This is a genomic window from Salegentibacter sp. BDJ18 (assembly GCF_017579965.1).
Classification (GTDB): Bacteria; Bacteroidota; Bacteroidia; order Flavobacteriales; family Flavobacteriaceae; genus Salegentibacter.
The window spans coordinates 115344-170630 of record NZ_JAFLQX010000028.1; the positions used below are offsets into that span (position 1 = coordinate 115344).

73 protein-coding genes and 1 tRNA gene (1 of these 74 cut by a window edge) are annotated in these 55287 nt (G+C 36.9%); 52 read left to right on the top strand and 22 right to left on the bottom strand.

Features of this window, described 5'->3' with window-relative positions; genetic code table 11:
* Positions 1–71: 71 nt before the first annotated feature.
* The 12 genes from J0871_RS16575 to J0871_RS16630 all read right to left on the bottom strand — a co-directional run bounded on the left by J0871_RS16575 (position 72) and on the right by J0871_RS16630 (position 10667).
* Entirely contained in the window at positions 72–503 is a 432-nt protein-coding gene (locus J0871_RS16575; protein ID WP_208226311.1) for a hypothetical protein, read from the bottom strand.
* 90 nt (positions 504–593) lie between these two features.
* Positions 594–1769 carry a zinc-dependent alcohol dehydrogenase gene (locus tag J0871_RS16580; RefSeq protein WP_208226312.1) on the bottom strand — a complete coding sequence of 392 codons (1176 nt, stop codon included), beginning with the start codon at positions 1767–1769 and terminating at the stop codon, positions 594–596.
* Positions 1770–1800: 31 nt separating this feature from the next.
* Positions 1801–3309 (bottom strand): FAD-dependent oxidoreductase, encoded by a 1509-nt coding sequence (locus J0871_RS16585; RefSeq protein WP_208226313.1) that lies wholly within the window; start codon positions 3307–3309, stop codon positions 1801–1803.
* 538 nt (positions 3310–3847) lie between these two features.
* Positions 3848–4033, bottom strand: coding sequence for a hypothetical protein (locus J0871_RS16590; protein WP_208226314.1), 186 nt, complete (start codon positions 4031–4033; stop codon positions 3848–3850).
* A gap of 194 nt (positions 4034–4227) precedes the next feature.
* Positions 4228–4605, bottom strand: a complete 378-nt coding sequence (locus tag J0871_RS16595) for a PH domain-containing protein (protein ID WP_208226315.1) — start codon at positions 4603–4605, stop codon at positions 4228–4230.
* A 45-nt stretch (positions 4606–4650) separates the two neighbouring features.
* Positions 4651–5217 (bottom strand): pentapeptide repeat-containing protein, encoded by a 567-nt coding sequence (locus J0871_RS16600; protein ID WP_208226316.1) that lies wholly within the window; start codon positions 5215–5217, stop codon positions 4651–4653.
* A 137-nt stretch (positions 5218–5354) separates the two neighbouring features.
* A complete protein-coding gene (locus J0871_RS16605; RefSeq protein WP_208226317.1) occupies positions 5355–6053 on the bottom strand; it encodes a TVP38/TMEM64 family protein in 699 nt (232 codons plus the stop codon).
* A 5-nt stretch (positions 6054–6058) separates the two neighbouring features.
* A complete protein-coding gene (locus J0871_RS16610) occupies positions 6059–6916 on the bottom strand; it encodes an SdiA-regulated domain-containing protein (protein WP_208226318.1) in 858 nt (285 codons plus the stop codon).
* Between the two features lie 17 nt (positions 6917–6933).
* Positions 6934–7377 carry a PepSY-like domain-containing protein gene (locus tag J0871_RS16615; RefSeq protein ID WP_208226319.1) on the bottom strand — a complete coding sequence of 148 codons (444 nt, stop codon included), beginning with the start codon at positions 7375–7377 and terminating at the stop codon, positions 6934–6936.
* Positions 7378–7475: 98 nt separating this feature from the next.
* Positions 7476–8744, bottom strand: coding sequence for a HAMP domain-containing sensor histidine kinase (locus J0871_RS16620; RefSeq protein ID WP_208226320.1), 1269 nt, complete (start codon positions 8742–8744; stop codon positions 7476–7478).
* Positions 8741–9418 (bottom strand): response regulator transcription factor, encoded by a 678-nt coding sequence (locus tag J0871_RS16625; RefSeq protein ID WP_208226321.1) that lies wholly within the window; start codon positions 9416–9418, stop codon positions 8741–8743. The genes J0871_RS16620 and J0871_RS16625 overlap by 4 nt, the downstream gene beginning before the upstream one ends.
* 49 nt (positions 9419–9467) lie before the next feature.
* Complete coding sequence (locus J0871_RS16630; protein ID WP_208226322.1) at positions 9468–10667, bottom strand: porin; 1200 nt, start codon at positions 10665–10667, stop codon at positions 9468–9470.
* Positions 10668–10912: 245 nt separating this feature from the next.
* On the opposite strand from J0871_RS16630, the gene J0871_RS16635 reads away from it, so the two are divergent.
* Positions 10913–11344 carry a PepSY-like domain-containing protein gene (locus tag J0871_RS16635; protein ID WP_208226323.1) on the top strand — a complete coding sequence of 144 codons (432 nt, stop codon included), beginning with the start codon at positions 10913–10915 and terminating at the stop codon, positions 11342–11344.
* Between the two features lie 280 nt (positions 11345–11624).
* Positions 11625–13454, top strand: a complete 1830-nt coding sequence (locus J0871_RS16640; RefSeq protein ID WP_208226324.1) for a hypothetical protein — start codon at positions 11625–11627, stop codon at positions 13452–13454.
* An 85-nt stretch (positions 13455–13539) separates the two neighbouring features.
* On the opposite strand, the gene J0871_RS17410 is transcribed toward J0871_RS16640, so the two are convergent.
* The 3 genes from J0871_RS17410 to J0871_RS16650 are packed head-to-tail and all read right to left on the bottom strand — an operon-like array spanning position 13540 to position 16122.
* The gene (locus J0871_RS17410) at positions 13540–14931 is read right to left on the bottom strand and encodes a TonB-dependent receptor (RefSeq protein WP_346014354.1); all 1392 of its coding nucleotides are present in this window, start codon (positions 14929–14931) and stop codon (positions 13540–13542) included.
* Positions 14825–15709: a TonB-dependent receptor gene (locus J0871_RS17415; RefSeq protein ID WP_346014355.1), complete on the bottom strand. Its 885-nt coding sequence runs from the start codon at positions 15707–15709 to the stop codon at positions 14825–14827. Before J0871_RS17415 ends, J0871_RS17410 begins: the two co-directional genes overlap by 107 nt.
* Positions 15710–15741: 32 nt before the next feature.
* Positions 15742–16122: a DUF6660 family protein gene (locus tag J0871_RS16650; RefSeq protein ID WP_075327695.1), complete on the bottom strand. Its 381-nt coding sequence runs from the start codon at positions 16120–16122 to the stop codon at positions 15742–15744.
* 90 nt (positions 16123–16212) lie between these two features.
* Between J0871_RS16650 and J0871_RS16655 the strand changes: the two genes are divergently transcribed.
* The 3 genes from J0871_RS16655 (at position 16213) to J0871_RS16665 (ending at position 19034) form a co-directional block, all read left to right on the top strand.
* The gene (locus J0871_RS16655; protein ID WP_208226325.1) at positions 16213–16659 is read left to right on the top strand and encodes a pyridoxamine 5'-phosphate oxidase family protein; all 447 of its coding nucleotides are present in this window, start codon (positions 16213–16215) and stop codon (positions 16657–16659) included.
* Between the two features lie 330 nt (positions 16660–16989).
* Positions 16990–18300: an alginate export family protein gene (locus J0871_RS16660; RefSeq protein ID WP_208226326.1), complete on the top strand. Its 1311-nt coding sequence runs from the start codon at positions 16990–16992 to the stop codon at positions 18298–18300.
* A gap of 212 nt (positions 18301–18512) precedes the next feature.
* Positions 18513–19034 (top strand): DUF4494 domain-containing protein, encoded by a 522-nt coding sequence (locus J0871_RS16665; protein ID WP_208226327.1) that lies wholly within the window; start codon positions 18513–18515, stop codon positions 19032–19034.
* Positions 19035–19222: 188 nt separating this feature from the next.
* Here J0871_RS16665 and J0871_RS16670 read toward each other — a convergent pair whose 3' ends face one another.
* Positions 19223–20098, bottom strand: a complete 876-nt coding sequence (locus tag J0871_RS16670; protein WP_093305788.1) for a DUF808 domain-containing protein — start codon at positions 20096–20098, stop codon at positions 19223–19225.
* A 255-nt stretch (positions 20099–20353) separates the two neighbouring features.
* Here J0871_RS16670 and J0871_RS16675 point away from each other — a divergent pair, with 255 nt between their 5' ends.
* On the top strand, positions 20354–21538 hold the full coding sequence (locus J0871_RS16675) for a PepSY-associated TM helix domain-containing protein (RefSeq protein ID WP_208226328.1): 1185 nt from the start codon (positions 20354–20356) through the stop codon (positions 21536–21538).
* Positions 21539–21581: 43 nt separating this feature from the next.
* Here J0871_RS16675 and J0871_RS16680 read toward each other — a convergent pair whose 3' ends face one another.
* Positions 21582–22550: a two pore domain potassium channel family protein gene (locus tag J0871_RS16680; RefSeq protein WP_208226329.1), complete on the bottom strand. Its 969-nt coding sequence runs from the start codon at positions 22548–22550 to the stop codon at positions 21582–21584.
* Between the two features lie 305 nt (positions 22551–22855).
* On the opposite strand from J0871_RS16680, the gene J0871_RS16685 reads away from it, so the two are divergent.
* Positions 22856–23317, top strand: coding sequence for a DUF305 domain-containing protein (locus tag J0871_RS16685; protein WP_208226330.1), 462 nt, complete (start codon positions 22856–22858; stop codon positions 23315–23317).
* Between the two features lie 237 nt (positions 23318–23554).
* On the opposite strand, the gene J0871_RS16690 is transcribed toward J0871_RS16685, so the two are convergent.
* The 4 genes from J0871_RS16690 to J0871_RS16705 form a co-directional block, all read right to left on the bottom strand.
* Positions 23555–24397 carry a hypothetical protein gene (locus J0871_RS16690; RefSeq protein WP_208226331.1) on the bottom strand — a complete coding sequence of 281 codons (843 nt, stop codon included), beginning with the start codon at positions 24395–24397 and terminating at the stop codon, positions 23555–23557.
* Entirely contained in the window at positions 24397–24915 is a 519-nt protein-coding gene (locus J0871_RS16695; protein WP_208226332.1) for a hypothetical protein, read from the bottom strand. Before J0871_RS16695 ends, J0871_RS16690 begins: the two co-directional genes overlap by 1 nt.
* A 392-nt stretch (positions 24916–25307) precedes the next feature.
* Positions 25308–26440 (bottom strand): IS3 family transposase gene (locus tag J0871_RS16700; protein WP_133548194.1). Its coding sequence is split into 2 segments (ribosomal slippage): positions 25308–26179 and positions 26179–26440, totalling 1134 coding nucleotides; the frame shifts between segments, so codons are not numbered across the junction.
* A gap of 262 nt (positions 26441–26702) precedes the next feature.
* Complete coding sequence (locus J0871_RS16705; RefSeq protein ID WP_208226333.1) at positions 26703–27020, bottom strand: helix-turn-helix transcriptional regulator; 318 nt, start codon at positions 27018–27020, stop codon at positions 26703–26705.
* 91 nt (positions 27021–27111) lie between these two features.
* On the opposite strand from J0871_RS16705, the gene J0871_RS16710 reads away from it, so the two are divergent.
* The 22 genes from J0871_RS16710 to J0871_RS16810 all read left to right on the top strand — a co-directional run bounded on the left by J0871_RS16710 (position 27112) and on the right by J0871_RS16810 (position 38229).
* Positions 27112–27396: a hypothetical protein gene (locus tag J0871_RS16710; protein ID WP_208226334.1), complete on the top strand. Its 285-nt coding sequence runs from the start codon at positions 27112–27114 to the stop codon at positions 27394–27396.
* 21 nt (positions 27397–27417) lie between these two features.
* Positions 27418–27993 carry a response regulator transcription factor gene (locus tag J0871_RS16715; protein ID WP_208226335.1) on the top strand — a complete coding sequence of 192 codons (576 nt, stop codon included), beginning with the start codon at positions 27418–27420 and terminating at the stop codon, positions 27991–27993.
* Positions 27994–28111: 118 nt separating this feature from the next.
* Entirely contained in the window at positions 28112–28483 is a 372-nt protein-coding gene (locus J0871_RS16720) for a hypothetical protein (RefSeq protein WP_208226336.1), read from the top strand.
* A 32-nt stretch (positions 28484–28515) separates the two neighbouring features.
* Positions 28516–28758 (top strand): hypothetical protein, encoded by a 243-nt coding sequence (locus tag J0871_RS16725; protein WP_208226337.1) that lies wholly within the window; start codon positions 28516–28518, stop codon positions 28756–28758.
* A gap of 33 nt (positions 28759–28791) precedes the next feature.
* Positions 28792–29046, top strand: coding sequence for a hypothetical protein (locus tag J0871_RS16730; protein WP_208226338.1), 255 nt, complete (start codon positions 28792–28794; stop codon positions 29044–29046).
* A 41-nt stretch (positions 29047–29087) separates the two neighbouring features.
* The gene (locus J0871_RS16735; RefSeq protein WP_208226339.1) at positions 29088–29297 is read left to right on the top strand and encodes a hypothetical protein; all 210 of its coding nucleotides are present in this window, start codon (positions 29088–29090) and stop codon (positions 29295–29297) included.
* Positions 29297–32170 (top strand): primase-helicase family protein, encoded by a 2874-nt coding sequence (locus J0871_RS16740; protein ID WP_208226340.1) that lies wholly within the window; start codon positions 29297–29299, stop codon positions 32168–32170. Before J0871_RS16735 ends, J0871_RS16740 begins: the two co-directional genes overlap by 1 nt.
* 12 nt (positions 32171–32182) lie before the next feature.
* Positions 32183–32593 carry a hypothetical protein gene (locus tag J0871_RS16745; protein ID WP_208226341.1) on the top strand — a complete coding sequence of 137 codons (411 nt, stop codon included), beginning with the start codon at positions 32183–32185 and terminating at the stop codon, positions 32591–32593.
* Positions 32594–32739: 146 nt separating this feature from the next.
* Positions 32740–33024, top strand: a complete 285-nt coding sequence (locus J0871_RS16750) for a hypothetical protein (RefSeq protein WP_208226342.1) — start codon at positions 32740–32742, stop codon at positions 33022–33024.
* On the top strand, positions 33002–33130 hold the full coding sequence (locus J0871_RS17390) for a hypothetical protein (RefSeq protein ID WP_262897405.1): 129 nt from the start codon (positions 33002–33004) through the stop codon (positions 33128–33130). The genes J0871_RS16750 and J0871_RS17390 overlap by 23 nt, the downstream gene beginning before the upstream one ends.
* Before the next feature lie 247 nt (positions 33131–33377).
* Positions 33378–33872, top strand: coding sequence for a hypothetical protein (locus J0871_RS16755; RefSeq protein ID WP_208226343.1), 495 nt, complete (start codon positions 33378–33380; stop codon positions 33870–33872).
* A 2-nt stretch (positions 33873–33874) separates the two neighbouring features.
* Positions 33875–34162 (top strand): hypothetical protein, encoded by a 288-nt coding sequence (locus J0871_RS16760; protein ID WP_208226344.1) that lies wholly within the window; start codon positions 33875–33877, stop codon positions 34160–34162.
* Between the two features lie 23 nt (positions 34163–34185).
* Complete coding sequence (locus J0871_RS16765) at positions 34186–34782, top strand: hypothetical protein (protein ID WP_208226345.1); 597 nt, start codon at positions 34186–34188, stop codon at positions 34780–34782.
* A gap of 1 nt (position 34783) precedes the next feature.
* Positions 34784–36184 (top strand): DNA cytosine methyltransferase, encoded by a 1401-nt coding sequence (locus tag J0871_RS16770; RefSeq protein WP_208226346.1) that lies wholly within the window; start codon positions 34784–34786, stop codon positions 36182–36184.
* Entirely contained in the window at positions 36184–36672 is a 489-nt protein-coding gene (locus tag J0871_RS16775) for a hypothetical protein (RefSeq protein ID WP_208226347.1), read from the top strand. Before J0871_RS16770 ends, J0871_RS16775 begins: the two co-directional genes overlap by 1 nt.
* Positions 36673–36674: 2 nt before the next feature.
* Entirely contained in the window at positions 36675–36917 is a 243-nt protein-coding gene (locus J0871_RS16780) for a hypothetical protein (RefSeq protein ID WP_208226348.1), read from the top strand.
* On the top strand, positions 36910–37110 hold the full coding sequence (locus J0871_RS16785) for a hypothetical protein (RefSeq protein WP_208226349.1): 201 nt from the start codon (positions 36910–36912) through the stop codon (positions 37108–37110). The genes J0871_RS16780 and J0871_RS16785 overlap by 8 nt, the downstream gene beginning before the upstream one ends.
* 49 nt (positions 37111–37159) lie before the next feature.
* On the top strand, positions 37160–37447 hold the full coding sequence (locus J0871_RS16790) for a hypothetical protein (RefSeq protein WP_208226350.1): 288 nt from the start codon (positions 37160–37162) through the stop codon (positions 37445–37447).
* A complete protein-coding gene (locus J0871_RS16795) occupies positions 37444–37602 on the top strand; it encodes a hypothetical protein (protein WP_208226351.1) in 159 nt (52 codons plus the stop codon). Before J0871_RS16790 ends, J0871_RS16795 begins: the two co-directional genes overlap by 4 nt.
* An 11-nt stretch (positions 37603–37613) precedes the next feature.
* The gene (locus J0871_RS16800; RefSeq protein ID WP_208226352.1) at positions 37614–37805 is read left to right on the top strand and encodes a hypothetical protein; all 192 of its coding nucleotides are present in this window, start codon (positions 37614–37616) and stop codon (positions 37803–37805) included.
* 20 nt (positions 37806–37825) lie between these two features.
* A tRNA-Leu gene (locus J0871_RS16805) sits at positions 37826–37909 on the top strand.
* Positions 37910–37965: 56 nt separating this feature from the next.
* A complete protein-coding gene (locus J0871_RS16810) occupies positions 37966–38229 on the top strand; it encodes a hypothetical protein (RefSeq protein ID WP_208226353.1) in 264 nt (87 codons plus the stop codon).
* Positions 38230–38260: 31 nt separating this feature from the next.
* Here J0871_RS16810 and J0871_RS16815 read toward each other — a convergent pair whose 3' ends face one another.
* The gene (locus J0871_RS16815) at positions 38261–38470 is read right to left on the bottom strand and encodes a hypothetical protein (protein ID WP_208226354.1); all 210 of its coding nucleotides are present in this window, start codon (positions 38468–38470) and stop codon (positions 38261–38263) included.
* Positions 38471–39039: 569 nt separating this feature from the next.
* On the opposite strand from J0871_RS16815, the gene J0871_RS16820 reads away from it, so the two are divergent.
* The 23 genes from J0871_RS16820 to J0871_RS16930 form a co-directional block, all read left to right on the top strand.
* Positions 39040–39540, top strand: a complete 501-nt coding sequence (locus J0871_RS16820) for a hypothetical protein (protein WP_208226355.1) — start codon at positions 39040–39042, stop codon at positions 39538–39540.
* Entirely contained in the window at positions 39540–41273 is a 1734-nt protein-coding gene (locus tag J0871_RS16825; RefSeq protein ID WP_208226356.1) for a hypothetical protein, read from the top strand. Before J0871_RS16820 ends, J0871_RS16825 begins: the two co-directional genes overlap by 1 nt.
* Positions 41270–42823, top strand: coding sequence for a fibronectin type III domain-containing protein (locus J0871_RS16830; RefSeq protein ID WP_208226357.1), 1554 nt, complete (start codon positions 41270–41272; stop codon positions 42821–42823). The genes J0871_RS16825 and J0871_RS16830 overlap by 4 nt, the downstream gene beginning before the upstream one ends.
* Positions 42824–42826: 3 nt before the next feature.
* Positions 42827–43195 carry a hypothetical protein gene (locus J0871_RS16835; protein ID WP_208226358.1) on the top strand — a complete coding sequence of 123 codons (369 nt, stop codon included), beginning with the start codon at positions 42827–42829 and terminating at the stop codon, positions 43193–43195.
* Positions 43192–43764, top strand: a complete 573-nt coding sequence (locus J0871_RS16840; RefSeq protein WP_208226359.1) for a hypothetical protein — start codon at positions 43192–43194, stop codon at positions 43762–43764. Before J0871_RS16835 ends, J0871_RS16840 begins: the two co-directional genes overlap by 4 nt.
* Before the next feature lies 1 nt (position 43765).
* On the top strand, positions 43766–43966 hold the full coding sequence (locus tag J0871_RS16845; protein WP_208226360.1) for a DUF1508 domain-containing protein: 201 nt from the start codon (positions 43766–43768) through the stop codon (positions 43964–43966).
* 2 nt (positions 43967–43968) lie between these two features.
* Entirely contained in the window at positions 43969–44457 is a 489-nt protein-coding gene (locus J0871_RS16850) for a hypothetical protein (RefSeq protein ID WP_208226361.1), read from the top strand.
* Positions 44454–45005 (top strand): hypothetical protein, encoded by a 552-nt coding sequence (locus tag J0871_RS16855; RefSeq protein WP_208226362.1) that lies wholly within the window; start codon positions 44454–44456, stop codon positions 45003–45005. Before J0871_RS16850 ends, J0871_RS16855 begins: the two co-directional genes overlap by 4 nt.
* Positions 45006–45029: 24 nt before the next feature.
* Complete coding sequence (locus J0871_RS16860; RefSeq protein ID WP_208226363.1) at positions 45030–45575, top strand: hypothetical protein; 546 nt, start codon at positions 45030–45032, stop codon at positions 45573–45575.
* Positions 45576–45636: 61 nt separating this feature from the next.
* The gene (locus J0871_RS16865; protein WP_208226364.1) at positions 45637–46002 is read left to right on the top strand and encodes a hypothetical protein; all 366 of its coding nucleotides are present in this window, start codon (positions 45637–45639) and stop codon (positions 46000–46002) included.
* Position 46003: 1 nt separating this feature from the next.
* Entirely contained in the window at positions 46004–46390 is a 387-nt protein-coding gene (locus J0871_RS16870; RefSeq protein ID WP_208226365.1) for a hypothetical protein, read from the top strand.
* Between the two features lies 1 nt (position 46391).
* Entirely contained in the window at positions 46392–46931 is a 540-nt protein-coding gene (locus J0871_RS16875; RefSeq protein WP_208226366.1) for a peptidoglycan recognition family protein, read from the top strand.
* A gap of 2 nt (positions 46932–46933) precedes the next feature.
* Positions 46934–47443 (top strand): hypothetical protein, encoded by a 510-nt coding sequence (locus tag J0871_RS16880; protein WP_208226367.1) that lies wholly within the window; start codon positions 46934–46936, stop codon positions 47441–47443.
* A gap of 69 nt (positions 47444–47512) precedes the next feature.
* Positions 47513–48385, top strand: coding sequence for a S49 family peptidase (locus J0871_RS16885; RefSeq protein WP_208226368.1), 873 nt, complete (start codon positions 47513–47515; stop codon positions 48383–48385).
* Positions 48386–48409: 24 nt separating this feature from the next.
* Positions 48410–50629, top strand: coding sequence for a hypothetical protein (locus J0871_RS16890; RefSeq protein WP_208226369.1), 2220 nt, complete (start codon positions 48410–48412; stop codon positions 50627–50629).
* Positions 50630–50680: 51 nt separating this feature from the next.
* A complete protein-coding gene (locus J0871_RS16895; protein ID WP_208226370.1) occupies positions 50681–51514 on the top strand; it encodes a hypothetical protein in 834 nt (277 codons plus the stop codon).
* 152 nt (positions 51515–51666) lie between these two features.
* Entirely contained in the window at positions 51667–52308 is a 642-nt protein-coding gene (locus J0871_RS16900) for a hypothetical protein (RefSeq protein WP_208226371.1), read from the top strand.
* Between the two features lie 65 nt (positions 52309–52373).
* Entirely contained in the window at positions 52374–52799 is a 426-nt protein-coding gene (locus J0871_RS16905; RefSeq protein ID WP_208226372.1) for a hypothetical protein, read from the top strand.
* Positions 52792–53451 (top strand): hypothetical protein, encoded by a 660-nt coding sequence (locus tag J0871_RS16910; RefSeq protein ID WP_208226373.1) that lies wholly within the window; start codon positions 52792–52794, stop codon positions 53449–53451. Before J0871_RS16905 ends, J0871_RS16910 begins: the two co-directional genes overlap by 8 nt.
* 17 nt (positions 53452–53468) lie before the next feature.
* Positions 53469–53816 (top strand): DUF2829 domain-containing protein, encoded by a 348-nt coding sequence (locus J0871_RS16915; protein ID WP_208226374.1) that lies wholly within the window; start codon positions 53469–53471, stop codon positions 53814–53816.
* Positions 53813–54229 (top strand): hypothetical protein, encoded by a 417-nt coding sequence (locus J0871_RS16920; RefSeq protein ID WP_208226375.1) that lies wholly within the window; start codon positions 53813–53815, stop codon positions 54227–54229. Before J0871_RS16915 ends, J0871_RS16920 begins: the two co-directional genes overlap by 4 nt.
* A complete protein-coding gene (locus J0871_RS16925) occupies positions 54226–54552 on the top strand; it encodes a hypothetical protein (protein WP_208226376.1) in 327 nt (108 codons plus the stop codon). The genes J0871_RS16920 and J0871_RS16925 overlap by 4 nt, the downstream gene beginning before the upstream one ends.
* A gap of 154 nt (positions 54553–54706) precedes the next feature.
* Positions 54707–55287 carry the 5' portion of a hypothetical protein gene (locus tag J0871_RS16930; RefSeq protein ID WP_208226377.1) on the top strand. The gene runs 64 nt beyond the window's last position, so the window shows 581 of its 645 coding nt (coding positions 1–581); its start codon is at positions 54707–54709; its stop codon lies beyond the right edge, outside the window.

The following is a 55287-nucleotide window of genomic DNA, read 5'->3' on the forward strand; positions in this document are numbered from 1 at the left end:
TAGATTATAGAGTAAAACAATTAATACAGGTATTTCATTAAAATTCTTTGTATTAATTGTTTCATTTTAAATTACCTGCGATGCCATCTTTTAGAAAACCACCAGATTGCAGCGTGAATAAAGGCCGTCATTCCGCAAATAAGCAGAATATTCCTCATTGCCATAAAGCTTATATTTCCTCTAAAAGATTCTCCCAGAGACCATAATTCAAGTTCTGCCCCCTTATTTACATAAACGCCTAAAATGATAAAAGCGCTAATAGCAATAAGATAATCTATTATAAAAAGTATATGATTAGCATATTTCCACCTAAAATAAATAGCAGGGCCGGTGATTAAAAGCCATCCACACCATATACTAATTTGAAAATTCTGAATCGCTTGTTTTGAAGTTTCCGCAGTAGGACTTGCTGAGAACACCTCTTCCAGTTTGAATAAGAAAAAAGCCATTATACAAAATCCAAAAAAGGCAAACCCCCAGTTAATTACTTTATCAAAAGCCATAAAAGTCAATTCTCAAAAAAATTAAAGAAAAAAAACAGGCCTTCTGCAAGTAAAAACCACGAAAAAGGCCTGATAGAAAAATATGAATAATTAGGGTGTAAGTACAACCTTTACACATTTATCTTCTTTCTTCTTAAATAGATCGTAGGCTTTTGGGGCCTCGTCCAACTTCATTCTATGGGTAATTATAAAACTTGGGTCAATAAGTCCTTCATCTACTTTATCTAATAGCGGTTTTAAATAACGCTGTACATGAGTTTGTCCCATTTTAAAAGTCAGCGCTTTATTCATCGCAGCGCCAAACGGAATCTCGTTAACCATACCAATATAAACCCCCGGAATAGATACTGTACCGGCTTTCTTACAACTCATCATAATTTGTTGTAGCACATAAGGTCTTGACATTGGCAACTGAAGAACTTCCTTGGTTTTATCTACCGCCTTTCCAATAAGCGTGTCTCCGTGAGCCTCTGCTCCTACTGCATCAATACAGGAATCAGGGCCTTTTCCGTTGGTTATTTCCATAAGTTTTTCATAAACATCATCCCTATCGGTTGTTCTAATAAGTTCAACCCTGGAATGTTTTTTCGCCATATCTAACCTTTCTGCAACTGAATCTATGGCGATTACCCTTTCGGCGCCCAGCATAAACGCACTTTGAATAGCAAATTGTCCAACGGGACCACAACCCCAAATAGCCACGGTATCTCCTCTTTTAATATCGGCATTTTCTGCTGCCATATAGCCAGTGGGAAAGATATCAGATAAAAAAAGTGATTGGTCATCACTTAAGGTGGAAGGTACTTTTATAGGGCCAACATCAGCATAAGGAACTCTTACATATTCTGCCTGGCCACCATCAAAGCCACCAAGCATATGGGAATATCCAAAAATTCCTGAAATAGAATGTCCCAAATTCGCTTTAGCTTTTTCCGGATTCGGATTAGAATTGTCACATAAACTGTAAAGGGTATCATCACAATACTCACAATTTCCACAGGCAATGGTAAAAGGTACCACTACCCTGTCTCCAACTTTAAACTTTTTTACTTCCCGGCCGGCTTCCACTACTTCGCCCATAAATTCGTGACCTAAAATATCACCTTTTTCCATAGTAGGAACCATTCCATCTACAATGTGAAGGTCTGACCCGCAAATTGCAGTAGAAGTTATTTTAAGAATAACATCTGTAGGTTCTTTGATTTTAGGATCGGGGACAGTGTCTATTCTAACGTCGTTTCTTCCGTGCCAAACTAATGCTTTCATAATTTTTCAATGTTTGTTGGTTATTATTTATTTAATTTTTGTCATTTATTCTCGGGAGAGCATCCATAGCGGGGCCTTCAATAACTTCTCCAGATGGAGTAAACCTGCTCCCGTGGCAGGGACAATCCCAGGATTTTTCCAAATCGTTCCAATGAATTACGCAGCCTAAATGGGTACAACTGGCCGATACTATCTCATATTGGTTATTTGCGTCCCGGGAAACTCCAAACTTCTTACCTTCAATCTCCACTATTCTACCTTCTCCAACATTTAGCTGCTCAATTTCTTCAGTAGAACTTCCCAGGATATGATCTTTGAAAAATTCTTTCGCAACATTCAGGTTTTCCCTGATAAAAGATTTTGAAGATTTTACAGGATTAACCCTTAATGGATCAAAGACGTCTTCATATTCATTTTTCTTATTGGTAATTAAATCGGTAATAATTTTTCCGGCAAGGCTTCCATAGATCAATCCGTCTGTAGAAAAACCGGTAGCTATAAATTCATCTTTATGGATACTTTTTCTTCCTATTGAAGGTAGAAGATCTGCGGGTTTGTAATTTTGTCCGCCCCAGAAATGAGTAAGTTTCTCTACCGGAAATTTTTCCTCTAAATACTTTACCAGGGAATCCATTAATGCGGAATTATTCTCAGACTGGCCAACTTTATAAGATTTACCCACCGCCATCACGTAAGATTTTCCATTCCGATTATAAGAGCGGAAAGAGTATTTTTCTTTGCCTTTGTATTCCCAGAAAATCCCCTGCAGATAATCATCAGTTTTCAAGCTTGCGGCTACCGCATATTCGCGGTAAGGGCCCAAAGTAGTATCAAACTTTATATCCACGCCCTTAGAACTGTGCGCGGCGTGTACCAAATATTTACTGGAAACATTGCCATTAGTGATTTTTAAATTGTAATCTCCATGTTCCAGTTTTTCAATTTCTTCAACTTTTGAATCCTGAAAAATCTGGCACTCTTTTGAGTTGATCTTATAGGCCAATTGATTCACATATAAAAAAGGATTAAACTGTGCCTGATCGGGATATTTTAGGATTTTAGTGGCTTCAAAAGAAAACTTCTCAGGAGAAACGTCTTCAAGAGAAACTCCCAGTTTGGACGAAACCGAAATTTCTTTCTCAATTTTATCGGCATTATCCGTAGAGAAAAGATATATGGGTTGCCTTTTGAAATCACAGTCCAGCGCTTCCTCGTGAATAATTTTTTCTATAATTCCTATAGCTGAAGTTCGCGCTTTTAGTACTTTTTTAATAGTCGTTTCATCATATTTAGAATCTAGCGAAGAAAGTAATTCGGCTACTGTATGATAAAGGTTTCCCGTGCTATGCCCGGTAGTGCCCATTCCAATCTTTCCGGCATCGAGAACCGCAACTTTTAAACCAGCTTTTTTAAGAAAATAAGCGGTAGAAATCCCGGTAATTCCCCCTCCAATTATACTTACATCTACTTGAAGATTATCTTTTAGAACCGGAAATTCATGCACTGTTTCAAAAGAATTCCAGATGGTATTTGAAATCATATTTTTTAGGTTTTAAAATTAAATTCCAGGCAGGTAATCAGTTTTCAGAAATTGAATTACCACACTGTAAACACCTTGTAAATAGGGATTAAGAAAGGCTACATTATAAAATTAGAAAGGAGAAGGAATAATTTATACTAATTTCTGGCAAAACCTTTGTTAATAATCCACGGGAAAGAAATAGGTCTTAAAACAAGCTTAAGAACCAGTAATATCTACGCTGAAGTAATTTTTTCCTTCCGAATAAATGTTAAACGAAAACCAGATTTCTAAATTTTCTTATTAATTTTTTCCTATCGAAGAAAATGCTGGAAGGATGATTATTTCTGAAGATTACGTTCTTCATCGAAAATTTCCAGACAAAAAGACTTTAGTATTTATCTAATATAAGCAACAGACTTACTATTTGAAACTATAGGGAAATTACGAACTGGGGATGGTTAAATTTTCGGACGGAAAACGAATCTACAATAAAGAAGAAGGGCTAATTGAATTTTAATTTTTTAATCCAAACTTTAGTAAAGAAATAAGTAGAAATTTATTTAGTATTACTGTTTTTCTCCTCTTCATCAGTTTCAGGTTTTGATGAAAATTCCGGATTAAATTTGTCTTTTTTGGCTTTTATATTATCAGTCTTAGAATCACGATTAGCGTGTCTTTTTCTCCAAAAAAATATAAGAAAAAAGAGTACAATAAAAAACAGAATATACCAGATAGAAATCATAATCTCTTGTGTTTGATTACTATAAAAGTATCAATAGAAATATGCATTGCGATGAAATCTCTAATAAACTTTAGTTAATCTTTCTAAAGAAATATTAAAATACTCCGCGCTATTGTGGGTGAAAATTTAGTGATTATGAGTCTTAAACACGGGTCTTAAAGTTTGTATTATTTGTTTCTTACTTCCGCTTACTTCTAAATTACTTTCCCGGCAAGATATCTTTGTACGGCATAAATATCTATGCTTTTATTAAAGCGTTTACTTACACTTGGGACATTTTCACTTGAAATCCAGATTTTTAATTCGGCGTCTAAATCAAAGGTGCCTGCAGTTTCAAGAGAAAACCTAGAAATGTGCCTGTATGGTAGCGATAAATATTCTTGTTTTTTACCAGTTAGCCCCTGGATATCTATTAAAATAAGTCGTTTGTTTGTAAACATAAATATATCCCGCAACAAGGAAAAACCCAATTCAATTTCTTCGGTTTCAGTTAATAATCGGCCATATTTTTTATCTAATTCTTCTTTAGAAATACTGGCCGCATTGCCCATTAATTTGTTCAATAAACTCATGACTTTTTCTTATAAATTTAAGTACTACTAACTTAGTAATTCTTTTTAATCAATTATAATTTGATATTTATTCAATAATCCGCTTACCTGATCAACGCTGAATTTACCCCCTTTTAATTTATTATTTTCCGGATCTATATTATAATTCTGCGCACCGCTGAAGTCGGCTTTGGTAAGATTTGTATTCTGAAATACAGCCCCGGAAAGATCAGAATTCAGGAACTTTGAATGCGATAAATCGGCCGATGAAAAATCTACTTCCATAAGTTTTGAATTATGAAAAAGAGTTTTATTCAGCTTCATTCCAAAAAAGGAAGAGTGGTTTAAAATACACTGATTAACCGAAATAGAGAAAGCAAAAGGTTCACAATTATTAAACAATAAGCCCATCATTTTACAGGCTTTAAAGTTGCAATTTTGGAATGAGGTGTGATCAAGATTTACGTTACTCAGGTCGCATTCTTCAAATTCACAATCTATAAAAAGAATTCCTTTTAAATTTCCGGTAGAAAAATTACAGTTTGTAAATTGGCAGGATTCATAACTATTAGCGAAGCTATAATTTAGCAGATTTTTATTATTAAAAACCTGCTCTTCAATTTGGTTTTCCATAGGTTAAAAATACATCTTTTAATTTTTTAGAAGCTGTACTTTTAAAATTTAAATTTCTTAAAATATAAGTCGGCAATGAGCTATAACTCACCTCATGGAAATTCTGTACAATTTTAAGCTTTTAATTTCTATAATTTTTACCGCTTCTTTTTATCCCAATACACATAGAGGATAAAAAGCACTAAACTTACTAAAGAGCCCCACAACAAACCACATTTTAGTTGCTGAGTGCTATCTCCAATTAAGGCGATAAAAATTGTAAGTGGTGTAATTCCCAATAAGGTGGCACCTATAAATTTCCAATACCCTATTTTTAAAATTCCGCCTACAAAACTAATTGCATCATTGCTTAGAAACGGATTGATTCTGGTTACAATTACCGCCCAAAACCCATAATCATCTAAAAAGTCACTTATCTTATTTTCAGTCTTTGGACCCAAAAGTTTTTGAACGATTACCGGCCCAAAATAGCGACCTATGAAATAGCCTACCGAAGAAGCGCAGAAAATGGCCGTAAAAACTATTAAGCTTCCCCATACGGGCCCATAAGCTAAAATTGAAACGATCATTAATGCTACCGATGGAATTACTAAAAGAAACATTTGGGCTATCATAGCTATAATAAGTACCAAAGGACCTATCCATCCAAAATTGGAAACCCAGGCTTTTATTCTTTGGTTATCGTTACTGGTTAAAACCTCCCAGGCCTCATTAAAAAATTGGTGCATACCAGGGATAAAAAAGTAACCGCCAACAAGAACTAGAATTACGATAAATGAAAATATTAAAGGGGCTTTACTTTTCTTTACGTTCGTATTCTCTTCCGTTTCCTTCATACAATCTATTTGAATATTACTTCAAGGATATTTGCTTTTCCGCCTTTTCCTTCGTTAGAGATAAATAACCTACCGTTTTTACTAAAAGTAAGTCCTTCGGCCTGCTCAAAATCATCTTCATGTAAAGCGTAGCGCTTTTTTAGTTTCATATCACTATTCGCAATAACCAACTGGGGAGCCCGACCATCCAGAATATAGAAATCTTTATTTTTGGGGTGTATGGAAAGTGCAGAAGGTTGGAGCTTTTTATTGAGTTTTGTTTCCCTTTCCCTTAATAAGCTGTCTTGCATATTTAAACGATAAAGCGGATTTCTTTCCAATTCTTTATTGGTTAGAGAAAATTGATAAACTCCTTTATAGTTATCGTCTTTTAGTTCTCTATCTTTTATGGCCAGCAGCAAACGTTTATTATTTTTGTCCCAGGCTAAGCTTTCCAGGTTTTGTTTTTCAGATAAAAAATTACTGTAGGTTTTTGTTTTTGAATTACCCGATAAAAAATCGCTGACTTCAAAAATTTCACCATCGCTCCTCAACACATAGGCAGTTTGGCCTACAATACGAATATCTTCGTAATCACCCGCGCCCGCGAATTCTATACTTTTCTCTACTTTTGAAGTTTCAAGATTGAAAATAAAAATGATGCCATCTTCATCCTGAATGCAAGCCAACTTATTATCGCCTATCCAGTCTATTCCCGAAACCTCATCGAGCTCTTTAGGCAACTCCCATTCATAGATTATCTCGTAAGCTACAGGTTGATCCTGAAGGGTATCTTTGGTTATAAATTCATTATATCCAAAGAGTATTAAGCCAGCAAGGCTTAATACTCCCACTACAATTAGCGTTGCTATTTTATTCACCATTTTCATTTCTTTAATAATTACCAGGTGGTAACTTCAGTATTCACCGCTCCCGTTTCTTCAAAAATAATCTTAGTATCGGTTGGTTCTTCATCAAACTCTACCTGGTAATAAGTGTTTTCAGAAATTTTCAGCAACTCTACCTCATCTACTTTGGTTTTATCATAATCGGTAGTGATTGTAGTTTTTATTGCTTCAGGAAGTTCCTCGTACACAATGTCGTATTTATACTTCAAAAGACTTCCTTCAGTATTTAGAATTGCTTCATGATCTACATTATCAATATCGAATTCGGCTTCATAGATATCGGCTTTCTTCTCCCATTCTACACCTTTTGCATCAGGAAATTGTTCGGTAAACCCATTTAATACTACTGAGGGGATATCAGAATTTCGCATATCATCATCTTCACAAGCGGTAAATCCCATGGCGATAGCCAGGATTAAAAAAATTGACTTTTTCATCTCTATAATTTTTAATTTTAAACAAAGTTGAACTATAATACTGGAAGAAATCTGGAATTATTGAGGGGTAGGATTTTATTTAGGAAATAAATACCAGTTTAGCGCGGAAATCTTAGTTGAAAAGTGTGTTTTTGTTCGTGGTAATAGGTTAACTGAAACTCATATTTTTTAGCAATGGTTTGAGCAATGGCCAATCCTATTCCCGTGGAAGTTTTAGAAGAAGAATCTTTTTGAAAGCGTGAAAATACTTTTTCTGGATCTAAAGCACCGTTATTGGCAGTATTACGTATAATAAAGTTTTTTGCTGAAATTTCTATTTCAATCTCACTATTTCTTTGGCCGTGAATAATTGCATTTTTCAACAAATTTGAAAGCAAAATTCTCGCCAGGCCTTTATTCATTTTATATTTTAATGAAGTCGTACTTTTTATACTAATCTTCATTTCTTTATGACCGGCAAGGTCTTCAAAATCACTTTTTAAGTCGGTAATTAACTCATTGAAATCTACTATTTCTTCCTCCGGGAATTGCTGATTTTCAATTTTAGAAAGCAAAAGCAAAGACTTGTTCATTCGGGTTAAACCTTCTAAGTTATTTAAAACTGAAGCTATTAACTCAATTTGTTCCTCGTTCAATTCTTCCTTTTCTACCAGCAGTTCCAGTTTATTGATACTAATAGCCAAAGGAGTTTGTAATTCGTGCGCAGCATTTTCTATAAATTGTTTCTGGCTGTTATAACTGGAAATAGATTTTCCCAGCATTTGTTCTACGCGTGTATTTAGCAGGTTAAATTCATCAATATTTGAAGGAACAGTTTCAATTTTTTGATCTTTCCCAAGTCTAAAATCTTTGAGTTGTTGCAACAAAGTATAAAACGGGTTCCAGATTTTTTTCAGGATTAAATTATTGAGTAAAACTATACTCAAAATCAAGCCTACATAAAGAAGAATAAGGGAAAACAGTAAATCTTCAATAAGGTCGTCTTCCTCGACCATAGAAGTTATAATTTTCAGCTTATAAAATTCGTCATCTTTTTTAAAAACGGTTTCCAGCAGCCTTACCGGTTCATATTCATCTTCATTTTGCATATACATAAGCGTATCACGATAAAAATCTTTAAAACTTATCGCGCTATTTTTATCTATAGGCCGTATGGTATAATTGCCGTCTTTAAATTGTGAACGTTGAAGTAATTCAGCATCCTGTTTTGCCCGTTTAATCACCAGCATTTTTTGATTATCCAGGCCATCGTCCAGGCTGTCATAAATTTCATCCAGCATTTCCAGGTAGAAAATTACCGCCCAAATCCCCAAAAGAACCAGCAGTATTGCCGAAAAATAACTGGTGGTATAATTTAATAATTTCATTGGGTAATTAATTTATAGCCAATTCCATAAACCGCTTTAATTTCTATATCGGCACCGGCGGTTTTTAGTTTTTTTCGAAGATTTTTAATCTGGGAATATATAAATTCAAAACTATCGGCCTGGTCTATATGATCTCCCCAAACGTGTTCTGCCAAAGCCGATTTATTTACCAGCCTGTTTTGGTTTGAAGTAAAGAATAATAGTATTTCGTATTCTTTTCGGTTTAAATTTAAGGGCTTATCATCTATACTTGCTTCGTGCTCGTCCAGGTCTATACTAAGGTTGCCAATCTTTATTTTATTATTCCCGTTAAACTGGCGCCTTCTTAATACAGCTTTTACACGGGCATTTAACTCTGCCATATGAAAAGGCTTGGCAAGATAATCGTCGGCACCAAGGTTTAGGCCTTCCAGCCTATCATCTAAAGAATTCCTGGCAGAAACAATAATTACCCCGTCTTCTATATTCTTTTGCTTCAATTCTTCCAAAAGCTGAAAGCCACTACCGTCTTTTAAATTAATATCCAGCAAAATACAATCGTAGGTATAAACCCCAATTTTATTACGAGCCTCGGCGATACTTTCTGCTGTTTCTACCACAAAACTTTCCTTTAATAGAAAATCTTTCATGTTCTGCAACATATCCTGTTCGTCTTCTACAATTAGAATTTTCATGGCTATATTTTTAAAGCTTCAGTTAGTTGGTCTTCGCACCTATATAAGATTATAAATGGAAATCTATCTGAAGCCTGTACATTAGATTATTCCATTCTGGATCTGGGCTATCCCTAAAACTTAAATCGGTTTGTATTTTTAATTTATGCTTAGATAAATATTTAGAAAGTCCCAAAGTATACTGTTTTTCGTTAGGAAACAGGGAGCCTATTATATCTTCTTTCACCTGGGTGAACCTACCTACAACTTCTATATTATTATCAAATAAATAGCCACCTTGCAAGTTAATGGAATTCCCCACATTTACAACGGCACCGGTGCGCGTTCCATCTTCTTCTATCGCTATAGGATTCTCGGCATCCCGATGAGCAAATTCACCTAAAACTGATATTCCTTTATATTTAAACATAAAATCTGCAAAAAATGTAGAAATATCGGTCGAATGTAAACCGTTTTCGGTAAACATATATGCCCCCATATTAGAGCGGGTTTTTACCGCATCATTATTATGATCATACGTAACGCCCATTGCTAATTTAGGCGTATCATACCTTTCTAAAGAAGCCTCTCTATAATCCTGAAATTCTCCAAAAGGTAAAGCTTCCAGGCGTCCCGTATATTGAAAACCGCCAAGATTGCCGGTCACTACATTTCTTCCTTCCCCCTGTGAAAAAGCAAAAATTTCTTTTACTACAAATTGGTTCCCCAAATAGATTTTATGGTGTAATTGTACTCCTATATCCCTGTCTATATTAAACCTGCTATTTAATAAAGACCTGTCTACAAACTGCAGGTCTCCAGAAGATACTACGCGTTCCCTGTTACCCGGCAATTTTGTTTGGCCGGCCCATAACACGAAATTCTCATAGAAATTCCACTTTAAAACGGCATCAAGTATGTACCGGGGTGTATTATTTGTAAATTCTGAACCTCCCGAAATATCCCGGTTAGATAGCCCTAACTCAATTTTATATTTTAATTTGGGAGAATAAGCAAATCCATCAAATTTTAATCTGGCACGCCTAATTAGAATATTAGAGCTTTCAGATTCAAATCCTTCAAATTCAGAATCTCGCCATTCATTCACAAATAGAGATTGAAATCTTGCTCCAAACCTTAGGCTGAAAGAACTATCTCTTGCCACCGTATTTATTATCCCATTCCCAAAACTGTTTTCGGTAATATCCTGGGCGTGCGCATTACTAAAGAATAAAATTGAGCTTAGAATAAGTAAATGTTGAATCTTCATGAAAAATGTTTATCTGCTTGAAACCTTATAATTTGCAAGAATAATATATAAGTTTCAAATCTGACACTTTTTTTACAATTCTCCCAAAAAATACAAATATGAATCTCAAAACTGGAAAAAAATGGGAAGGTATACCAAACTTTAAAAGAAAAAATTTGGCAGAATTTTAGGATTTATAACAGCCAAATTCCAAATTCTTTCCAGATTTGAAGGCTTACTTCGCATCGAATAAAAAAACAAATATTATGAGAAGAGTAATTTTATCAGGAATTTTCGCATTGTGTACAATGGGAATTTTTGCACAAACAAATACAAATAATTTACCCTCTACAGCCCAGGAATATATTCAACAGAATTTTTCTTCTGCTGATGTAAAAGAGGTTAAAGAAAACAGTAAATGGAAAATTTGGGAAGATGAAAAATTTGAAGTAGTTCTTTCTAACGGCCTTGAACTGGATTTTGACGAAAATGGAAATATTTCTGAAATTGAAAGCCAAAACGACGTAGTGATACCTACCTCTGCCCTGCCATCTAAAATCGCTTCTTATCTGAAAGAAAATTATGCTGATGCACAGGTAATTGGATGGGAAAAACAGAAAAAAGAGCAGGAAATAGAACTGGCTGACGGTACCGAACTTGAATTTGATGGCGAAGGTAATTTTAGAAAAGTAGACTAAATTATTCCAGTTTTTTAATAGATTATTAATGTAAAAGCGCCCATTGGTTTAAAACCAATGGGCGCTTTTTTTTGAATATTTTTCCGGTAAATTCTTTTCAATCTTAATCAACAAACTCTCACAACAACAGGTACCCCTTCACTTAATATTCTAAATATGATGCGGGTCATATTTTAGCAGTTTTCAACTTCTTTCCTTTACAAATTGCAATCTTAACTCCTTATTTTAAATAGGATCGGCCGGGGTTAATTTAGCCTACGCCGCAAATAATTATTAGAATATGACCAAAACAAACCAAATGCACAGTTTTCATATCCCGGTAATGGGAACAGCTTTTACAATTGACAGTCCGCTGCGGGTCGCTAAATATGGAATATCTTCGGTAATTTCAATTATAGACGACGAGCTTATTGAAAAAATGAACGCCTTTTACAGCAAGAAATTTAATTTGCCTTATAAGGAAATTCCGAAGAAAAATCCTGATTCCCGCGCAGCACGTATTACCTCTTATTTAGACCTGGTAAACAATATCGTTCAGGATAAGTTTGAGAGTTTTAAAAAGGAATTGACAGAAAGCAAAACAGCTTTAGAAAATTACCTTTCCATATTGCCTAATCATTCTGAAATCAAGCAAGGTTTTCAAAATTTGCTGGATAACGGCGCCGATGCGAAAGAAAAATTGAGTACATATATTGAAAACCATCTTAGCCCCGGCAGTATAGATGTAAATATTATGGCGAAAATTGATAAGGACAATTTCGTTAAAAATGAACAATTGCCTGTTGAATTTAATGATGCCCACGCTGCATTGCGCGGGTTTGCCAATTCAAAACTCTCATCTTCTATTGTACTCTCGGCAGGATTAAACCCCAGGCTTTATAGCTATTTTGAAAATTTCAAAGATTTCTTTCCTGATGCAAGTGGCAAACTTAAAAAGAAAATTATCCTGAAAGTTAGCGATTTTAGATCGGCTTCAATCCAGGGAAATTTCCTGGCCAAAAAAGGTTTATGGGTTTCAGAATATAGAATTGAATCGGGCTTAAACTGTGGCGGCCACGCTTTTGCTACCGATGGTCACTTGTTGGGGCCAATTCTGGAAGAATTTAATCAGAAAAAAGATGAACTTGTTCAATCGGCTCATCAATTAATGAGCAAAGCTTTAGAGCAGAAAGAAATTCCGGTTCCTCAGAAACCTCTTGATTTAAAAATAACAGTTCAGGGCGGGGTTGGTACGGCTGAAGAACATAACTTCTTGCTGGAGCATTACAAGGTGTCTTCTGTAGGTTGGGGAACGCCTTTCTTACTGGTACCTGAAGCTACTTCAGTTGATATTGAAACGCGTAAATTACTGGTAAAAGCAAAAGAAAAAGATCTTTATCTAAGTCATATCTCTCCTCTGGGCATACCATTTAATACCGTGCGGGGAACCACTAATGAACAACTAAAAGAAAAACGAATTGCTGAAAATAAAAGTGGAAGTTCCTGCCCTAAAAAATTCCTGGCCCTAAGTAAAGAATACGATGAGAAAGGAATTTGTTCTGCTTCTAAAAAATTTCAGGATATAAAGCTTAAAGAACTGGAAGATAAGAAAGATAATTTCTCCCAGGAGGTATTAGAAAAAAAGAAGAACAAAATTACCGAAAAAGCCTGTTTATGTGTTGGGCTGGGAAATGCTTCTTTTCTTGAAAACGATATTAGAATAAAAGGCCAGGCACAGGGCGTTGCTATTTGTCCCGGGCCAAATATGGCGTATTTCTCAAAAGTTGTATCGCTCTCAAAAATGATACAACATATCTACGGAAAAATTTCTGTGATGGAAATGCCTAACCGGCCTAATATGTTTGTAAAAGAATTAAAGATCTACCTGGATTATTTTAGAAATGAAATTGAAGATTTTATGGATGAACCTTCTGCGAAACAGAAGAAAAAATTAGAAAAATTCAAGCTTAATCTTTTAGACGGAATCTCCTATTACCAGGAATTATTTACGAATAAAACCAATCTTTTTCAACAAAGTAAAAATCAACTGCTCGGGGAATTGGAAGAACTAAAAGATTCTCTAACCGGAATAAATTTAGAACCGAAAGTTTCAAGACCGATTTCAACTTAGATTCTAAAATAAATTCAGAAAGACGACTTTTTACCTGTTTTTTAAAGCGGAAGCAAGAAACTTCCGCTTTAAAACAAGTTTTTATTTATAAAAATAATTTTATCCCTCCATTGACTACAAAACCATCAACCGGGGCATAAATATCCCTAAATTGAGGATTGGAAATGGAACCGGTATATATAGAATCAAACCGGGTTTGACGGGTATCGGTAAAGTTTTCGAAATTCAGGAAAATTGAGAAATCTTCCCATAATTTTTCCATCATTAAACCAAAAATCCAGTATTCCTGTCCGGTTGCGCCGTCGCTTAACTGCTGCGGACTAAAATAATAACCCTCCAAACCAATTTTAAGTTTTTCATGCTGCTCATACATCAAAACATTATTTAAACGATGTTTGGAAACCAGCGGCATTTCAAAGGTATTTCCGTTTTCTGTGCGGTCTACATCGGCATAAGTATAACCGGTAAATAATTTAAAATTTTTATAGCCAAACTTTAAATTTGCTTCTATTCCTCTGCTTTCCAAAAACCCGTTTGGTTGTAAATATTCAAAAACACCTTCTGCAGTATTTTCAAGAATTATGGGCTTATCAATTTTAGTATAAAAGAAAAGTGTATTGCTTGTAAATTCTATGGTTTCAAAAAGTTCGGTTCGGTAATTAATATCAAAATTTCCCCCAATGGAATTTTCAGCTTCGGTAGTACTTACATCAATAGGCATCACATTTCTAAATTGAAGACGTTCTGCATCTTCGGTAAAAACTGAAGGGGTTTTGTAACCCATTCCCCCTCCAATCCTGGTGGTAATGGCATCAGAAATTGTGAACATTGCCGAGATTCTTGGCAAAACAAACCAGCCATATTCATTTTGATAATCTGTTCTAAGTCCGCTTTCCAGCTGAAACCAGTCAGTTGCCCGCCAATTATTCTGAACAAAAGCTCCATAGGTTAGATGCTCATAATCTACCACGGGAGCATCGGTTAAAACATCCTGTTCAAAGCTATCTACCCATAAATTTAGGCCACCAATCCATTCCATTTTATCACCACCCAAAACTACAGAAGCTTCATTATAAGAGGCAAACTGGTTCCCTGCAAAAATATAGTCACCGGTTTGAATTTCCCGGTCAAAAAAACTGAAACTATTTTTTAGATTAAAACGATTATCATCATTCCACAAATGCTCAAAACCAGACTGTAAAGTGGTTCTAGCGGTATTATTTCTCTCAAAAAATGGGTCTTCCACGTCTTCGCCTTCCAGGTAAGCTATATTCCCACCGGTGCGTTCTTCAACCGTAGTATTCACTCCCACATCTAACTTCGTATTTTCTGAAAACTCGTAAAAAACCCTGGGATTAATAGTATAACGATTAAATTCGGGAATGGCAGTTAGACCAATATCTGCAGGGTCGTAAGGAGATCCAAGGTTGTAAGAAGCAAAAAACGGTAGTTCCCAATTTTCCGTAAGTATCAGCATAGAAGCCGCTAAGATCCAGACCCAATGCTGAAGTTGCATTCAGCATAAAATTAAGTTCTCTTTCTTCTCCCGGAGTTTTGGGAATAAGATTTACCAGCCCGGCTATGGCTCCACCGCCGTACAGAGTAGACGAAGAACCTTTAATTACCTCAACCTGTTGCAGGTCTAAAGGTACAATTTGAAGTAAGCTGAGACCACCGGAAAAACCGGAATAAAGCGGATATCCGTCTTTTAATAGCTGTGTATATTTTCCATCCAGCCCCTGGATTCTAATACTCGAATTACCGGAAATTGCTGAAGTTTGCTGAGTTTGAATTCCCGTAGTTTCGTTGAGCAACATCCTAATGTCACCGGGTTTCATATTTCCTTTTTCGGTGAGTTCTTCGCCAGAAATTACTTCTACCCGCGTAGGTAAATCGGCAATACTACGCCGGGAACGGGTAGATTGAATAATAACTTCTTCCATTTCTTCCCCACCGGGTTCAAGAAAAATTTCCAACGTATCCTGGGTTGCTCTGGGAAAATCCAACGTGATTTCTTCTGAAGCAAAACCCACAAAACTAAATACAATTGTTTGTTTACCATTTGGGATTTTGGTTAAAGTAACTTCGCCGTCTATATTTGCAGTGGCCCCAATATCTGTTCCCGAAACTACCGCATTAGCCCCAAGTAAAGGCATTTTATCTTCAGCATTTTTAATTATGGCTTCCAGGGAATTTTGTCCCACAGCGTTAAAAGCGACCAGGAAGATCGCCAGTTTAAATAAGATTTTAATCATTATGAAAATTTAGGTTATTATTAATTCTGTTTTCAAGAAATAATAACCTGTTTTGGCGGTTGCCAAACTCTTTCGGCATAATCGGCTTCAACACTTTTAAAAGTGAGTCCGAATAAATTTGAAAATGGTATGGGGTGAAGGTCAGGGACCGTCACAATTTCATCTGTATTTGGAATAAAACCCGTACAACTTCCGCAGCTTATAAAAGGAGAGCATAAGGCGCAATCATCGTTTTGCTGATCCTGATTTTCAGAAATTTTTATCTCAGAAGCTGATTCACAATCATCGCCTATACAGCAAGGATATGCTGAAACAAGCAAGCAAAATATGCCTAAAAAAGTTGCCAGGATTTTCATATTTTCAAAAGTAAGAAATTCCTGAGAAGGAAGATTATTTTTAATGATATCCGTCATATTTAATTTCGAGATTCCGCAATAAATTAGACCGAATTTTAAAGCAGAATTATTTCTTATCGTTATTATTCACCTTCTAAATTAAATATTATGAGAGCTATGACCACAGAGGAAAGTATTAAGCTACTCGCCCATAATTATATAGGCAGGCTCGGCTATATTTCCAGGGCAAGAGGAGAAATAATTCCGATTACCTATTATTATAATCCTGAACAACACAGTATTTTAACCTATTCGGGGCAGGGAGGTAAAATTGAAGCCATGCGCAAAAATCCTTTGGTTACTTTTCAGGTAGATGAGATTTCATCATTAGAAGAATGGAAATCGGTTTTATTGTACGGCAAATTTGAAGAATTAAAAGGAACAGATGCTAAATATATGCTGCGTTTATTTTCTGAAGGCGTAAAGAAAGTAATAAAAAATAAAGGAAATTCCTGCCCAGATTTTATTGAGAATTTTTCCAGTAAAAGTAACTCAGAATCACCAGTAGTTTACCGCATTAATATTGATGAAATTAATGGGCGCCAAAGAGAGTAGGTTAAAGCTAAATAATTTGTAATTTTTTAATAATTTTAAGCCTATTAATTCACTTGATTAAGCAGAACACCGCATTTTATTGAACTTATAATATGCCTGGGAAACCCGAAAAATTAATAAAATTAATTTGAAGAAATTTTACTCCACTTATTCTAAGACCAGAACTGGACCCGAGAGCCAAAGCTCAAACTCAGCCAGGATAAAATCTCAATTATTCAGAACCACCTCTCAGCAAACTCACGAGGCGTATATGGCAAACAATTGTTTAATTTTCGCGGCAAGCTTCGGAGTATTTTAATCACGATTATCGAATAAATAAAAGATCTATTGATGAAAATTTTTAGGCTTCTAAACCTGATACTTACGTTATTTTTTGTATTTACAAATAGTGTATATGGCCAGTTTAATGTTGACGGGCAAATTGTTCAAAGAGGCGAATACCGCCACGGTTACGGGAAACTTATTGAAGAGAACCAGGATGCAGCTGCTTTTATTGCGCAACGCGCCCGTATTAATGTACAATATGAACTGGAAAAATTTAAATTCTATGTGAGCATTCAGGATGTTCGTACCTGGGGAAACACCCCGCAGGTAAAAGCCAACGATAATTTTCTTTCGCTGCACGAAGCCTGGGCCGAAACTTTTTTAACTGATGATTTTAGCGTCAAATTAGGCCGGCAGGAACTCAACTACGATAATTTTAGGTTCCTTGGCAATTTAGATTGGGCATTACAGGGAAGAGCTCACGATTTCGCCCTCTTAAAATATGAAAAAGGCACAACAAAGTTACACGCCGGGGCAGGTTATAACCAGGATAACCAAAGCTTAAGTGGGAATTTCTTTAGTACACCCAACCAATATAAAGTCGCTCATTTTCTGAGGTATGAGAATTTTAGCGGAAAATTTAATTTTTCGATACTCTTCTGGAATAATGGATTACAATATTCTGAATTAGACACTAACGAAGAAGTAATTAATACCGGCATCCATTACCGGCAAAGTCTTGGTTTTCCCACTTTAAAATATCAGTTGGGAAATACAACCTTATCAGGTTTTTATTATCATCAATTCGGTAAAGATTTGCAGGGCAGAAAAGTAAACGCTTTTGATGCCAGTGCCCAGATTTCTCAAAGCTTTCCCCTGGATTCGGAAAACGGAAAAAATTTAAAATTTACCCTGGGAATAGAATTGCTTAGCGGTACAGACCCTGGCGGTAATACCGGGGAAAACAATTCTTTCTCTCCGCTCTATGGTACTAACCACGCCCATAACGGATACATGGATATATTTTATGTTGGCGGCCGGCACGAAAACTCTGTGGGTTTACGGGATATATTTCTTAGGATGAGGTACGATTTGAATCAGAAGTTATTTGTGTCTCTAAACAATCATGCTTTCAACAGTTTTACGCCCTATTCTGAAAATGACGATTTTCACCTTGGCTATGAAACCGATCTCGCCATTGGATTTATTCTGAATAGATCGGTTTCCCTGCAGGCGGGTTACAGCCAGCTTTTTCAAGACAACAATCTTGAAAATTTGCAAAATGTACAGAACCCGGCCGGGACGCAAAACTGGGCCTATCTTATGCTAATGTACAGGCCCACAATGAAGAATAGGTTTATAGGACTACTGTTTTAAAAAAGAAGATTAACTGATTAATTTCTGAATGAATTCTTTTCAAATTATCTAAAAAGGTCTTAAAAGATTTATTGTCAAATCATTATCGCCAGCTTTATATAACATAAAAATTTCATCAGCTTATATGTTTAAAATTGTGAATATCTATTAAGCATATTTAATGGCTGGCGCTTTTTAAATCCTATTTTTGGAGCCCTAAAAAAATATAGATTATGAGCGTAACTTGGTTTGAATGTAAGGTGAAATACAAAAAAACACACGAAACCGGAGAACAGAAAATGACCACAGATACCTATCTTTTAGATGCCGTATCCTATACCGAAGCTGAAGCAAGAATTAGCGAAGAGATGACTGCCTACACCAGTGAGGATTTTAGAATTATGAATATAAAAGTCGCTAATTTTTCTGAAGTGCATCCTTTTGAAAATTCTGACAGGTGGTTTAAATCCAAGGTTTCCCTCGTGGCTTTAGATGAAGAAAGTGGAAAGGAAAAAAAGACCAATATTTACCTGTTAGTCCAGGCTAATGATGTGAAAGAGGCTTTTGAAAATACTACCAAAGCAATGGAAGAAACTATGGGCGATTACTCCATCCCTTCTATTACGGAATCTCCAATTTTAGATGTATTTCCATATTTTACCGGTGAGGAAGAACAACTGGAAAAATTTAATGTGCTTGATGCCGATGAGTCTTCAGAAGCAGAAACGGCTGAAGAAACTGAAGAAGTAGTATAAAATTTATTTTCAAAATAGAAAGTGGCTGGCTTAAAGTAAAATATCAGATCAATTGGTTTAGATTCTAAAGTGTTTTTGCTATAAAACATTTTAGATTCTGAAACCAGTTTAGAATGACGAATTGAAAACTTTTAAGCCAGCCTCTTTTTCTAAAATTTCTCTTACAGAATTTTCAGTTTAGATAAAACCTAGTTTTTAAATTTCTTCCAGATTTTAATACCGAGTTTTATAATAACAAAAACTACAAAACCAACTACCAGGCCGGTTAGAAATTCTACGATAATCCCCGGAATATTTTCAAATAAACCGTGGAAGAAATCGAGATTGTGTACAAAAATTCCTCCCGAAACCAAAAGCAAAGCTATGGTACCAATCACCGATAAACTTTTAATAACTTTAGGAAGCGCACTTACCAGAAACCGACCAATTTTATCAGAAAAACTATTTTCTTCCTCGTTTAAATTTATAAGTTTCGCACCAAACTCATCCATTCTTACAATTAAGGCTACAATACCATAAACTCCTACGGTGGCAATAATTGCAATTAGGGTAACCACAAGAATTTGCGTAAGTAAAGGCTCCTGTCCTACCGTACCCAGGGCAATAATTACAATTTCTACCGAAAGTATAAAATCGGTTAAAATCGCAGATTTTATCTTTTCTTTTTCCCGGCTTAAAACTTCTTCTTCTGACAGTTTTTCGAGTTTCGGTTTTTCCTTTTTATGAGAATGGGGAAATAAGTACTCGTGAACTTTTTCGGCGCCTTCGTAAGCCAGGTAGAGTCCGCCAATTATAAGAATTACGGTAATTGCCGATGGCAGAAAAGCACTTAGCAAAAATGCCGCGGGCAAAATAATAAGCTTGTTTAAAAAAGAACCTTTAGTAATTGCCCATAATACCGGTAATTCCCGGGCAGACATAAAACCTGAAGCTTTCTCTGCATTAACCGCAAGATCGTCACCTAAAAGTCCTGCTGTTTTTTTTCCGGCCACTTTTCCCATCACCGCTACATCGTCCATTAAAGCTGCGATATCATCCAAAAGGGCAAAAATTCCTGACGCCATAATTATTTACTTTAATGCCGAAAGGTAAGTGTATTTAATAAATTGAAATCTAAATATTATTGTAATAATTCTTTCAAATTGAATGCACTATGGATTTAACTGTAATGAAGATCTCTATTTAAAAATATTCTAAATAAAATTTGTGCTTTAAAAGAGAACATTTTACTTTCGCTTTAATATTTATTTAGACCTATTCTAATTAGATATAAAAATCAACAATGATTATCCGGTACTGGCCGGGTTAAAATTTGGGTAATGGATAAAAATAAGCCGGGAAAAAAATTCAGAAAATATATTAGAACCCTTCATTTATACCTTGGGCTGGCCACAGGTTTAGTTGTTTTTATAGTATCTATTACCGGTTGTCTTTGGGCGTTTCAGGAAGAAATTACCGCCTTAACTTCTAAAGTGCCAGAAGTTGTTCCGCAAACCAACCCGGAGATAGATCCATTAGAAGCTAAAAATATTGCGCAAAGTGTTTTTCCTGGAAAATATATTCACGGCACTTTATACGGGGGCGGAAAAAAACCTATTGAAGTTATTTTTTATGAAGAAAAACCAGAATTTTACCAATCGGTTTTTCTTCATCCCTGGACCGGAGAAATTCTTCATACAGAAGATCATTTATCAGGATTTTTTCATTTTGTTTTAGATGGCCATATGCATTTATGGTTGCCTAAAGAAATAGGAAGCGAAATTGTAGCCTGGAGTACTTTTATCTTCTTTCTTATGCTGGTTTCTGGCATTATACTTTGGTGGCCTAAAAATAAAAAAGTTAGAAAACAACGCACCTGGTTTCAATGGAAACCAACCACCAGGTGGAAACGTAAAAATTATGATTTGCACCAAATTGTTGGTTTCTATGCCAGTTTTATAGCGGTTATTTTCATCTTTACCGGGCTGGTAATGACTTTTGAAACTTTTGCTAAAGTATTTTATAAAGGTATTGGAGGAGAAAAAGAAGTGGTTTTCGCGGTCCCTGAAAATACAAATGGAAGCTTTAAAAATGTACCAGGAAAAGATGAACCCATTAGAGAACTAATGCCCTTTTTGAAGGAAAAGTTTCCCGGGGCAAAAGACTTCGAAATTCATTATCCCCATGATGAAAACCATAGCATTTATGTAGAAGTTAGCAATAGTGATGGCATTTATTACGATTCAGATTATAGATTTTACGACCAGAATGACCTTACTGAAATTCCTTCTAAAACTATTTACGGGGTCTACGAAGAAGCTGGTGTAGCCGAAAAAATATTAAGAATGAACTACGATATTCACGTTGGTGCCATTGCCGGGTTGCCGGGTAAAATTTTAGCCTTTTTAATTAGCTTATTATGTAGTTCCCTGCCCGTAACCGGTTTCCTTTTATGGTATGGAAAAAGATTGAAAGCTAAAGCACCCCAACGAAGGGAAAAACAGGTTTTAGCCACTTCAAATTAAAAATAAGCCTCTACTGTTTACTGAACCTGGTATTTAAAATACCTCAACTTTTATTAAAAATATCATCCCAGGTATAGTTTTCACTTCCAAAAAGACCTTGAACTATATTCCTGCGTTTCTGTAGCTCTTTTTCGTCATCTTTAGAATGTAAAGTTGGAAAACTATAAGAATTCTCCGCGTTCTTTTGTATTAATAAATTTGAAGCGAAATTCTTTTCCATATCCTCTAAAAAATCAGATAAAGAAGATCGCAATACCTTTAATTCCTCGCGGTATTTATTTTCTTCTTCAGCATAAAGAAGAATACTAATTGCCTCATCTAATCTAGCTATATTGATGCTAAAACTATCTCTTTTCTTACTTTGTCTGTAAAAATGAACTACAGGATATGCGTGATGATTCACCGCATGTTTATCTATTAAATTTTGTAGCTCTGAGATTTGCTGGTAGGTGAAAGATGAATCAAAATTTAAAATATTCTTTGCTATTTCCCGTGGCGTTTTTCCCAGGTGATAAATACTTTTAGACAGGGTTCTTTTATTTACCAGTGCCGATGCAACCGAGAGAAAATAGGTCATTGAACTGGTAAAGAAAATAAAGCCGAAGAACGAAAAAGCACCGGTTAGCATTTTAAATATTGCAGTAGATGGTGTAAAATCTCCCATTCCCAGCGTTGAAAGGGTATAACTTGTAAAATAAAGACGTTCCCAAAAGTTTGCTACTTTACCACTGCTATTAGTGATTGCTTCGGGATTTGAGGAAAAAACTAAAAACAAACCGCCCCAAATTAAGAGAAGCCACGAAAACAGGATCATTAGATTGACGAATAAACCATTATAATTGTATGTTTTTTGCCCAAAAACCTTTACACAAACCTGAATGATCTTATCAGATAAAATAGAAATATTTCTCGAGACAAAACCGGTACCACTTCCCGAAAGAGTGGTGAAAAAAAAGTCGTGAATTGCTATAACTAATAGGATAATTCCAATAAAAAGTAAGATTCCAGACATCTTATATTTTTTTCTAAAATTTTTAAAGACTTCTAAAGGTAAAAAACAATTTGAATAATTTAATTATCCACTTCCCTGTAGAGAGGTAAAATAGAATTCAATTCATTTTAAATTCCAGTTACTTTTTTTATGAAAATTTTAAAGAAGCTCCGATTAATAAGCTATAAATTAGATAAGAAAGGATAATCTACAACCACAACTATGAAATATATAAGCTGGTTGAGGAAATTAAAAATCCTTATAGAAGGTAAGAAATGCCAAAATGTGGCAGTATAAAAGAAACAACCAAACTAAAAATATAAATTATGCAAAAGGGAAATTACGCAAAATTCGGTTTAATGATGTTGGTCTCATTCATAGTAATGTACGGCATAATGTTCTTAAACGCTGATAAGTTTGAATATGTAATGTTAAGTACCATGCGCACGTATATGACGCTTTTAATGATTACAGCTATGGCGGTTATTATGCTGCTATTTATGCTGGGGATGTATAAAAATAAAACCCTGAACGCAATTATTTTAGTAGTCTCTATAGTCGGCTTTGGTTCTGTATATTATATGATGCGAACACAAACAGGAATTTCAGACATTCAATATATGAAAGGGATGATCCCGCATCATGCTTCAGCAATTTTAACCAGCCAGGAAGCCAATTTAAAAGATCCCGAAACTAAAGAACTTGCTAAAGAAATTATTGCCGCTCAAAAAAGAGAGATCGCACAAATGGAAAAAATAATTGATAGGCTGGAAAATGAGGAGGAATAATACATAGAAAATAATTTCCAGTAGTGTAGCAGTAGAATATCCTGCCTATTTATAGATTTTAATTTTTCTACTTCTAATCAGGCTTTGCTGCGCTTTTCCTTATAAAATAGCTTTCCACTTAAGAATAGGAATATTAAAGGGATTAAGGAGATTGGACTATATTCTTCTTTGTTCAGAAAACTTACAATTAAAAGAATTGCCGCAATTATTACGATCATCAAGTTTTCAAATCTTGCTTTATTCATCATTTATATTTTTTGAAACTTTTTTTAATTGATTCTCAATATCTTCAAGGTATATTTTATCCATTGGATTTGAATAGGGATCAGAAATTTGCTTTCCTTCCTTGTAAAGTTTCCTGGCTTTTTCCAAAGACGATTTATATTCAGTGGGTTTATCTAAATTCAAAAAAGCTAATGCCAAATAATATTGATTTTCAGCTAAATCATTATTTTGAGATTGCTTTTTAAATAATTCAATTGCCTGCTCAAATCTCTCGGTTTCTAAATAAAGTACCCCGAGATGTAAATAATCATAGGAACCTACAAAATCTTCAGCCTCATTTAGTTTTATTTGGTTTTCAATAATTGCTATTGCTTTTTCTTTTTCCCCAATTCCTTTATAACACAAGCCTTTTGCTATGTTTAAATGATAAGTTCCATTTTGGCCCTGACCAATGTCGTAATCTACCAAACTATCTAACTTTTCAATATCCTTAATCGCTCCTTTATAATCTCTAAAAAATTGGTAGCGACACCAGCCCCTATATCCAAGATGTTCTTTTGGGTTGAGCTCTACAGCTTTATCTATAAGTTTTTTCCAGGTTACAAAATCTCCACTTTTAAGATAAGCAATAGATTTTGCCCAGTAAGCATAATCGAATGTGGGATCTATGGCTAAGGATTCGTCTAGAATAGTTTGGTATTCCTTACTAAACTGGTAATGCTCTCTAGCCTCCATCGCTTTTTTACAGGCTTCGTATTTTAATGTGTCTCCCTGATATTTGTATGCTTCGCAATTGGGTTGTGCAAATAATTTGAAAAATGAAAACACCAATAATATTAAACTTAACTTTTTCATTAAGGCAAAATTTCGGTTAGTTGTCCATCTTTAATTTTAAAAATGAGATACATATAATAGTCAATAGGATTATCCTGGCGGTAAAAAATTTCCCAGTTTTCAATACCTTTGGTTATAGCTACAAGTTGATTAACTATTTTTTTATCAAACTCAATTTCCTCAAAATTTTCATCAGATTGCAATACTCTAAATCGTCCTGTTTTACCTTCACAGTTTACTATAAAACGCAGCCTGATAAAGCCGTTTTGATCACTATCTGGCAAGGTTTCGTATTTTGACTTAAAAGTGTTTAGAATAGATGATTTTTCTCCGGCATAAACAGGACCCTGGCCCAAATTGAAATATTGAAGAATTTGACTATCACCATGGCAAACTTTAAAGTTTACATCATCAATCTGCTCATTTTGCGCTATGTCACCAACCCAGCGTGAATATGCTTGTTTTTCAGTATTTTTCCTATCAGATTTGCAACTTTGCAGAGCAAATAAGATAGATATTATTAAAAGTGATTTTTTCATTAGGTTTGTTCAAATGGCTAACAGATCTATATAATTTTTACAAGCATTCCTTTCTATATATTTTAAAAATTCAAACCCTTATAATAATCTTTAATTAGAAATATATAATGGTTTATTTATTATCCTCCATTCTATTAATAATCTCTCTTAACAGCCCATTTTGTTCTTCTCGTAAACTGATAAATTTGTTAACCCACTTAAAGATCAAATAAAGTATTCCAAATATTATAGCGAAATAAACAAGCATAATTATAATCGGGAAAAAAGAAAAAAAGCTCATAATTTATTTTTTAGTGATTAATTATTGAACAAAGCGTGTAGGGAAACGATTGCCATTTTTGTTAATGAGATTTTAAAAATAGAAAAAATACTGAATTTTTTGTAAGCTTCCCCTAATTAGAACTGCTTGATTGTCCAAAAATATCATTTTTCATTCTCCTGGCGGTACCGCCAGGAGAATGAGTTTTTGCGTATGCTACGGGGGCCATTTTTCCCAGTGCATTATGTGGCCTTACATTGTTGTAATCTTCCATCCAGGTCTCGGTTTGTTCCCTTACCTGATTGAGATTTTCAAAAAGGTACTTATTGAGAACGCCCCTTCGATAGGTTCCATTGAATCGTTCTATAAAAGCATTCTGAGTTGGTTTCCCGGGTTGAATATACTGAAAGTCGATTTCTTGCATCTGGCTCCATTCTGAAGCGATCTTAGCAACAAATTCAGGTCCATTATCCATTCTTATTTTTTGAGGTTTTCCTCTGCGATTAATTAAATGGTTTAGTACCCAGACCACACGTTTGCTGGGCAGTGAAAAATCAATTTCTATATGCAATGCTTCCCGGTTGTAATCATCGATTACGGTTAAACCACGGAAGCGCCTTTTATTTTCCAGAACATCGGTTACAAAATCAATACTCCAGCTACGATTAGGAGCTATGGGAGCCTCCAGGGGTTCTTTAACTCTGGCAGGTAACCGCTTTTTTACCTTTCGTCTCAAACTTAGGCCAAGCTTTTTATAGACCCGGTATACCCGTTTATGGTTCCAGGGCTTGCCTTCATTTCTTAGACGATCGTAAGCCATCCAAAAGCCTTCTTCGCTATGTTCTTTAGCTTTTTGTTGTAAGGCCGCTTCAATAGCAGTATCGTCCTTTGGAATCGGCCTGTAATAAAAAACGCTTTTACTCATATTTAAAACACGGCACGCCCTGCTAATACCGTAATGCGTAAGTTCTTTGGCAATGGTTCTTTTACGGCAGGGCTTTAAAGCTTTTTTTCAATGATTTCTTTGGCCATTTGATGATCCAGAGATAGATTGGCATACATCTGCTTCAGCCTTCGGTTTTCCTCCTCAAGGTCCTTCAGGCGCTTCAGCTCTTTGCCGTTCATTCCGCCATAACGTTCCCGCCACTTGTAGAATGCAGCTGTACTAATGCCATATTCACGGCTGATTTCTGCGGCCGTTTTTCCGTTATCAAATTCCTTTAAAATCTTTGCGATTTGCTGTGGTGTATATCTACTCTTCTTCATAATTACGGTTTAAAGTTATAAAATATATTATACTTTTAAACAGTTCGTTTTTAAGGGAAGCTTACATTTTCACTTAAATATTAAGGAAGAGTGAGGATTTTAAGCAAAGCAGGAATAATACTGCAACAATATGGACTAAAAATATAAATTTTGAACAAAAAAAATCCCAATCGCCTGATAATTAGCTAATTGGGATTTTATTTTGTGACCTTGCCAGGAATCAGACAAAACAGTTAACACGGGGTTTAGAAGCGGCTTTGTGTCATTTTTGTGACAAAAGCTGCTTTAATTCCCCTAGATTTTCTTCTATACTTTCAATTATTAGCTCCGGGGTTTTTGGTACTGAGTACTTCGTACCTTCTTCCTGAAGTATATCTCTGCCCGATCCTCGAAAAAGCCAGTTTAGATCTGCATCCTCAAAAACATCAGCGAGCTTTAATATAAAATCTGCTTTGGGCTTTCGCTTGCCGGTCAAATAATTACTAATGGCTGTGTTGTGCTCGCCTGTTTTCTCGGCTAAAGCTTTGTTGCTTAGGCCATTTTCCTTCATTAAAATTCTAACCCGCTCTGCAAATTCCATATTTAGAATGATTATAAATTAATACACTTGTGTATTTTTGTGTTGTTTATTTACATATATGTAATATATTTGCTGCACAACATAGCATAAAATGACACAAGACAAAACAAAAGTAATCAAGTTAAAGGAGCTATACAATATGCGTTCGAATAAAGCAGAAAGTATTGTTTCCCTGATAGATGATCATATCCCCGACTACTATACCAACGTTATTATTGAGCGCTGTAAGAAGCGTAAAATAAGCGTGAACTCCCAACTGGTAAGAAACGTAAAGACTTTTAGAAAAAAAGACGCAGCGGTTCTGGCTGTTATTCTCGAATTCGCACGCGAGAATAAAAAAGCAGCCAAGAAGCTCGAGGAATATGTAACTGAATAATCAAATCAAATATTACTAATTATGACAACTGAACAAACAACTCCAACCGATCGTATTTATCCCGGTCTTGCCTGTGACGGTGTAGAATTCTTTAATATGAACGGGATGCTTAAAGTCTTTATTAAAGCCGGTATGGTAGATTTTAAAGACGCGCCTTACACCTGTCACCGCATTTTAGAAGAGCAAATTGAGAAAGAGCCGGAAACCGAAAAGCTTTTAAACAAGTGGCATCCCAATTCTAAATTAAAACGCCTGGTGCAATTTGCAAGCTGCCGTTACGGTGGGCTTGATTTTAAAGCCGATATCGTTGACTACGAACTTCAGGAAGGCGAATACTGCGAATGCCCAAACCGCGGCAAGTGTCCTGCAGAGGGTATTATTTGCAAGCCACCAAAATATAAGGGTGTTGAAATCTCGTTTTTTGAAATAAGGATTTTAAAACACCTGGTCTCTACAGATACTAACGAAAATATTGCCTTTAAACTCGGTCTTCCCCAGGGAAGTTTTAACCTGGCGAAAACTACACTTTATAAAAAATTAGAAATACAAACCAAGCAAGAAGCGGCAATGGTTGCCGTGAAGCTTAACCTTATTTAGCCCAGGCTAAATGCTACGTTCTTTTAATTACCCTTCTTTTATTAGAAGTATTGTTACCAACAATAGGCCTGCCGCCCTACCGGTAGGCTTTTTAAAAACCAAAATCAAATAATTAGTTATGGCAAATAAATTAGGAATTACTCAAGGAAAAGAATGGGCTATTAAGGCCGTGGAATGTGAAATAGGCATTGCTAAAAAGATTGAAGTGGAGGATGTTAAAGTAGCTATGGTAGCCACCGATATTGGAGTCACTCCAGATGAAGAAGTAGAGGCAAATGCTGTTCTAGTAGCAGATGCTTTTGAAATCGCGAACAAATGCCAGAAGCTTCCCAGTGAACTATTGAAGGAGCGTGATGCTCTGCTAGAGAAGCTTAAAGATATGACAAAATATATCCGTAGAGAACTAACTCTTATCCACGAAGCGCCCGAGAAAGAGATAAAATTAATACTTGATGGATCCGAAGAATTAATCCAATCAGTAGAAGAATAACCCAATTATTAATCAAATCAAATATTAAAATTATGGCAAAGCGGAAATTTTTTAAACAACAAACTGGAGAAATAGATGGCCCTAAAAAGAAGCTCCATTTCACTCACGGTGAAATTGAAATTTCAGAGGAAGAAGCAAAGAAAATATTAGATGATTTTTTTGATCTCCCCGAAGCCACAAATGCTAAAGAAATGCAGGAAAGAGCTTGGGCTAACATTATAATTGGAAAAGTAGTCACTCTTGATGATGTAAGCCTTTCCAGTAGCTTGAAATAAACCGAATTATTAATCAAATCAAATATTACAATTATGGCAGAAGTAGCTCAAGAAATCAAATTAGACCAGCAATTTTTAGAAGACCTGGAGAACATTTTTAAAAAGTCTTTTAATGCTAAAATCTATCCCAACCAAGATGGAAAAGTGATGCAGGCTAAGGCCAATGTAAATGAAGAACTGCACAACACGCAGCTTATCCATTTACTATCCCTGGCCGGGAGGCATAACTTAAAAATTAAAATAGCGAGATCTGGCGCAGGGATGCGTGTAGATTTCTATTCACTGTAAACTAATATAAGTCCGCTGCGGCGGACTTTAAACCCCTCGATATGGATCCACAATTACGAATGTTACGATCTAAGCAGAACCTGCTTAATGCGCATATAGCAAACCTAAACGATTCAGGTTTGTTCTCTCCGGAAGAAATTGCCGAGCAAATTGCGCCTATTATTCCACAAATACAGGATTTAGAAGAACAGATTAGAGCAATTAAAGACACAGCCAACGCCGAATTTTCAACCCCCCAAACGGTAAATTAATGAGCTACGTTAAATATCAAGACATTTTAGACGGTACCGACGGTGGCCTGCAGATTATTCGGGATTACTATCCTAATGTAGATGAAGGCCTAGCCCGTAAGGATAATAAATTTAAGATTAGAAACGAGAATACCGCAAGTGCTTCTGTTAGGCAAAAAGAAGATGGTTGGTTTTATGTAACCGATTTTGGTGGAGATCAAAAAGAGCGTCACGCCATCGCTATTTGTATGCTGGAAGACGGAAAGGAATTCCCAGAAGCTTGCGCATACCTTGGCAGTAAATATGGTATTAAAGGCGCTCAGCAAGACTGGAAGCCTATAATGCCAGAAATCACTAAACGCGATGTAAAAGAAGGCGAAACTGAAGGGGAATATGATTTTAAATACAAGGATTTTGACGAGAAAAGTTTAGCCGTTCTAGGGCCATACGTTAGCGATATTCATTGCCAGGAATATAAACTGCACAATGTAGATTCTTACAGCCACGTAAAGAAAAATGAAGTAGTAGTAATTACAGCCACTGAAGATTATCCCATTTTTTGTTTTGATTTTGGAGAATGGAAAAAGCTGTACCAACCAATGAGCTACGAGAAGCAGTTCCGGTTTATGTACATAGGATCTAAACCAAAAACACATTGGTTTGGAATGGATGTTATTAAGAAGATCTTCAATGATAATAAGGCTGAAATTGATGAAGCCAAAAACAACGAGGAAAGCCTTGATAATTACGATCCAAAGTTGGATGCTGCATTTATCGTTTCGGGAGGTAGTGATGGCCTAAATCTTAGGAGCTTCGGGTATTATCCTATCTGGTCTAATTCTGAAACCGATCAGCTCACTTTTGAAGAATACAAAAAACTAAAGATGTGGTGTAAAGAAATTTATTACATCGCAGATTTGGATAGCACCGGGAAAAAGCAAGCACTTAAAACCGGGCTTCAATTTTTAGATATTAACCTGGTTTGGTTACCATCTTATTTGAAGAAATTTAAAGATAAACGCGGCAATCCCTGTAAAGATTTTAAAGACCTGGTAGTAAAGACTGGCAAGGAGCGAAAAAAATTCAGTAATAAAATTGCGAAGCTTTTTCAAAACTCCCTGCCCCTTCAGTTTTGGACGGCCATTCCCCAGGATTACGGATTTAAATATCAATTTAAAAATACCCAGTCATTTCACTTCTTGAGAAATATGGGTTTTGGCCGCTATAAAGATGAGAATGAAAAAGACGGCTATGTGTTTATCCAAATCGTTGGCAACTTCGTAAAAGAGATTAAGGCCCACGTAATAGAAGATTTTGTAATTGATTTTGTAAAAGACCAGCCTACAGATCTTCGGGATATGATCTATAAAACGCAATTTCTCAGCGAGCGCCATATGGCTAAGCTGCCAATGATAGATATAGATTTTACCGATGCCGATAGGGATTCGCAGTATTTATTTTTCCGTAAAAAAGTTTGGGAAGTGAAAGCTTCGGGCATTAAAGAATTTAGACCTGGAGAAGTAGATAAATTTATTTGGGACGATAAGGTTATTGAACACAATGTGAAACTGGCCGAGCAGGAACCATTTAAAATATTTACAGACAAGCACGGCGATATGGATATACAGGTGAATGAAAAAGATAATATGTTTTTCAATTACCTAATTAATACCTCCAGGATGTACTGGAGAAAGGAACTGGAAGATTCTTTTGATGATCGCCCCCAGGTTGAAGCCGACGAATATTTTAAAAAGCATCAATTTGATATTGCGGGCCCCAATCTTTCAGACGATGAACGCCTGGAGCAAAAGCTTCATTTAATTAATAAGATATACTCCATTGGTTACGCCCTGCATAAATACAAAAACGAGTCTAAAGCCTGGTGTGTATTCGCAATGGATAATAAACTAAGTGAATTAGGCGAAGCGCACGGGGGTTCTGGTAAATCTTTATGCTATGGCTATTTAAACAATGTACTTTCCCGCCGGTTTTATTTAAAGGGAAGGGATCCAAAACTTACGCAGAATGATTTTATTTATCACGGCGTTACTGAAGACACTGACTATATTTTTATAGATGATGCGCATCAGTACCTTAATTTTAATTTCTTTTTCTCAGAAATTACCGGTTCGCTTAAAGTTAATCCTAAAAATGGGAAGCCCTACGAAATCCCGTTTGATAAAGCTCCAAAATTTATTATCACTTCAAACTTTACGGCCAGGGATTTAGATCCCAGTACCGAGCGTAGATTGTTGTATACCGTTTTTAGCGATTACTATCACTATAATTCTAACGACGAGTACCAACAAATTAGACAGGTGAGTGACGATTTTGGTGGCAAGAACCTCTTTAGGGATTTTGACGAGACCCAATGGAATAAGTACTTCAATTTCCTTGCCTTCTGTATTAAGTTTTTCCTGGAGCATCCAAGTAAAATTAATCCGCCAATGGATAATGTAAAGAAGCGAAACCTAATTTCTGAAATGGGTAAAGACTTCCTGGATTGGGCCGAAGTATTTTTTGAGAAAAAAGATTTTGACGATAAATACTTAAACCTTGATCGTGCTATTAGCAAGAAAGAAGCTTACGACGATTTTATTGCGGCCACCCGCAGCAAAATGAAAACTACCAGTTTTAAAAAGTCGCTTAAAGCTTATGCCAATTACAACAACTACGTTTTTAATCCTAAAAGCCAGGGGCTGGACAGCAACGGAAGAATTATTAAAAAGACCGGCAACGGTAGTGAAGAATTCTTTTACCTGGACACGAAAATTAACTCAAGCCCTTATTTAAGCGATGAGGAGATTGAGGACCGTGACAACAATGGAGATAGCCAGGACTATCCTAACAACGATTTAGATACTGGAGACGATCCAGATCCAATAGACTTTTAAAAATCAAATATTATGAAACAAGTAACATTAATTACAGGAGCTCGCAATTCCGGAAAAACATTTTGCGCAAAAACAATGGCGCTGGCTTTTGAAAATTTTATTTGGATTAATTGTAGACAAATAGATCTAGTATGCCAACCATTTATTTTCTCTATGGTTAATGCTGAAACAGATCTAATTGTTTTTGATGATCTCACCTTGGAGAATTGGCCAGTAATAAAATCAATTATTCTAACAGATAAAATTAAGGTGGAAAAGAGAGGAGAAAAATCTTTCACTATTCCAACTCCTAAAATTATCGCTACGCTCAATTTTGAATTGCATCCAACCAAAAAAATGAGAACCGATTTAATAGAAGTTGTTAAATGCGCCAATCACGGTTTTTTTGAATTTAAAAAGTCACGCAATGTATACAGTAAATGAAATTAAGACCATTGCCCACAATTGCAAAACAATTGAAGAAGTAAATCGTGTAGGTCTTTGCTTTCAATTCTTAATTGTAAGAAAAGAACTCCGGCTATACAGCGAAATTAATATCTCGCTTCATCAACGTTTAAAAGAACTCATCAATGGACGTTCAAGAAAGTAAAAGAGGAGTTTGCAACCGCCACGGCATCAGGATTTATCCTGTGATGAATAAGGATTGGGGGCAATATTATATTGAAATAGAATATAATCGAAGCCCAAATTGGGAAAGACGGTATATAATCAAGATTTCAAGAGGGAAAACCGCCTACAATGCAAAAAAAAAGCTCTGGATAGAAAGAATTGAAGAACTCTATCAAGAACTCTACGAAACTAAAGTGAAACCAAAATTAAAAAAGAAGAAAAATGAACACGAACCATCCCAATGAAGAAAATCCCAGCATTCCAACTCCAGATGCCGAGGAAATGGTAAACGAAGCCAACCGTCCTTATGTACCGTTTTTAGACGATAAAATAAATGAGGGCCTGGATTAAACGGCTTCTTTGTTCGCATCCAAAAGAAGCCAGGACACTTTTTGTTACCGTGGCAACGGTAAATGTAGAAAAGGTGGTGCCGCGCTGCAGCAAGTGCGGGAAAACCTTTGGAACCCCCCAAACTGAAAACTAATGTACCTAATACTTTTAATCGCTGCACTCCTATTTGGCGCCGGTGTTTGCCTTTATGTCGCCCAGGGAATGCTTAGAAACAAAAATTAAGTTTAATCTATAATCAAATATTATTATGACAACAGAATTGCAAATTTTAAAAGAGGATATCGAAAAAGCTTTCGGCATTAAGAATATGCTAAAGAACCGCGAAGATCAATACAAAATATCCCGTGCTGTTTTCGTGAAAATTGGAATCGGCAGGCTTAATTACTCGCTTACCGAAATAAGTAAATGCTTGCAACTTACCCACGCAGCGGTAATTAACAGCCGTAATAACTTCTATGCTTATATGGCTAAATACCCGGAGTATGAGCGCATTTACGAAGGCTTAATCACCGGCATTTCTAACCGTGTAGACGACGCGCAGAAAAACAGGATCCTTGCCCTGGAGAAAAAAGTGGAAGCTTTAACTCATAAAAAATACAAGCCCAGGCATAAAGTATTGTTTGACCTGGTGAACGAGGTGCCCGATTACCACGTAGAAACAATGGAGCTTTGGCTAAGACCAAAAATTAGAATGCTAGAGAAACCCTGCAGGTATAACCGTCACAGACTTCAAACTGCATAGCTATGCCACGAATTCAAAAAGCATATACGCTCGATATTTCTCCGGAACAATTTTTAAACAATTGTTCCGGGACCGAGCTACAGGAAATCGCATTGCTTATTAATACCAACCGTTACCAAAGCAAAATGCAAGATGATGAAGTTTCTTTTGAAGAAGCAAGGGAAGCAGTATTTAAACTGGCTAAACCTAAAAATGAGTGCCGGGTTTGTGGCTCTACAGATACGATAAACAATAATTTTATATCTAATACTCTCTGTGATAAATGTTGGGAAACAGCAAGCGCAGAATAAATCAAAATCAAATATTATCAATTATGACACTATCATTTTCAAAATACTGGCCAGACGATATGCCCTCGCATATGGCTAACTATAGAACCAACTTTGTAGAGAAGATATGGACATCGTTAGATGAAGAGCTGCTCTTTTCATTTTACAGGGAAAAATACCAGGTAGATTTTGCCAATCGTGAGCTTGTAGACAAGTTATTAAAAGAAAGAGCAGATTACGATATTAACTGGACGCTTTATGATCATCTGAGATTGAGCAATGTTTTTAAAGCCCATACCATACGGGGAGATTATCACGATCGTTGGAAACCAGGCAATGATATTCATTTCTATATCAATGTTAGAAAGCCTAACCAATTTTTATTTGCACCGGTGATGAAATGTACCGCTGTTCAATCAATTGATTTTACTCATTTTCACGATCATATTGAAGTTGAATTAAGCGATAACTTTTGGAAAGCTCGCGGAAGCGTAAAAGGAAAAATTTATGAATGGGATATTCAACTACAAATTCTCGCGCAAAACGATGGTTTTGATACGGTAGAGGATTTTTTCTCCTGGTTTAATGAAACTACCGCCACTGGATCTAAGCTTATTCACTGGACAAAATATACTTATTAAGATGAGAGAATTTGTAATAGACTTGTTTTGTGGGGCCGGTGGTACATCTGCCGGGGTTCACTTGGCTAAAGGAAACAGTAAAGTGGTATTTTGTGTAAACCACGATCTAAAAGCTATAGAAAGTCATAGGTTAAACCATCCTTCAGCTAAACATCTTACAGAAGATATCAGAAACCCGGAAGTTTTATTCTGGTTAAAACTGAGGGTGAATGCCCTTAGAAAACTTTATCCAGGCTGTATAATTACTGTATGGGCATCATTGGAATGCACAAACCATAGCAAAGCTAAAGGCGGTCTTTCTCGTGATGGTGATAGTAGAACTTTAGCTGATCACCTTGAAATGTATTTGAATGCGATCAATCCAGATTTTCTAAAAATTGAAAACGTAGTTGAATTTAGAGATTGGGGGCCGCTTAGAATTAAAGAAGATACCAGGAAATCGAAAAAAGGAAGCTATTGTAATATTGTTTTAGATCCTAAGTCTAAAACCAAAAGCATCAAATATAAAATGGTGCCAATTAAAGAGAAAAAAGGTATTGATTATATTAAGTGGGTAGATTCAATAAAATCTCACGGTTATAAATTCGACTGTAAAAATATAAATGCTGCAGATCACGGAGCGTATACTTCAAGAAATAGGTATTTCGCAACATTCGCGAAACCCAAAATTCCAATTGTATGGCCGGAACAAACTCACGCTAAAAAAGTTAATAAAAACCTAGGTCTTTTTGAGTCATTAAAGCCCTGGAAAAAAGTAAAAGATATTCTGAATTTAGAAGATCAGGGAAAATCCATTTTTGATCGAAAGAAACAACTTTGTAATAATACTTTAAATGTCATTCATTCTGGTATTATTAAAGCGATTAAGGAAAATGAAGATTGCTTTTTATATAAGTACTACGGGAATGGTCATAATTACAATTCTATCAATACAGTTTGCGGAACCATTCCAACAAAAGACCGGTTTGGAAAAATTCAGCTAATATTTAATCAATATCGTACAGGAAACACTTCATCTTTAGAAAGGCCTATAGGATCTGTTACTACCAATCCAAAACAAAAGATCTTAACTTTTATATTAAACCCATCTCACGGCGGTCATTGCACTACAGTTAACCGGCCAAGCCCTACAGTAATTGCAAGGCAGGATAAAGCACCTTTATACTTAATCCAGGTATTAATGGAAAAATACGGGATTGCTGATATAAAAATGCGGATGCTCGAAATTCCAGAGCTTTTAAAAATCCAAGGTTTTCCTGAAGGCTATAAATTGGTAGGAACCCAAACCGATAAGAAAAAGTTTATCGGGAATTCTGTAGAAGTAACTACTGCCAAAGCAATTTTTGAAGCTCACGAAAATGCTCTGGAAGAATATTTTGAAAAACTTCAAATCGCGGCGTAATGAGAAACATTATAATAATAATTTTATTTCCGCTCCTAAGTCTAAGCCAGGAGAGAGATACAAGATTTGCTTTTATGGCCACCGGTGTAGATCCGGGAAACGCTATTTATGGAAGCAAAGTGAACGAGCCTGCCTATAATGGTTCTTACAGTATAGGCTTTAGAGATCGTGGTTTCCAATTGCAGGCTACTTACCAGGTATTTACTGCCATTAATTTTAAGGCCGTAGAAGTTTATGCCGGCAAAGTATTTAACTACGGCCGCCGCTTTAATTACGTGGCGCTTGCCGGGGTGTCTATGATACAGCGCAAAGTGAACTGGCTTAACCAGGAACTACACCCGGCGCTTAATCTCCAGGGGAAAATAGAATACCATTTTAACAATACGTTTTTCGTCTTCGGTTTAGGAGAATTCTGTTACCGGGGCGATATACAGGAACTGGTTCCCTCCGGAAGAATTGGCGTAGCCGTGAAACTTTTTAATAGATAATTATGGAAAAATATAGGATACAAGGCACGGCCTCGAAATTAATTCAGAAAAATGAAGAGCGCTGGAGTATTGAAAGTTATTATACAACTCTAGAATTCGCGAAAATGGAATATAATTTTCCATATCTATTTCTGGAGACCAGGGGAAGTAAATATTTGACTTTCACTTATTACTTAGGAAGTGTGCAGCCTCAAAAGCTGAAATTACCTATAGATAAACTAATTAAAATTGAAAACAATGACTAAACCTAAATTAAAAGCGCAGAACATTCTCAACTTCTGGTATAATATGAATGCTTGCCAAAGTGCAAGTGCAGCGGTTTACGCAGGTAGAAAAGATGTAGAACATACCATTAAAGCTCTTAAAGCTGCAAAAGGAGATGAAGAACATATTAAGTACTGGAACCAGGTACTGGATTTTATAAATGAATTTGAATAAAGAACAGTTGCCAGTTGTGAGTTTTCAGTTGGCAGTAAAAATAAATTTTATGAAACAAGACAATATCTACAAACAAGTAGAGAAAAAGCATAACGAGATGGTTGGGAAAACCTATTTATTCTCAGGTGGTTTATTTTCCCGAAAGCGCGACGAACCGCAAGCCGAATATGAAATAAAGGACTGGCGTTGGGGAACCGGTAAAATAATGGATATGAAAACAATGAAAATAAAGCATCCTACCGTAGAATTCTTGATCAAGAAAGAAGGAATGAAACGCAGTAGATGGACCAATCCTTTTCCGGTACGGGAAATTGAAATAAATAATAATGACGAATGAAAAACTATAGAATCAATTACATCACCAAAAAAGGATTGGTGAAATGTAATATTACCATTATCGCCAGGGACGAAGATCAGGCCAGAGATTTCTTTGAGACCGATTTCCCCAGGCTGGAATTTTGCAACGCAGTAGAAGAATCATTAATAAATTAAAACCTAAACCAATGGAAAACACAGCAATTACTATCGACAATGTGAAAGAAGAAAAAAGGAAACTAGAGCAAAGCATCCTGCTTCAAATTAAAGATTTTGAACGTGAGAACGATTTAGAAATTAAAGATTTGCACCTGGAATTTATTAAAAATACCAGGCTTAAAACCCGGGTAAGCCACGTAAGTCTTAAGGTTTCTTTCTAACGGGCGTGTATAAAAAATCGGGCGGGGATTCTTGTAATTCAGAAGATGGATATCTGAACCCTTTAAGGTATAGACTAGCGCAGGTTCGAGTCCTGCTCCCGCCTGTTTTTTATATGATGTTATTGAAAGTGCGGGAAAATTAACTTTAAATATTTATAAAATGGAAATACCAGAAAAATACACTGAATTAGTAGGTACAAAACAACAATTAGGCGGTGGCTTATTTAGCGGTAAAAAGGAAATGCCTTTTGAAGAATACGATATTCTCGACTTGCGTTGGGGAAGCGCTAAAATTGTGGATATGGAAACACTAAAACCAAAATGTCCTACAATAGAATATCTTATAAAAAAAGACGGAATGAGAGCGAGTAGATGGACACGAGGATTCCCAGTTCCCGAAATTGAATTAAAAGAATGGGATTAGCATTTGTTATAACATAGAAATAAAACCAGTATTACAGTTTATTTCCTGTTATTTCGTTCAAGGCAATACTCACGGACGTCCAGTAGCTACTATCAGCTTTAGCGCGTTTCCCAAGGTCTAAACTAATCTTACACAAATTTAAAGTAGTGTTATGCAGTTGGGCATCGGGGACGCGCTTTTCTAATTGCGCCCTGGTTAAATTATAAAGTCGGTTGGCTTCTTCTTCTGGTGGTAATAGCATCTTTTCTTTTATTAAATATCACTTAGTGATTCAAATATAGCCCCTTTCCGGGGCTTTTTTAGTTTCCGCAGGGCAATACATCAATACTTCCTTATCGTTACAACAGGCTTGGCAAATTGCTAACGCGGCCAGGCGCACTGAGCATACCATTCTCTCCCCTTTCCCCCTCTTTATCTTTAACCTATAATAAACTGTAACTTTGTAACTTCAAGCGAAAAACCCCGACAGCTCTATTATTTAAGGTTACAATTAATTTGTAACTAAAAATAAGGTTACAAAAAAAATGTAACTAATAAAGCCGGTTACAAAAGTTACAAATGCAGTCTTGCCGTAATTACAAAACCATTGTATTCTCCAAAAGTCAGGCTTAATAAGGGAAAGCAGCTATTTAAAACCCCTGGTTACAGAATTACAGTTTTTTAGTGAACTTTTGAGAAAGTTACACCCGTGTAATTGTTTACCCATTTGTAATTTGTCACACATTATTTACCTATATGTAAACCTTTTAAGATATATTTGGGAATAGTTTCCCGTCTGCACGGGAAAGACTTTAAAAAATATTCTGTAAGATGATTCTCTCCTCCCGGGTCCCTAATCTTAAAAATATTTGTGGCATCGCTATAGATCTATCGGCGTTACCAATGCCGTCATATTCAGCCGCCAATCAAAACTTTTACGATTCTTATTTACTGGAGAGCAGCGCTAAATCTGCTTATTTCGGCAAACGATCAGTTTCCTTTAGGGAAAAATCTAAGCCTACCAGGGCGGGAGATATCTGGACCACTGAATTAAGTATTCAGTTTCCGGGTACCGATAGTAAAAGAGCCGTGCGACTGGACGAATTTCGAAAAGCAAAATTTGTCCTGGTACAACTTAGCAACGGACAATCTTTTTATATGGGCCGTAACGATTTCTTTCAAAACACACCACCGGTAATCGAGATCCAGACAGACCAGCAATTATGCCAGGTAAAATTTACCGTAGAAAGTATTATGCAAACCGGTTTCCTCCCGGAATATAACGGCGATCTGTTGCCGCATGATGTTCCGGTTAATCTAACGAACAGTTAATGGAATTTAATATACAGCCAAAACAAGACGATCCGCAGCGCCTGCTTAAACTCAATGGCGTAGATAAAGCCTTTTGGCTTGGTGCCGAAGAAATTAATTTAATGATTCGGGCCATTAAGCAATTACTGGGCGAAGACGATTCTTTGTATAAGGGTGAGCATCCAAATTTAGAGGCTGTTACTTTTTATCATCCCAATCCAGAGCCGGGCAGTTATGCGCAGATTGAAGGAGACCCTAACCAGGAAGCCATTTGGGATAATTCTAATGGTAAATGGATTATTTCCGGAGACTGGCAGGAACCAACTCCTGCCCAAGAAAGCATTAATTATGAAGAGAACTTCGCATCCTTTCCCCCCGAAGGTTTTGAAGACGAGCTCTATGTAGATAAAGAAGAAGCCAAAATTTATATTTGGGACGATTTTGAAGGGCTTTATATATTAGCGGCAGGGAGTGGCGTTTCGCAAAGTTATGTAGATACAGAGATCGCAAAAGTTTTAGCCGCTGCCAAAGCCTACACCGATTCCTTCTCGGGTGGCAACACATCCCCAACCATTCATTCTTTTTACGCAGCACACCAGCAAGATCTGGATTATCGCGTAACCGGTTATTTTTCATTTCCAGATGCCACTTTTGGAAGCAAGCAAAATCCCGTAGTACAAAACCTAACACTTTCTCCAGGTGATGCCACTTACGATCGTATAGATATGATCGTGGCCAACGACCAGGGAAACTTTGAAGTTATTGAAGGCGTACCTTCTGAAAATCCAGAAGAGCCCAGCATAGATCTCGACACCCAAATTCGCGGAACGATAATTTTTGTAGGTGCCAATGCCACCACTCCGGTTAATCAAACCGCTACCACGGTATTTGCTGAAGGTACGGCCGGGGAATTCAATACCAGTACTCCAAGCGGGGCCGCCAGGTTGAATTTAGCCAGTGCCAATACACCTATTTCCGGGAGTATAAGTATTGAAGGCACCAATAACGAGTATAATGATACCGTTCGTTTTACGCCCGATGCAACCATTACCAGGGAAACTTTTGAAGCGTTCACCGGATTTGCCTATAAGATTAAGAACAAAACAGCCGTAGCCACGCCCGATTATCCTACCCACCGCATCCAGATCTACGGGAAGAAAAGCAACGGAAGCAATGTAATTGCCTACCTGGAAGAAGTAGATATCTATGGTTACGATAGCGAAAACCTGAATACGCAGAAAATAGCGGTCCCCTTTTCGATGCCGGCAAATATGGCCGAGATCTCTTATATCAATTTCAAAGTATTATACAATGTAGATCCCTGGGGCTTTTGGCTGGACGATGTACAGCTTATAGGTGGTGAAGAAGATCCAATCTCAGATGATTTTGTAACCAGGGAAGAAATGGAAGCTGCGATTGCGGAAATAAACGCAGTTAAACCCCCAATTCCAAAAGCAGCTAACTACATCGTAGAAGCCACACACCACGATAGGGATATTTATGCAGATTCAGCTTCTGAAATTGTGGTAACGCTGCCTAAGAATAGCACTACGCCAATTCCTGTAAATTTTGAAACCCACGTATGGTGGATAGGTGCCGGAAAAGTAAGCTTTAATCCAGTGACCGATGTTACTTTAAATATTGACGAAACCGAAATCGCAGAAATTGCCCGAAGATACAATGCCGTAACACTAAAGAAAATTGCTACCGATGTATGGATAGCAATAGGAGCCTTAAAACTTGCTGAAGTATGAAAATAGGAATATTAGAAAGCAAAAAAAGGAATTTTTCTCCTGCGGTTGTAGAACCTAATCTATTTATTGGTGGGGTGGCTAACTCTATACCTAACGCAAACGCATTAGCTTCAAAATTAAATATTCTAGAGTCTGACATAACAAATTTTTTGGTAGTTGGGAAAAACATCCAGGCGTTAATAAATGTTCAATATATAATTCCAATCAATTGCTTTGCAGGTGATACAGAAATTACTTTTTTTATTGATTATGAAAAATGCATTGGGGTTGATGTAGGTGGATTAGCAAATTGCCATATTTTAAGCAAAGTTGAATTAAGAAATGCTACGATTGTAAGCGGTCAAGCTTTTATATCAACATCAGGGGTGGATATTTTTAAAGAAATTTCATTGCCTGAAGTTATTACAGTTGAGGGTGATGGAGTTTTTCAAAGTTTTGATAATGGAGGTGCTATTTATTTGCCAAAAGCACAAACATTGGGTAATACGTTAGGAAATGATTTGATTTTTCAATTTAATAGTTCAGCTTTAAAACTTTATTTAAATCAATTTTTACAAACTTCAAATAATGGAAATGAGGAGGGAGATATAACTTATGCACGTTCATTAGGTTGCGAAATTACTTATATAGCAAATAATACCAAACCGAACCAAATAACAGATTTAACGTCATCACAAAAATTTGCGACTTTGGTGGAATTAGATTTCACGCCACCAACATCGTTAAACACTGTAGAATCTTATCAGGTTTTTGTTAATGGCGTGTACAATTCAAGATATTTACCTGGAACTACAATTTCCGCTATTTCATTACAACCTGGAACGAATTACAACATTCAGCTCGTTGCAATAGATGAATATTATAATAAAAGTGAGTTAAGTAATGTTTTAAATATCACAACATTTACGATGGCTTTGTCACCAGTTCCAGTTGCTACTTTAGGTTCGTTTTATCAGTTAAACGAATTACACGGGGTTGTAAAAAATATCTTTAGTGAAAATTACACTGGAACAAATTATGGTTGTAAGCGTGGAATACCAGGGCTGTATGCAACGGCATACAGACTGAATGGTTCAAGTAATTATTTCACAATTCCAAATCCCGGAATAAGCACAAAAGCTTCTATTAATTTTTGGGTAAAATTAAAAAACCATATTCCAACAGCTGGATCGAGAACAGGTTTAGCTTTGTTAAATACTCAAGATGCATCCTCACATTATCCATTTACAAACGGTCAGATTTATTTATCATTATTTAGCAACACCCGAAAACAAGTTGGAACCGGTATAATTGCAGACCGAACTGTTCGTCACATGGTAACTGTAACTGCGAACGAAGAAACCAATGTTTGGAAATTCTACCAAAATGCTCAATTAGTTTTTACTGGAACCGTTGGTTCAATTGGAATCAATAGTGTTTTGGAAATCGGTAGATCTGGTGGAACGGTTTGGGGAGATTTTGAAATCGATGAATTAAGCATTGATTTAACAGATTTAACACAAACCCAAATCAACACTTATTTCAATAACGGAAAAGGCATAACACTATAAACTATGAAACTAAGAACAATAAACCCCGTACCAAAGGCTAACATCCTTTTCAATCAAGATTGCAAAGTAGTGGCGCGTATTCCAGAATTCAACTTGGTGAATTTTCACTTTGAAATTGTTTACGATTTAGAAGTGCCTTATGAGCCTGCTCCGGGAGAAGCTATTCAAACTAGAATAGTTAAGCTTAAAAATTTTAGAGAAAAGATAAGTATGGAAGAAGTTAACGCCGTGCTTTCTTCTTTTGATTGTGATCTTAATGCTAATTACAACTACGCCCAAAATATGCAAGCCGCCTTGCACGAAGCATTCCGTATTAAATTAGGTATGGATGGTAAATTCGGTTTAACCGCAGCTGACTGGGAGAAAATATGACCTGGTACCAATCACGTAACAACTATTTTCAAAAACCTGCGATTACGCATAAGCTTAACCGTGGGAAAATTAAATATTACCTGGAGCAAATTAAAGGCTACAGCCAAACGCAAGCTAATATTTACCTGGCAGCTTACGATTACTTTGTTAGAAACCCAGAACAATTTGACGGCGCTACCAAAACCGAAGACCTCTATGATCTGGAAGGTTTGGAACTCGCAGCGATGTTACACGATTGGTTGTATATCTATCTCAATGCTTCTGCAAGCTATAAATATACCTGGTATGCCGATAAGCTAATGCGCAGTGAAATGCGCAGAATGCACAAAAGCAGCTGGAATACCGGCGCTCGCTTTGTGTTATTGCTACTCAAATCTATAGCAGGGTTTCCGATGTATTGTCGCTTTATCAAAAAGCGAAAAATGTCACTCCAGGATAAAATGGATTTTGAAAAGATCTATGCTATTCTACGGCACCAATATTTTAAAAAGCCCTGGCATAAAGAATTTAAAGGCGAGCTAACCTGGTGCGCCATCTTCCTAATTGTATTCACTTTAATCTTCATATAAAATGGCAGAGCAAATTAAATCTTACCCCGATGGCCTGGAATTTTACAAAGGCAAAGACAATTTATGGTACTGGCGTGTAACTGCAGATAACGGTAACATAATTGGTTCCGGTTCCCAGGGCTACCACAACCACAGCGAATGCGAATACAATGCGAAGTCCCTTGGAAAATCTCTAACTGAAAGCAAACTTTTAAAATCCTAATTATGAAATCACTTAGAAAATTCTTTTTCCCAATGTACTTCCTTCGGGCAGCTAATGGTAAATTTTGGTTGTTTGGCCGGCTGTTTATCTTTATGGCTATTTCTTTAGTTATAGCAGGTCTCAGGGCTGCATACGAAGGTAAACACGATCTTAATGAATTAGCATTTTGGGATATTCTATATGTACCTGCGTTATTCGGAATTACTTACCAATGGATATTATTTATACTGAAAAAAATTGGAGTAAAATTCTATATCACAGATGTAGATCCTAAGCATTGGCGAAGCCAGTTAGCGGCACTTGGCAAGAAGAAAACACAATGGATGGATAATTTAACCTACAAAGAAGCTGCGCTTTTCGATAAATTAAGGAGACGCTGGAAAGAAACTTACGGTTTCAGTTTTACAGAAAGTATGATTGTTAATCTTAATAAGTGGATTCCTGCTATATGGATTGTTTTAATCATTGCCCTGGCACTTTTATTTATATGATCACTAAACAAGAAAGAAAGGCGTTTTGGATCCGGTACTGGAAAATTATCCTGAACTGGACCAGTCTTTCTTTGCTTGCTTTTTTATCTACGGCAATTATTTGGGCACATATCCTGAAGCACGTTTTTAAATGGAAAACTGAATTCTGGATTTTGAACGATACCGTAGATGGTGATTATGGCGCCGATTGGTGGCTGAAAGAAAAAGGCCATAAAAAGAGAAACCTATGGACGGCTTTTAATTGGTGGTTTCGCAATCATTCCTGGAACTGGATTAGGTATTTTAATCCGCAGTGGAAAGCCGGTGAAGTAGATAAAGATGAGAATGGCAATGATATTTTTAGCGTGCTAAAATCTACGATAGATACCAGTGGCGAAAACGGCCGGTTCTCCAGGGCCGATAAATATAATAAAGGCGTTCATTCTATTGCGTATAAAATTAATGGCATAACCTTTTGTCAATACAGTAAAGCAAATTGGCTGTTTACCTTCCAGATCGGGACCGGTGGTTCTGAATGGCGGTACCGATCCAAACTAAATATTTTTTAAGATTATTAACCCCCGGAATAATCTATGAGCAGATCTACTGTGCCTGTAAAAATACAGCGACATCTTGTACCCTTCTTTTTTCAGGAATTTGAGGGCGTGGAATCTGTATATCTAAATAAGAAAGTAAAAGCGGCAAAATTAACGACCAACAAACCTATTGGGAAGATTATTCGCTTACTAATGGAAAAACCTGAAGGTGGGCCTGTTAAAGTAGATAAGTTTTGGATGTTCCTTTCTATCCAGGACCGTGAATACTCTAAAGACTTTTTTGGCAATATTTATAAATGCGTGAATGGCACTAATTCTTTCTTAAAATTACCCGAAGCCGGCACCCGATTACTTAACGAATACCTGGAAGATGTTTTTCGTACTTCTATGATCTCTTTTATTGAAGGCCATATGGCCGATAATTCTAAAGCTGAAATTCGCCGCGGTATAGATCTCTTTCTCGTAAAATACGATCTATATGAGGAAGGTTTTGGTATAGAGAGCCTGCGCCGATATTACTACCGGGTAATGGAAGAAGGCTACTCCCTTAAGCGTTTGCAGTCTAGCGGCAAAGTGAAATAGAACCTGTCACACCTTAACAGGAATTTCACAAGTAAGTTTGGAGAAATTAAGCTCCAAAATTATGAAACGATTTTTAGTCATCCCCCTCCTTTTCCTTTTTGTCTTTTCGGTGAATGCCCAACAAAAAGGAATGAAAATTATTCCCAATTACCAGGAACAGCAACTAGATACTATTGAGGTAGATGCTACGGTTCAGTTTTCTTCAGAAACCGAAGCTATGGTAATCTCCCAAAACAATCGCGATGTATTCCAGCTTAAACATAATAATGAATTACAGGAAGGTATTCAATATTGGTTTGCCCTGGAGACTAAACCTTGTGATGGTTGCTTAACCGTTAGACCCGCTAAAATTATTTTTTATACCAAAAGTAGGCGGCAAATAGCCAAGGAAATCGTGGAGTTTAAACAACAATTAAACCTCGATTGAAATGTTACAAAACCAAGCTGAGAACACTTCTTTATATGTGGCTCTTATAGGTTCTGCTGCAGCTATTCTTACTGCTTTGCGTGCCGACAAATGGCCAGGATATTTATATGAATGGGGAAAAAGTAGAAATGCAGCAAAGCGTGAATACTACCAAAAAAAAGAAGCTGAATTTAAAAAACTGATCAATAAGGTAGATTTTCTTGAAAGGGAACTACAGCGTGAAAGGGCGTTTGCTCTTCAAACTAAGAACACGATGCGCATTATGATGCCTATAATGCGAAGGATGAGTAAAGATCACCCGGATCTTATTCAGATGCTAGACGAATTTGAACGTAACCTGAACCTTGATGTTGAAACTACATCGGCTGATGGCCATAACACCGATTAATATGAAAATAAGAGCGAAGAATATTAAATACATCGTGATTCATTGTACTGCCGGACATAAGTCTGCAGAAAAAGTACAGAGTTACTTTTTACGCCCAAAATATGAGGGCGGTCGGGGTTGGAATACCGGTGGCTATCATATTATAATAGAGAAAGATGGTTCTATTAAACAAATGTATCCATTTGAACAGATCACTAATGGCGTTCGCGGATTTAATTCAGAATGCATACATATTTCTTATGTAGGCGGTGTGGATGAGAAGAATGTGAATATCGCTAAAGATACTCGCACGATTTCTCAAAACAAAGCCATTCAAAAATCCATTATAGATGCCATTACCTGGCTTAAACAAAATGGAAAAGATATTACTGAAGATCTAATGATCTTAGGTCATCGAGATTTCTCGGCAGATCAAAACAGAAACAACATTATTGAACCCTACGAGCGTATTAAAGAATGCCCTTCATTTGATGCTAAGGCAGATTTTAATGGGGTTTATGGGGCTACAGGTTCAATTCAAACTTTACCCTCTAACAGATGATGATGAGCAAGTCAAGATTATTCAGTTTTATAAGCATTATTGGTGTGACCATACTAATAATGATTCTTTTTAGCGGCTGTAAAAGCAAGCAAAAAACCGTGGAGCGAAAAAAGGAATCGGTTAGCGAGCTTCAGCAAAATGATATTCAATCTTCTTCTGCCCTGCAGCGGGATATTGAAACTTTTCATTTAGCCAAAAATGAAACCTTTAACCTGGTACCGGTAGACAATGGTAAACCCGTGCGGGTAATTCGTGGAAAAGATACTATGCAGTTTAGCAATGCCCGGGTCTCAATTTCAAATAGCGAAACCGAGACCACTACCGTAGATAAATCTACCGAGCGCTCACAGCTAAGCGATAACAGCAGGCGCGAATATACCAGGGAAACTAAAGAACTTAAAAAAGACAAAGAAAGTACGGGAACTCACCCGGCTTTAATTTGGGGTTTGCTCCTATTACTTCTAATTGCAGGAATTCTCTGGTATTTTAAAAAGAAGATCCCATTTCTTTAAAATCCTGTTAAAACCTGTCACACCGTAAAACTACCCCATCCTATACTTTAGCCTTCAAAGTTATTTACAATGAAGGTTAATCCTATTTTACAAGATCTCTATAAAGGCGAATGGCTAATTGATACCCATAGCATTATCTCCTTTGCTCCTATTGTTTCTAAAATTATTGCGGGCGAAGAATTGGTTTTTGGAGAATCTTCTGCAGCACTACTGGATATCTACGATAAGAACAGTAAAAAAGTGCTGGCAGATGAAGATGGGCAGGTAGAAATCCCTAAAGGATCTATAGCCGTTGTAAATATGATTGGCGCGGTAATTAAGCGCGGTGATCTCTGCACTTATGGTGCCGATGAGATTGTAGGCGCTTTAAGATTTGCCAATAACAACCCCAACATTAGGGGCATTGTCTTTAATGTAGATGGCCCCGGCGGTTCTGTTGGTGCTATAGGTCCATTTATTCAGTTTGCCAAGGAAAAGAAAAAACCGGTAGTAGGATTAATAGATACAGCTTACAGCCTGCATTATTGGGCGTTGGTTTCAGTTTCTGACTGGATCCTGGCCGATAATGAAGTTTCCAGCGGAGTTGGAAGCGTGGGCGTTGTTTTCTCTTTTGTAGATACCAGGAAGGTGCTGGAAGAAAAAGGCTACGTATTTCACGATATCTACCCCGATGAATCTAAACATAAAAATGAAGCTTTTCACCTGGCAAGGGAAGGGAAGTACGACCAGATAAAAACAGAGCATCTATCTCCTATTGCCAGGAAGTTTCAAAACGGCGTGCGCTTTGGGCGTGCCGGGAAACTTAAAGAAGCTACCGGCGTACTTACCGGGAAGACCTTTGATTTTGATCGCGGAATGGAATACGGAATGCTGGACGGCTCCGGAAGTTTCCAGGATGCAGTAGATCGTATAGATATGATGATTGAGCTTAATAATTACTAACAATTAATATTTAAACCCCCAACTATGAAGTGGAAAGACCTGGCTAAAACATCGGCCTACGTTAAGAACCTTTTGGGCATTAAGGAAATTCCTGTTGCCGAAGGTAAAGTTGCTTACAGCGACGACCAGTTGAAAAAACTGGAAGGAACCATTGGTGAAGATGACACCAAGAAACTCGTGGACGCCTTTAATAAGGAACTCTCTAAAATGAGCGAAAACGAGGAAGAAAACGAAAAGCTGAAAAAATCTCAGCAGGAATTGAAAGAAGCTAAAGAAGAAATGGATAAGCTTTTGGCTGAAACTGATCTTACCGACGAGGAGAAAAAACAGCTTCTTGAAAACAATGGTGAGTCTAATGCGAAAGACGGTGAAGAACAAACCGACGCGCAGCTTTCTGCTCAAATTAAATTGTTTAACAAAAAGCTAAAGGACCAGGATGCCATTCTCAAAAAATTAATGGAAGATCCCGAAGGCGATTCTCCTTTAGCAATTATTAACCAGGAAGCCAGTAAAATGAAACATAGCGCTACCCACTTGTTTAGCACAGGTGCAAAATATGATGCCTTTGAGGGCAGACCGTGGAACCAGCGTTTACGTGATGGTGGTGCCAAGGCTACAGATTTTAATGATGATGCTTATATTCCTTTGCTTCAAAAGGATGCCGAGCATTTCGTAAGAGAAAATCCGCAGGCTTTAGAATCGCTTTTTAACGATTTTGAAGAACTACCAAAAGAATGGTCCAGAAGATCTGGAGTATTAGACAGAACATCTTCAGGAAGAATTATTCCAGGGGAAATTGTTCAGGGTCGCTCTAAAGGATGGAAGCCAAAGAACAAATTTAAGATTGCTGCAGAAGTTGGTCGTGTTTTCCGTAAGAAAATAGACATCACTTTTGATGGTTACGAACTTCAGGAAATTGAGAATACCTGGATTAGAATGTATAATAAAGTAGGTTCTCATCCGTGGAAAATGAGCTTCATTGGTTTCTTGCTTACCGAGTTGGTGAAGCAAATGAAGGTTGATGATAGAAACGCTCAAATTAACGGTATTCACGCAGAAACTCCTGCCGGCGACGGTAATCCTGGTGAAGCTGTAAACTCTCAAGATGGGTTGCTTTACCTATACTGGTTATACCGTGATGTAGAGAAAAAATACCGCGCATTCTCAATGGGTGAGCCTACAAAGGCGGGAATCCTTGATTATGTGAAGGATCTTATTGAGCGCGTACCTGAGAAAGATAGAAAGCGTCCAGGACTGGAGCTTCAAATTTCTACCGAAAAATTACAGTGGTACAAGGAAAAAGCCGGTTTGGTTTACCAACTGCATATGAGCGATGATGAAGGCCGTATGGAGTACAAGAGAAATCACCCGATTGATTATCCCAACATTATGTTCCAGGAGATTAAGGATATGACCCAAACAGGATTTATGGCCATTACCCAGTCTAAGAACGTAGAGATAATGGACTATAATGTTTCTGAAAAAGGAAAATTCACTATTCAGCACGATAAGCGTGATACCAACATCTTTGCAGATTACCGTTTAGGTATTCGTCTACAATTTGTAGGAACTAAATTATTGCCAGGGGAACCTGCAGCATTTGAGCGCCAGGTAGTATGGAGTAACGATGTGCCAATTTTCCCTGCTTCTACTTCAGTACCTGTTTTTGATGATGGTACCGGAATACTGAAAGTACACTACTACAATATGAAAGTTGATTCAGAATTTAAAACTGATATAGCTTCTATTGAAGGTGCTAAAAAAGGCCAGATCATCAAGATTACAGGTAACACTGAGATGATTGATAAAAAAGTGAAGAATAACGACGAGATCTCTTTAACCGGAGGTGCAGACTTCTCACTTAACTCTGGAGGTACTTTAGTACTGTATGCTAATGCCGATGGTACTTTTAAAGAACTTAGAAGAACTACCGAGCCTGAAGCTCCAAATGTAGATACTCAAAACACTTTTGACGGGACTGTAATAGACGCGAAGTCTTATGATGAGTACTTCTATACTGGTGAAGCCAGCACTACCCTAACCGAGATTGTAAACGGTGTAGACGGTAAGCAAATTACCGTATACGGAACTGATGCCGCTACCGTGAGCTTAACGCTAGAGAGTGTTGCAGGAAACATTGCTTTAACCGGGAATGCGGTACTGGCTTCAAAAGCTGACTTTATTGAGTTAATAAAGGTAGACGGAGTTTGGACAGAAGTAAGCAGAACTATAGCTGTAGTATAGATAAAATAATCACAGGGGGGCTGCAATGCCCCTCTTTTTAAACTAATAATTATGTTATTAAAAAGCGTTCCAAAACCTGCCAGAAGATCTGCAGGCGCTCCTTCGCCAAAAGAGCCCAATCTTACGGCTATTAGAAGTAGCGATATTTTAGCCTGGCCAGCCATTGGACTGGGCGGCGTGGTAATGAATGGAAACTTCGTTTTAAAAGAAGGTTTCAAAATGCTGCAAATTTATTTAACTCCTAGTAAGCAAGCCGGTACCGGTGAGAGTGAAGGAGATGAAGATGCAGTAGGAATTACTCAGCGTTACGAAGGTTCTCACCCTGGTAATGGTGTTGAAATTAGAGAATTTGTGCAAGGTGCACTTGGTGAAGACTGGATCTTGATTTCCGGTACCTGCAGGGATAACAATAAGACCGTTTACGGTACTAAATGTTCTGCAATGAAATTGCAGCCCGGGTATAGCGATAACAACGAGGGGACTATGTGGAACCTTGTTTTTGAGCAATACCAAAGAACTGACCAGGTACCTTACAATTATACAGGAACTTTATCTTTTGATGAACCTGTACTTGTAGATCCTACTGCGATTAATTTAACCGTGGCCAATAGGTTCCGTTACCAGTTAGAAGGTTCTGAGGTTGTAGATACTGCAGTTGAATTTGCTTCTAACGAGCTTGATCACGGACAGATTGTAAGCCTTATTGGTGGCGGTGGTGCCGAGCCTGCCGTTTTAAGTAACGGTGCCGGCCTAGCCGAACCAAATATAGAAGTTATCCTGGCCGAAGGATCTGACTGGGTAGCATTGAAAAATGCGACTATTTCCCTGGAGGTTTTTAAAGCCGGTGCAACTACCTATTTAATAGAAAAGACCCGAACTGCCTAGATTGTTGTTTCTATTTGTGTTGTGTTGAGAACCCCTGCAATTGCGGGGGTTTTTTGTTGTCACACCATAAGGCACGGGTTATTGCAATATTTACAGGTGTAAAAGGTAATTAACAGGTTTCCCGCCTGCGCGGGAAAGACAAAACCAAACTTATGAAAAACGATGTTCTAGAATTTTTGGCTTCAGATAATGAAAAGCCACAAGAAAAATTTAATAAAGCACTTAGGCTTTACCGTTCCAGTAAAAACAATGACGAAAGCCAGGTAAGGTTTATGAATCGCCTGGGCTATTCTCCCGCGAGATTAGAAGATCTTCTTTATCAATTAAAAACACTTCACGGCATTACCGATGTTGAACTGGCTACGGAGCGGAATAAAGGGAAGAAAGCCCCCCAGCCCCCAAAGGGGGAGCAAAATGCTCCGGATAATTCAGAACAAAATACTGAAGCTTCTAAAGAAGTGGAAGCTGAAGGCATTGAAAAAGATGATCAGGAAGATAATTCTGAATCTTCAAAAGATGATCAGAAACCAGATAACGAAGCTTCAAAAGATGATCAGGAAAATGATGCTGAAGACCAGGACAAATCTCCGGAGAAAGAAGAAGAACCTAAACAGGAAGTTCCTGAAGCTATTCAGAAACTTGATGGTTTTGATGTGGAAGCTGCAGATTATAACACGATAAAGTCTTTTGCTGCAGAGTTGGGTGATGCGATTAAGAAAACCCCAAAAGACCAGAAAGCCGCTACGTTGAAAGCTTTTATTTCTGAAGCAAAAAAAAAGCACAGCGAGGCTTAGATAAACCTATTCGGGAGCAGTACAGTTTTTTAGATAAGGCTGACTGCCCCGATGAGTTTAAGGTTTTGGTTTCCGATAAGATTACGGCGCATAGAAATTTTGAAGCTGCTTACCTGGAACTTACCGAAGCTGCAAAAAACCCTTCGACTGCGCTCAGGATGACAGATGAAGTTTTCCCTAAGATTAAAAGTGCTGTAAATAATTGGGCAGTGAACCGGGCAATTTTTGAGGAGCTTGATTACTACGAAGAAGAAGGCGAAGTTTTAGGCAAACATCCCAAGCTTTGGAAACTTAAAATTGAGCGTGATGTAAGAGCCCTTGGAGATTTACAGGTAGTGCGAAGATTACATACGGTAAGGGCAAATGTTTCTCGAGATCGTAAAAAGCTAAAAAAGCTTAAAGGCTCGGCAAAAGAAAAGTTTGAACACACCTTTAACCGATTGCGTTTAGAAAAGGAATTACTGGAGCAACGATACAAAAACAATGGCTAGAAATAAATTTTTTCAGATTCCGAAAGAAAAAGAAGAACCTACTGTACAGGAGGATCCCAATGCTCATTTTAAGAATAAGTATTTATTGGCGCATTTTGAAAATGTGAATCACCTGGAGAAAAATTTAAAGCGTCTTCCGGCAGTAGAAGAATTCTTTTTCCTGCAAACCTGGAACTCATTTAATGCGTTCACGTTTATCCCATTTGTTGCTAAGAATTTAAAGGTTCGCAGCCTTTTTGCCAGCACTTATAGTATTAGCCGGCGGGTAATTACCGCACTTATAGAATTGCATACTGCAGGGATGATAGATGAGATCACGCTATTGATTTCAGATTCTATGATTAAGCGAAACCCCACTACTATAGATATGCTGTTAAGCGTAGCTGCAGCCCACGCCAATTTAAAAGTTTTGTTTGGCTGGAATCATAGCAAGGTTTGCCTTTTAAGAACTAATGATGATCACTTTATAATTGAAGGTAGCGGGAACTGGGCAGAGAACGCCCAGATGGAACAATACACTTTTGCGAACAGCAAAGGTTTATTTGATTTTAGAATGGAACTATTTGCTCCTGAGAAAGCCAGGCATTTTGCCGAAAATGGTTCGCTTCGCGCGGTTAGCCCCCTAGCCCCCGAAGGGGGAATAAATGTTTAATTTTTAAATAAATAGAAATGAATGAAAATCTGACTTATGGTGAAGCTCTAGAAGCTGCAAAAAAAGGAAAATTAATAGCCCGTAAAGGTTGGAACGGTAAAGGAATGTTTGTCTTTATGCGTCCAGCAGATGAATTATCAGTGGATTTTGTGGTAAACAGAGTAAAATCATTACCTCAATCAGTAAAAGATTATTTTACTCCATACCTATCGGTGCATCCTACTGATTCATCTTTAGATGCTGGCCACGCCACAGTAGTGAAATTCTCAGCTTATCTGTGTATGAAAGCCGCTGATAATTCTATAGTAAATGGATGGTTAGCTTCCCAAACTGATATGCTTTCTGAAGACTGGTGTGTGCTATGAACGAGTTAATAGAAATAGTAAAGGAAGAACCAGTGATTGTGTCTTTATTGGTTTTACATTTCTTTTATATGGGGTATGTATTCTATATGCTTCTATTTAGAATGGGCAAGAAAAACGGACTTCCAACAATGAAAAACCCGCCACCGCCTCCGGAGAAAATTAAACCCGAAATTTCTAGAAAAGAAATAGAAGAGGCTTTTAAGTATTTAAGGACACGGGGAATGAGAAAAAAGAGCATTACAAATAGGATTGATAAAATGTCTTGTTTTCCTCTATACGTTCCGACTTGCGATATAGACCCCGTATTGGAAATGCTATTAACCGGTAAATGGCAAGATTTTCAAAAGCAATTAGAATTACTAAAGTATTATGACGATGAAGGGGAGTATTTTGAAAAAGCTGGAGAAAAATGATTGAAAACCTAAGACTTTCCCAGGAGGAACTTGAAGAGCTGGAAGATTACGCCGGCTGTAATTATAGTCCGCAGCAAATTGCTAAAGTGATGGACTTTGATAAAGCTGCTTTTATGAAAGCCTGGTTAAATCACGAGCATTTAATAAGGCATCATTACGATAAAGGCAAGCTGCAGGCCGCTTTTGAAATCAATCAAAAAGCCCTGGAAACTGCCAAGGCAGGAAACCAAACTGCGATGCAGATCTGGCAGAAAAATGCCGATGCGCAGCACGTAGAAAATTTAAAAGAACAAATTCTATTTGGCGGAGAACCGACCCCCTAGCCCCCAAAGGGGGAATTATAAATACTCAAACTCTAAAAAATATGTGGTTTCCAAAAACTAATAGATCTACGAAATTTCCTTTAGGAGAGAGCCAAAAGAAAAAGCATCTACAAACTTGCTTAAGAAATAGGAAGAAACGCAAAAAAAAGCAGAAGTGAATAAAATTCAGAAATATAAAGATATCAAGGATATTTCCCTGGAGCAGATCTATGCTTTTATAGATGAAGGCGATCGGGACGATGCACCTCCTGAAATTATACAATACCTGGATCTTATGGATAAGATTCGTGGTATGGCTTTACGTGTAGATCGGTACGGTAGTAAAGATGCAATTGTAAACCATTTAATTAAGGTTGAAGAATTGTCCCGGTATTTAGCAAATAAAGTCTACAACCAGGCAATGGAATATTTCTATGCTGATGTAGAGATTTCAAAAAATGCCTGGCTAAATATTATCGCCGGGAAAATGGAGAAAAATATTTCGCTTTCTCAGAACCTTGTTAAAGATGTGAATGATACTGCTAAAGTGAATAAAATGCTGATGGAACTCAAGGAAGTGGTAATGGAGCTTTATGAAAATGAAAGCGATATTCCGGAGGGAGCATACGATAAGATGATCAAGATCTACACGACCAGTATGAGCGACCTTGGGAAAAAACCACAGCCTAAAAAAGAACTGGCCGAGTTTATAAAATCCCTTCCGAATGAAATTTCAGAAAAAGTAAAAGAACTGGC

Bases quoted from the DNA above. Each gene is read 5' to 3' on its own strand.
- J0871_RS16575 (WP_208226311.1), bottom strand. From the start codon at position 503: ATGGCTTTTGATAAAGTAATTAACTGGGGGTTTGCCTTTTTTGGATTT.
- J0871_RS16580 (WP_208226312.1), bottom strand. From the start codon at position 1,769: ATGAAAGCATTAGTTTGGCACGGAAGAAACGACGTTAGAATAGACACT.
- J0871_RS16585 (WP_208226313.1), bottom strand. From the start codon at position 3,309: ATGATTTCAAATACCATCTGGAATTCTTTTGAAACAGTGCATGAATTT.
- J0871_RS16590 (WP_208226314.1), bottom strand. From the start codon at position 4,033: ATGATTTCTATCTGGTATATTCTGTTTTTTATTGTACTCTTTTTTCTT.
- J0871_RS16595 (WP_208226315.1), bottom strand. From the start codon at position 4,605: ATGAGTTTATTGAACAAATTAATGGGCAATGCGGCCAGTATTTCTAAA.
- J0871_RS16600 (WP_208226316.1), bottom strand. From the start codon at position 5,217: ATGGAAAACCAAATTGAAGAGCAGGTTTTTAATAATAAAAATCTGCTA.
- J0871_RS16605 (WP_208226317.1), bottom strand. From the start codon at position 6,053: ATGAAGGAAACGGAAGAGAATACGAACGTAAAGAAAAGTAAAGCCCCT.
- J0871_RS16610 (WP_208226318.1), bottom strand. From the start codon at position 6,916: ATGGTGAATAAAATAGCAACGCTAATTGTAGTGGGAGTATTAAGCCTT.
- J0871_RS16615 (WP_208226319.1), bottom strand. From the start codon at position 7,377: ATGAAAAAGTCAATTTTTTTAATCCTGGCTATCGCCATGGGATTTACC.
- J0871_RS16620 (WP_208226320.1), bottom strand. From the start codon at position 8,744: ATGAAATTATTAAATTATACCACCAGTTATTTTTCGGCAATACTGCTG.
- J0871_RS16625 (WP_208226321.1), bottom strand. From the start codon at position 9,418: ATGAAAATTCTAATTGTAGAAGACGAACAGGATATGTTGCAGAACATG.
- J0871_RS16630 (WP_208226322.1), bottom strand. From the start codon at position 10,667: ATGAAGATTCAACATTTACTTATTCTAAGCTCAATTTTATTCTTTAGT.
- J0871_RS16635 (WP_208226323.1), top strand. From the start codon at position 10,913: ATGAGAAGAGTAATTTTATCAGGAATTTTCGCATTGTGTACAATGGGA.
- J0871_RS16640 (WP_208226324.1), top strand. From the start codon at position 11,625: ATGACCAAAACAAACCAAATGCACAGTTTTCATATCCCGGTAATGGGA.
- J0871_RS17410 (WP_346014354.1), bottom strand. From the start codon at position 14,931: ATGCTGATACTTACGGAAAATTGGGAACTACCGTTTTTTGCTTCTTAC.
- J0871_RS17415 (WP_346014355.1), bottom strand. From the start codon at position 15,709: ATGATTAAAATCTTATTTAAACTGGCGATCTTCCTGGTCGCTTTTAAC.
- J0871_RS16650 (WP_075327695.1), bottom strand. From the start codon at position 16,122: ATGACGGATATCATTAAAAATAATCTTCCTTCTCAGGAATTTCTTACT.
- J0871_RS16655 (WP_208226325.1), top strand. From the start codon at position 16,213: ATGAGAGCTATGACCACAGAGGAAAGTATTAAGCTACTCGCCCATAAT.
- J0871_RS16660 (WP_208226326.1), top strand. From the start codon at position 16,990: ATGAAAATTTTTAGGCTTCTAAACCTGATACTTACGTTATTTTTTGTA.
- J0871_RS16665 (WP_208226327.1), top strand. From the start codon at position 18,513: ATGAGCGTAACTTGGTTTGAATGTAAGGTGAAATACAAAAAAACACAC.
- J0871_RS16670 (WP_093305788.1), bottom strand. From the start codon at position 20,098: ATGGCGTCAGGAATTTTTGCCCTTTTGGATGATATCGCAGCTTTAATG.
- J0871_RS16675 (WP_208226328.1), top strand. From the start codon at position 20,354: ATGGATAAAAATAAGCCGGGAAAAAAATTCAGAAAATATATTAGAACC.
- J0871_RS16680 (WP_208226329.1), bottom strand. From the start codon at position 22,550: ATGTCTGGAATCTTACTTTTTATTGGAATTATCCTATTAGTTATAGCA.
- J0871_RS16685 (WP_208226330.1), top strand. From the start codon at position 22,856: ATGCAAAAGGGAAATTACGCAAAATTCGGTTTAATGATGTTGGTCTCA.
- J0871_RS16690 (WP_208226331.1), bottom strand. From the start codon at position 24,397: ATGAAAAAGTTAAGTTTAATATTATTGGTGTTTTCATTTTTCAAATTA.
- J0871_RS16695 (WP_208226332.1), bottom strand. From the start codon at position 24,915: ATGAAAAAATCACTTTTAATAATATCTATCTTATTTGCTCTGCAAAGT.
- J0871_RS16705 (WP_208226333.1), bottom strand. From the start codon at position 27,020: ATGGAATTTGCAGAGCGGGTTAGAATTTTAATGAAGGAAAATGGCCTA.
- J0871_RS16710 (WP_208226334.1), top strand. From the start codon at position 27,112: ATGACACAAGACAAAACAAAAGTAATCAAGTTAAAGGAGCTATACAAT.
- J0871_RS16715 (WP_208226335.1), top strand. From the start codon at position 27,418: ATGACAACTGAACAAACAACTCCAACCGATCGTATTTATCCCGGTCTT.
- J0871_RS16720 (WP_208226336.1), top strand. From the start codon at position 28,112: ATGGCAAATAAATTAGGAATTACTCAAGGAAAAGAATGGGCTATTAAG.
- J0871_RS16725 (WP_208226337.1), top strand. From the start codon at position 28,516: ATGGCAAAGCGGAAATTTTTTAAACAACAAACTGGAGAAATAGATGGC.
- J0871_RS16730 (WP_208226338.1), top strand. From the start codon at position 28,792: ATGGCAGAAGTAGCTCAAGAAATCAAATTAGACCAGCAATTTTTAGAA.
- J0871_RS16735 (WP_208226339.1), top strand. From the start codon at position 29,088: ATGGATCCACAATTACGAATGTTACGATCTAAGCAGAACCTGCTTAAT.
- J0871_RS16740 (WP_208226340.1), top strand. From the start codon at position 29,297: ATGAGCTACGTTAAATATCAAGACATTTTAGACGGTACCGACGGTGGC.
- J0871_RS16745 (WP_208226341.1), top strand. From the start codon at position 32,183: ATGAAACAAGTAACATTAATTACAGGAGCTCGCAATTCCGGAAAAACA.
- J0871_RS16750 (WP_208226342.1), top strand. From the start codon at position 32,740: ATGGACGTTCAAGAAAGTAAAAGAGGAGTTTGCAACCGCCACGGCATC.
- J0871_RS17390 (WP_262897405.1), top strand. From the start codon at position 33,002: ATGAACACGAACCATCCCAATGAAGAAAATCCCAGCATTCCAACTCCA.
- J0871_RS16755 (WP_208226343.1), top strand. From the start codon at position 33,378: ATGACAACAGAATTGCAAATTTTAAAAGAGGATATCGAAAAAGCTTTC.
- J0871_RS16760 (WP_208226344.1), top strand. From the start codon at position 33,875: ATGCCACGAATTCAAAAAGCATATACGCTCGATATTTCTCCGGAACAA.
- J0871_RS16765 (WP_208226345.1), top strand. From the start codon at position 34,186: ATGACACTATCATTTTCAAAATACTGGCCAGACGATATGCCCTCGCAT.
- J0871_RS16770 (WP_208226346.1), top strand. From the start codon at position 34,784: ATGAGAGAATTTGTAATAGACTTGTTTTGTGGGGCCGGTGGTACATCT.
- J0871_RS16775 (WP_208226347.1), top strand. From the start codon at position 36,184: ATGAGAAACATTATAATAATAATTTTATTTCCGCTCCTAAGTCTAAGC.
- J0871_RS16780 (WP_208226348.1), top strand. From the start codon at position 36,675: ATGGAAAAATATAGGATACAAGGCACGGCCTCGAAATTAATTCAGAAA.
- J0871_RS16785 (WP_208226349.1), top strand. From the start codon at position 36,910: ATGACTAAACCTAAATTAAAAGCGCAGAACATTCTCAACTTCTGGTAT.
- J0871_RS16790 (WP_208226350.1), top strand. From the start codon at position 37,160: ATGAAACAAGACAATATCTACAAACAAGTAGAGAAAAAGCATAACGAG.
- J0871_RS16795 (WP_208226351.1), top strand. From the start codon at position 37,444: ATGAAAAACTATAGAATCAATTACATCACCAAAAAAGGATTGGTGAAA.
- J0871_RS16800 (WP_208226352.1), top strand. From the start codon at position 37,614: ATGGAAAACACAGCAATTACTATCGACAATGTGAAAGAAGAAAAAAGG.
- J0871_RS16810 (WP_208226353.1), top strand. From the start codon at position 37,966: ATGGAAATACCAGAAAAATACACTGAATTAGTAGGTACAAAACAACAA.
- J0871_RS16815 (WP_208226354.1), bottom strand. From the start codon at position 38,470: ATGCTATTACCACCAGAAGAAGAAGCCAACCGACTTTATAATTTAACC.
- J0871_RS16820 (WP_208226355.1), top strand. From the start codon at position 39,040: ATGATTCTCTCCTCCCGGGTCCCTAATCTTAAAAATATTTGTGGCATC.
- J0871_RS16825 (WP_208226356.1), top strand. From the start codon at position 39,540: ATGGAATTTAATATACAGCCAAAACAAGACGATCCGCAGCGCCTGCTT.
- J0871_RS16830 (WP_208226357.1), top strand. From the start codon at position 41,270: ATGAAAATAGGAATATTAGAAAGCAAAAAAAGGAATTTTTCTCCTGCG.
- J0871_RS16835 (WP_208226358.1), top strand. From the start codon at position 42,827: ATGAAACTAAGAACAATAAACCCCGTACCAAAGGCTAACATCCTTTTC.
- J0871_RS16840 (WP_208226359.1), top strand. From the start codon at position 43,192: ATGACCTGGTACCAATCACGTAACAACTATTTTCAAAAACCTGCGATT.
- J0871_RS16845 (WP_208226360.1), top strand. From the start codon at position 43,766: ATGGCAGAGCAAATTAAATCTTACCCCGATGGCCTGGAATTTTACAAA.
- J0871_RS16850 (WP_208226361.1), top strand. From the start codon at position 43,969: ATGAAATCACTTAGAAAATTCTTTTTCCCAATGTACTTCCTTCGGGCA.
- J0871_RS16855 (WP_208226362.1), top strand. From the start codon at position 44,454: ATGATCACTAAACAAGAAAGAAAGGCGTTTTGGATCCGGTACTGGAAA.
- J0871_RS16860 (WP_208226363.1), top strand. From the start codon at position 45,030: ATGAGCAGATCTACTGTGCCTGTAAAAATACAGCGACATCTTGTACCC.
- J0871_RS16865 (WP_208226364.1), top strand. From the start codon at position 45,637: ATGAAACGATTTTTAGTCATCCCCCTCCTTTTCCTTTTTGTCTTTTCG.
- J0871_RS16870 (WP_208226365.1), top strand. From the start codon at position 46,004: ATGTTACAAAACCAAGCTGAGAACACTTCTTTATATGTGGCTCTTATA.
- J0871_RS16875 (WP_208226366.1), top strand. From the start codon at position 46,392: ATGAAAATAAGAGCGAAGAATATTAAATACATCGTGATTCATTGTACT.
- J0871_RS16880 (WP_208226367.1), top strand. From the start codon at position 46,934: ATGAGCAAGTCAAGATTATTCAGTTTTATAAGCATTATTGGTGTGACC.
- J0871_RS16885 (WP_208226368.1), top strand. From the start codon at position 47,513: ATGAAGGTTAATCCTATTTTACAAGATCTCTATAAAGGCGAATGGCTA.
- J0871_RS16890 (WP_208226369.1), top strand. From the start codon at position 48,410: ATGAAGTGGAAAGACCTGGCTAAAACATCGGCCTACGTTAAGAACCTT.
- J0871_RS16895 (WP_208226370.1), top strand. From the start codon at position 50,681: ATGTTATTAAAAAGCGTTCCAAAACCTGCCAGAAGATCTGCAGGCGCT.
- J0871_RS16900 (WP_208226371.1), top strand. From the start codon at position 51,667: ATGAAAAACGATGTTCTAGAATTTTTGGCTTCAGATAATGAAAAGCCA.
- J0871_RS16910 (WP_208226373.1), top strand. From the start codon at position 52,792: ATGGCTAGAAATAAATTTTTTCAGATTCCGAAAGAAAAAGAAGAACCT.
- J0871_RS16915 (WP_208226374.1), top strand. From the start codon at position 53,469: ATGAATGAAAATCTGACTTATGGTGAAGCTCTAGAAGCTGCAAAAAAA.
- J0871_RS16920 (WP_208226375.1), top strand. From the start codon at position 53,813: ATGAACGAGTTAATAGAAATAGTAAAGGAAGAACCAGTGATTGTGTCT.
- J0871_RS16925 (WP_208226376.1), top strand. From the start codon at position 54,226: ATGATTGAAAACCTAAGACTTTCCCAGGAGGAACTTGAAGAGCTGGAA.